At 61.9% G+C, this 57671-nt stretch carries 33 protein-coding genes and 5 pseudogenes (1 of these 38 running past the window's edge); 18 read left to right on the forward strand and 20 right to left on the reverse strand.

All coding sequences use genetic code 11. From position 1 onward, the window contains the following. Positions 1-190: 190 nt before the first annotated feature. Positions 191-622, reverse strand: a complete 432-nt coding sequence (locus NKI17_RS30590; protein WP_352907237.1) for a plasmid maintenance toxin (PemK-like) — start codon at positions 620-622, stop codon at positions 191-193. After that, positions 609-917 (reverse strand): type II toxin-antitoxin system Phd/YefM family antitoxin, encoded by a 309-nt coding sequence (locus NKI17_RS30595; RefSeq protein WP_352907238.1) that lies wholly within the window; start codon positions 915-917, stop codon positions 609-611. The genes NKI17_RS30590 and NKI17_RS30595 overlap by 14 nt, the downstream gene beginning before the upstream one ends. An 83-nt stretch (positions 918-1000) precedes the next feature. Here NKI17_RS30595 and NKI17_RS30600 point away from each other — a divergent pair, with 83 nt between their 5' ends. Together NKI17_RS30600 and NKI17_RS30605 are read left to right on the forward strand one after the other, a co-directional pair. Then, positions 1001-2173: a site-specific integrase gene (locus NKI17_RS30600; protein WP_352907239.1), complete on the forward strand. Its 1173-nt coding sequence runs from the start codon at positions 1001-1003 to the stop codon at positions 2171-2173. Between the two features lie 65 nt (positions 2174-2238). Continuing rightward, positions 2239-2444 (forward strand): annotated as a pseudogene (locus tag NKI17_RS30605) (integrase); the annotation flags it as partial. Between the two features lie 18 nt (positions 2445-2462). Here the strand turns inward: NKI17_RS30605 and NKI17_RS30610 are convergent. From NKI17_RS30610 to NKI17_RS30670, 13 genes and pseudogenes are all read right to left on the reverse strand, one after another. Beyond that, complete coding sequence (locus NKI17_RS30610) at positions 2463-2948, reverse strand: RES family NAD+ phosphorylase (protein WP_352907268.1); 486 nt, start codon at positions 2946-2948, stop codon at positions 2463-2465. Further along, a complete protein-coding gene (locus NKI17_RS30615) occupies positions 2941-3372 on the reverse strand; it encodes an antitoxin Xre-like helix-turn-helix domain-containing protein (RefSeq protein WP_352907240.1) in 432 nt (143 codons plus the stop codon). The genes NKI17_RS30610 and NKI17_RS30615 overlap by 8 nt, the downstream gene beginning before the upstream one ends. Positions 3373-3460: 88 nt before the next feature. Further along, on the reverse strand, positions 3461-4666 hold the full coding sequence (gene repC / locus NKI17_RS30620) for a plasmid replication protein RepC (RefSeq protein WP_352907241.1): 1206 nt from the start codon (positions 4664-4666) through the stop codon (positions 3461-3463). 158 nt (positions 4667-4824) lie between these two features. Next, a complete protein-coding gene (gene repB, locus NKI17_RS30625) occupies positions 4825-5841 on the reverse strand; it encodes a plasmid partitioning protein RepB (RefSeq protein WP_352907243.1) in 1017 nt (338 codons plus the stop codon). Then, positions 5841-7034, reverse strand: coding sequence for a plasmid partitioning protein RepA (repA, locus tag NKI17_RS30630; protein ID WP_352907245.1), 1194 nt, complete (start codon positions 7032-7034; stop codon positions 5841-5843). The genes repB and repA overlap by 1 nt, the downstream gene beginning before the upstream one ends. 249 nt (positions 7035-7283) lie before the next feature. Beyond that, positions 7284-8171, reverse strand: a complete 888-nt coding sequence (locus NKI17_RS30635) for an ArdC family protein (protein ID WP_352907246.1) — start codon at positions 8169-8171, stop codon at positions 7284-7286. Positions 8172-8398: 227 nt separating this feature from the next. Further along, positions 8399-9454 carry a Fic/DOC family protein gene (locus NKI17_RS30640; protein ID WP_352907247.1) on the reverse strand — a complete coding sequence of 352 codons (1056 nt, stop codon included), beginning with the start codon at positions 9452-9454 and terminating at the stop codon, positions 8399-8401. A gap of 70 nt (positions 9455-9524) precedes the next feature. Further along, complete coding sequence (locus NKI17_RS30645; protein ID WP_107652809.1) at positions 9525-9731, reverse strand: antitoxin VbhA family protein; 207 nt, start codon at positions 9729-9731, stop codon at positions 9525-9527. 120 nt (positions 9732-9851) lie between these two features. After that, a complete protein-coding gene (locus NKI17_RS30650; protein WP_352907248.1) occupies positions 9852-10184 on the reverse strand; it encodes a DUF736 family protein in 333 nt (110 codons plus the stop codon). A gap of 401 nt (positions 10185-10585) precedes the next feature. Continuing rightward, positions 10586-11107, reverse strand: a complete 522-nt coding sequence (locus NKI17_RS30655) for a thermonuclease family protein (RefSeq protein ID WP_502894661.1) — start codon at positions 11105-11107, stop codon at positions 10586-10588. Continuing rightward, positions 11104-12384: a plasmid replication protein RepC gene (repC, locus tag NKI17_RS30660; RefSeq protein WP_352907249.1), complete on the reverse strand. Its 1281-nt coding sequence runs from the start codon at positions 12382-12384 to the stop codon at positions 11104-11106. Before repC (NKI17_RS30660) ends, NKI17_RS30655 begins: the two co-directional genes overlap by 4 nt. A 612-nt stretch (positions 12385-12996) precedes the next feature. Next, on the reverse strand, positions 12997-13188 hold the full coding sequence (locus tag NKI17_RS30665) for a hypothetical protein (RefSeq protein WP_352907250.1): 192 nt from the start codon (positions 13186-13188) through the stop codon (positions 12997-12999). A 7-nt stretch (positions 13189-13195) separates the two neighbouring features. Further along, positions 13196-13641: pseudogene (locus NKI17_RS30670) on the reverse strand (integrase core domain-containing protein); the annotation flags it as partial. A gap of 172 nt (positions 13642-13813) precedes the next feature. Between NKI17_RS30670 and NKI17_RS30675 the strand changes: the two are divergent. From NKI17_RS30675 to NKI17_RS30695, 5 genes are all read left to right on the forward strand, one after another. Beyond that, positions 13814-15832: a hypothetical protein gene (locus NKI17_RS30675; protein WP_352907251.1), complete on the forward strand. Its 2019-nt coding sequence runs from the start codon at positions 13814-13816 to the stop codon at positions 15830-15832. A 12-nt stretch (positions 15833-15844) separates the two neighbouring features. Beyond that, positions 15845-16036 carry a hypothetical protein gene (locus NKI17_RS30680; protein ID WP_352907252.1) on the forward strand — a complete coding sequence of 64 codons (192 nt, stop codon included), beginning with the start codon at positions 15845-15847 and terminating at the stop codon, positions 16034-16036. A 1475-nt stretch (positions 16037-17511) separates the two neighbouring features. Then, positions 17512-18600, forward strand: a complete 1089-nt coding sequence (locus NKI17_RS30685) for a peptidoglycan-binding domain-containing protein (protein ID WP_352907270.1) — start codon at positions 17512-17514, stop codon at positions 18598-18600. A gap of 481 nt (positions 18601-19081) precedes the next feature. After that, a complete protein-coding gene (locus NKI17_RS30690; protein ID WP_352907253.1) occupies positions 19082-19444 on the forward strand; it encodes a gluzincin family metallopeptidase in 363 nt (120 codons plus the stop codon). Positions 19445-20233: 789 nt separating this feature from the next. Then, positions 20234-20701, forward strand: a complete 468-nt coding sequence (locus NKI17_RS30695) for a hypothetical protein (RefSeq protein ID WP_352907254.1) — start codon at positions 20234-20236, stop codon at positions 20699-20701. Positions 20702-21085: 384 nt separating this feature from the next. On the opposite strand, the pseudogene NKI17_RS30700 reads toward NKI17_RS30695, so the two are convergent. The 3 genes and pseudogenes from NKI17_RS30700 to NKI17_RS30710 form a co-directional block, all read right to left on the reverse strand. Next, positions 21086-22230: pseudogene (locus NKI17_RS30700) on the reverse strand (IS3 family transposase). Positions 22231-22490: 260 nt separating this feature from the next. Continuing rightward, positions 22491-30014, reverse strand: a complete 7524-nt coding sequence (locus NKI17_RS30705) for a hypothetical protein (RefSeq protein WP_352907255.1) — start codon at positions 30012-30014, stop codon at positions 22491-22493. Continuing rightward, positions 30014-41713 (reverse strand): hypothetical protein, encoded by an 11700-nt coding sequence (locus NKI17_RS30710; protein WP_352907256.1) that lies wholly within the window; start codon positions 41711-41713, stop codon positions 30014-30016. The genes NKI17_RS30705 and NKI17_RS30710 overlap by 1 nt, the downstream gene beginning before the upstream one ends. A 165-nt stretch (positions 41714-41878) precedes the next feature. On the opposite strand from NKI17_RS30710, the gene NKI17_RS30715 reads away from it, so the two are divergent. From NKI17_RS30715 to NKI17_RS30740, 6 genes are all read left to right on the forward strand, one after another. Next, entirely contained in the window at positions 41879-43666 is a 1788-nt protein-coding gene (locus NKI17_RS30715) for a hypothetical protein (protein ID WP_352907257.1), read from the forward strand. Positions 43667-43746: 80 nt separating this feature from the next. Further along, positions 43747-44400: a hypothetical protein gene (locus NKI17_RS30720; RefSeq protein WP_352907258.1), complete on the forward strand. Its 654-nt coding sequence runs from the start codon at positions 43747-43749 to the stop codon at positions 44398-44400. 64 nt (positions 44401-44464) lie between these two features. Next, positions 44465-46354 (forward strand): gluzincin family metallopeptidase, encoded by a 1890-nt coding sequence (locus NKI17_RS30725; RefSeq protein WP_352907259.1) that lies wholly within the window; start codon positions 44465-44467, stop codon positions 46352-46354. A 70-nt stretch (positions 46355-46424) separates the two neighbouring features. Beyond that, positions 46425-47597 carry a ComEC/Rec2 family competence protein gene (locus NKI17_RS30730; RefSeq protein ID WP_352907260.1) on the forward strand — a complete coding sequence of 391 codons (1173 nt, stop codon included), beginning with the start codon at positions 46425-46427 and terminating at the stop codon, positions 47595-47597. Next, positions 47530-49149, forward strand: a complete 1620-nt coding sequence (locus NKI17_RS30735) for a hypothetical protein (RefSeq protein WP_352907261.1) — start codon at positions 47530-47532, stop codon at positions 49147-49149. Before NKI17_RS30730 ends, NKI17_RS30735 begins: the two co-directional genes overlap by 68 nt. Before the next feature lie 352 nt (positions 49150-49501). After that, positions 49502-49831: a hypothetical protein gene (locus NKI17_RS30740; RefSeq protein WP_352907262.1), complete on the forward strand. Its 330-nt coding sequence runs from the start codon at positions 49502-49504 to the stop codon at positions 49829-49831. Positions 49832-50071: 240 nt separating this feature from the next. On the opposite strand, the pseudogene NKI17_RS30745 reads toward NKI17_RS30740, so the two are convergent. Further along, positions 50072-50301 (reverse strand): annotated as a pseudogene (locus tag NKI17_RS30745) (transposase); the annotation flags it as partial. A gap of 214 nt (positions 50302-50515) precedes the next feature. Here NKI17_RS30745 and NKI17_RS30750 point away from each other — a divergent pair. The 3 genes and pseudogenes from NKI17_RS30750 to NKI17_RS37120 all read left to right on the forward strand — a co-directional run. Then, positions 50516-50725 (forward strand): hypothetical protein, encoded by a 210-nt coding sequence (locus NKI17_RS30750; protein WP_352907263.1) that lies wholly within the window; start codon positions 50516-50518, stop codon positions 50723-50725. Positions 50726-50801: 76 nt separating this feature from the next. Next, positions 50802-50963: a hypothetical protein gene (locus tag NKI17_RS30755; protein ID WP_352907264.1), complete on the forward strand. Its 162-nt coding sequence runs from the start codon at positions 50802-50804 to the stop codon at positions 50961-50963. A 123-nt stretch (positions 50964-51086) separates the two neighbouring features. Continuing rightward, positions 51087-51212, forward strand: a pseudogene (locus NKI17_RS37120) (SOS response-associated peptidase); the annotation flags it as partial. A 54-nt stretch (positions 51213-51266) separates the two neighbouring features. On the opposite strand, the gene NKI17_RS30760 reads toward NKI17_RS37120, so the two are convergent. Further along, on the reverse strand, positions 51267-51707 hold the full coding sequence (locus tag NKI17_RS30760) for a hypothetical protein (RefSeq protein WP_352907265.1): 441 nt from the start codon (positions 51705-51707) through the stop codon (positions 51267-51269). Between the two features lie 217 nt (positions 51708-51924). Between NKI17_RS30760 and NKI17_RS30765 the strand changes: the two genes are divergently transcribed. Beyond that, a complete protein-coding gene (locus tag NKI17_RS30765; RefSeq protein WP_352907266.1) occupies positions 51925-53325 on the forward strand; it encodes a lipase/acyltransferase domain-containing protein in 1401 nt (466 codons plus the stop codon). 6 nt (positions 53326-53331) lie between these two features. Next, positions 53332-57671: the 5' portion of a WD40 repeat domain-containing protein gene (locus NKI17_RS30770; RefSeq protein ID WP_352907267.1), read on the forward strand. The gene runs 118 nt beyond the window's last position; 4340 of the gene's 4458 nt are visible here — the first part of the coding sequence; the start codon lies at positions 53332-53334; the stop codon falls past the right edge of the window.

Genomic DNA, 57671 nt, shown 5'->3' on the forward strand with positions numbered 1-57671 from the left:
AAGTTCGAAACCAGCCGACAGACCATCATGCGAGTCAGAGACGACAGTTCACGTTCCGTTCGACCTTAGCGTATGATTTCGAGCAGCTCTTGTTCTGACCCCAAGCACGGCCGCAAAAACGCCTGGAGACGCCTTGATGAAGACCGCCCCTGCCATGATGTCGCGCGGCATGCCGCAGCGCCAGCCGACGTCACGCCGTGCGCGACGTGCTCGTGTGCGCCTGGCCTGTCGCGATAGCGACAAACCGGCGCTTGACCGCGGCAAACAACGCCGGCGGCAGCGGCCCGCAATAGCCGCTCTCGGTCTCCAGCGGCCGGATGTCGGGCCCCGGCCAGGCGAACCGGTTGCTTTCCGTCAAAACGATCCACGAGCGCTCACCGTCAAGCCGCAAGCGCAGCTTGACCGCAGCCGGGATCTCGATGGCATCATCGGGATCGGACGGCGGCGTATGGGTGATCGGCAGGACCCGGACGACCGGCGAGCCGTCCTCCTGCATGGCGACCAGTGCAAGCACCAGGCAGGGCCGGTCCTTGTCGCCTTCCTCGCGCCCCTCGCGGTGTTGCCAATGCCAGAGATAAGAATAACGGAAGACGTGGCCGACCTTGATTTCAGCCGGCAGCATTTTTTGCCGTCAGGCTCTTTGTCCCGGAGGGTTTTGACCCAGAGAGCTCGTCGTTGAGATGGTCAAGACCCGGCTCCATTTCAGAGGCTTCGACCGCAGCGATTTCGTCCGCGCTGAGCTCCGCTGTCAATTCGACCCGCCGATCGCGCTTCGACAGCCGGACGAAATCTTCGTAGGCCAGCAGCACGGTGCGCGGGCGGCCGTTCTTGGTGATGATGACCGGGTCGCGGACGGCGGCATCCTGATAGGCGCCAAAATTTTTCGAGACGGCGGCGGCGGTGACGGTGGTGGTCATCGGCGAGACTCCTTTGTTCCGGAAGGTACGGGCTTTCCGGGCTTTCCGCAAGTATTGGGCGCTAACCAGATGGAAACGAGCCAGTGACAGGACAGCTTGCCAAAACCAGGAATGCTGAAACCGTCGCGAGGCAGGCCGAAGCCCTCGACGCGCTCGATTCCGTGCTGCCGTTCGACCGCCGCGATTTTCTGGCCGGGCTTTTGACCGACGACGACGTCGCCACCCTGCGCCATCTGGCCAAGGAAGGCATCGGCGCTAACTCGCTCCGCGCGCTGGCCTCCGACCTCGGTTATCTTGAGGCCTGGTCTTTTGCCGCCACCGGACAGCCGCTGCCCTGGCCGGCGCCGGAGGCGCTGTTGATCAAATTCGTCGCGCACCACCTGTGGGATTTTGCGAAACGCGAAACCGATCCGGCGCACGGCATGCCGGCCGACGTCGCGGCGACGTTGAAATCCCAAGGGCTTTTGCGCAGCGACGGACCGCACGCGCCCACCACCGTGCGCCGGCGGCTGTCGAGCTGGTCGACGCTGACCAAGTGGCGCGGGCTTGTCGGAAAATTCAACGCGCCGGGGCTGCAGAGCGCGATCAAGCTGGCGGTCCGCGCCAGCGCCCGCCCGCGCGGCCGCAAGAGCAAAAAGGCGGTGACCGCCGACATTCTGACCGCCCTGCTGAAAGCCTGCGCCGGCGACCGACTGGTCGACCTCCGCGACCGCGCCCTTCTCATCACCGCCTTCGCGTCGGGCGGTCGCCGCCGCAGCGAGGTTTCTGACCTCCGCGTCGAACAACTGGTCGAGGAAGATCCGGTGCCGGCCGATCCGAAGAATCCCGACGGCGAAAAGTTGCCATGCCTGTCGATCCGGCTCGGCCGCACCAAGACGACACAGGCTGATGGCGACGCTTTCGTGCTGCTGGTTGGCCGGCCGGTGACGGTGCTGCGAGCGTGGCTGGAGCGTGCCGAAATATCGGAGGGCGCGGTATTCCGCGGTATCGATCGCTGGGGCAATCTCGAAAAGCGCGCCCTGACGCCGCAGGCCGTCAATCTGATTCTGAAGCGCCGCATAGCCGAGGCCGGCCTCGATCCGGCAGCGTTCTCCGCGCACGGCCTGCGCTCCGGCTATCTCACCGAAACCGCGCGCCGCGGCATTCCGTTGCCCGAAGCCATGCAGCAGTCGCAGCATCGCTCGGTGCAACAGGCATCGAACTACTACAACGACGCAGAACGGACGCTCGGGCGGGCGGCGCGGATAATCGTCTGAGTCGCAGATCGATCCGTCGCATCACAACTTGCGGCGTCAGCTCCAGGACAACTGGTTCCGAGGCGGCCGCGCTTGCCGCCAGCCTGCGCGGCGACGGCGAACGGGGCCAAAGTTCTCCCGCCATTCCCTCTGCGCCGGGCTTGCCTCGTCGGTCGACGTCGATGAGCGCTATGTGCAAAAGCAGTTCGGCCACGCCTCGGCCGAGATGAAGCGGAAATATCAGCGCCGACGTGACCGGTTCCGCGTCAATCTCACCAATGCCTCGGGGTAATAGCCGACAGAAAGCCCCTCACGCGCCAAACAGCCGCCGGTCCCAGTAGACGGGCTGGTGCAGACTTGTCTGGATCCTTGAAAACTCCGGATGCGCCGGATTGATCAGCACATTGCAATCGAGACGCGCCACGACACTCGGCACCAGCAGGATGACGCTGCGCCGTTCTAAACACCAGGTTTCGCCAAATCCCTTGCTCACGGTCGCCGGCATCGTGTCCCAGCCTGGCAGCGACGGCTGGGAAAAGACCTCGTAGCTCAGTCCGCGCGGGATCGTGATTTCGATGTAGTGCTGGTTGGGCGGCAGTCGGCCGCTGCCGTGCACCAGCTTTTCCAACAGGGCCGTCGAATAGTGCTCGCTGGTGTAGATGGTAGGGCTCCCGGGCGTGTTCCATCGCCCTGGCGCGATTGTCGAGCCGGTCGCGTCGAAGATCGGGTAGGTGCCGGCCGGATCGCCGATACGAAAGGACGATAGCGTGCGATCAAGAGTCTGCGCCTCACGCAGCACTGCCGTACTTCAGACCTGCGAGAATATCGACCACCATTTCGGCGCCGAACTCGCTCAGGATAACGACGTCGATTGGTCGCTTGTCCTCAATCATCGGGTGCGGCCGGAACAAGAAATCGCGCGCTTCCTCTTCGTTCTGCCAGACATCGACAGCAAGGCCCCAGACGCGCGCCACGCGGGCCAATCGTGTGCCCTCGTCCGACGAGAGGCGATGTACCGTCTTGCGCCGCTCGTAAGTCGCCTTGGGGATCAGCCGGTATTTGAACTGAGCATCGCCAGGTGCCAGAAGATGCGCAACGCGCTCAAGTGCCCCAATGGGAAGTCCATTCTCGATCCGGGAGATCAGCCCGAAAGGCGACCGCGCTGCCACCTCTTTAACGGGCAACCCCAAGACGTCGGCGACATTTCCGAACGCTAGCATTTCGCTCTCCATTCCATTTGAGGCAAAATATAGCCTCACTTGATGCGCCATGCAAGCCTCGCATCAGCGCGAACCGATCAGCCAACGGTTACCCTGTCATCTTTGCTGTCTCGCCGTTCGCTCGCAATGCGGCCATCAGCATCGGCCCGACCGAAAACTGCCCTGCCCTCGCCTTCTCGGTGAGCGCCCGCAGATAGCCGCCGGCTGAATCGATGTGCTGTGCCCGGTGCAGAATGCACGCAATCACCACTGCGGCGATCTCCTGACCCATGACATGGCAGGCATCCTCATACGCCGACGGCGAAACGCCCAGGTATCCGCGCACCTGGGCGGCGGTTATCAGGAAATCGCGCCAGTTGCCGATGCCGTCGACGGCGTACTCCGCGATTTCGGGGCAGGCCTTCAGCACTAGCCCCAGCGGATAGATTTTCGGGGACTCTGCGGTCCTCGTCCTTGGCTCGGCCGCCGACCCGCTTTTCTCCAAAGCCGGTTCAAATTCAAAAATAGAGTCGGTATTTGAATTAGATTGCTGCCGCTCGTTTTGAGAGTCATTGCCGCTCGGATTCGTGGATTTCATATGAATGTCCAGCAGGTTATCCACTTCGTCACGCAACGCGGTCAGATCGGCCACGATAGGTTCGAGGTCGGCAATGCAAGCTCGGCGCGGAATTCCCTCCACAACGCCGCGGAAACGCTTCCACAGGCCTCCCCAGTCGCCCGGCACATCTTCCTCAACGGCCGCCTCGATCAGCTTGTGGATGTCACGGCGGTGCAAGGTGATCCGCTCGCGCATAAGCCTGAGCGCTCTGTTATCGGCGCGAACATGCTCAGCCGCAGCCTTGAACTCGTTAGCACGAGCCAGCAGCGGCGCCAGGGAGAAGCCAAATGCTTCCTCAATCTCCCCTCCCGTGCCCTTCCGCGCATAACGCTTGCCGTTCGGGCTGTCCCGACGGATGACTAGACCGCAATCCACCAGTTCCGCCAGGTTCCTCCGCAAGGTGGAATCGGGCATGCCGTGCGCCCTGAGGGACAGCTGTGCGTTCGAGGGAAACACGATGAGGCCGTTTTCCTCGCTCAGCTCACTGTCAGGATAGAATGACAGCAACGCATTCAGGACGGCCAGGGCGCGATCGCCGATGCCGACGATGCTTTTGCCCTCGCAGAGGTTGCGATAGATCTGCCACTTGTCGACGACCCTGCCTTTGGGGATCTCACGTGACTCGTTTTGCGCTGCCAGCATGGCAAGCGACATCGGCCGCCGCCCAAAGGGCGTCGTTGCAATACCCGTCTCCATTTCTTCCTTCGCCTTCTAATCAGGCAAAAGAAATCCGCTCGCCGAAAATCGACGCTACAACTCTTGACAGTGATTCGCGGAAATGAGATTCTCGAAGTGCGATCTACGAGAAGGGCTTCCGCGACGGCGACGTTCGGGGGCCTTTTTCTTTTGCGGTTTCAGTTCTCCTGTTTCGACTGCCAATCGGCATAGAGGTCATCTAGCCGTTCGGTAATGTATGCGGCAAAGAGCGGCCCGTTGACCGCGCCAATGGCGATCGTGGCGGTTTTTCCGTTGGTTTTCAGCGAGACGCGAATCGATTTGTCATCGGGGGCCCAGGATTTGAGAGCACCGTTGCTTTTGGGCGTCTTCTCAGGTTTGGTTGTCAGGACATCGACCACTGCTTGAAAGCGTTGATCGCTCGAGAGCGCCTTGGTTTCTGGTTCCGACAGCGATGCCAGCACGTTATTGACGTTTGCCTTCGGCAGCAGGTCGGCGAGTTCCATCCACCGCCTACGGCCGATCTCAGGCGCAGCGCCTATGGCTTCGATCAATTCGATTGGCACCTGCCGCACAACCGAGACCATTTTCGACAGAGCAGCCTTATCAATCCCGAGGGCCGCCATGATGGTCTCTCGGGAGAACGAGCGGTCTTCCAGGCGAACTGCAAACAATGCTCTCTCTATGTATGAAAGATTAGTCCGGGCGTTGTTCTCCTGCCCCTGGCTGACGACGAGTTGGTCGTCGGAAAGTTCCCGGACGACCGCGCGGACGTTGATACCTAATACCTTGACAGCCGCCAGTCTCCGATGGCCATAGGCGACCTGATACCGTCCCCGGGCGTCTGGATGAGGGCGCACAAGGATCGGCACCTGTTGTCCGTAGTCCTTGATTTGCTCGCTAAGCTGGGCAAGCTTGACGACATCGATGCCAATGCGATCGCTGACGAAAGAGGAGTCAACGAGGGCTGGATCGATCTCAATGATCGTTTGCCCTTCGGCTAGCTGCTTCTCGATATCTTGGGCGCGTTCGAACTTCTGCGTAATGTTGCCGAGGGTCTTAGTGATCCCCCCAATGGGGGTGTTGCGCACAGCAGGAGGGACGAAGCCTGCGATCGGTCTCGCAGCCGTCATCGGCGATGAAGTTTCAGTGGCTGGGTTATCAACCGAAACCTCAATGAGATTCTTGCGGGCCATTATTTCCTCCCCCAAGTCGCCTTCAGCAGGCCCTCGATTTCCGAATTGACCTGATTCAAGGAGTCCATAGCGCGGTCGTACGTTCCCCTCGTGAATTGCGACCGCTCGACTTCATAGAGGGTCTGCTTTGTCACGCCTGCGTCGGATATCGCCGTCGATTTGAGCATGGGGCTGTGAAGCATCCGATTCCCAAAGATGGCGCGCATGAATCCAGTCATCTGGCTCTGCGGGCCGTCATTCGGCTCGAAACGTGTCACGAGATAGCGCATCCAGTCGTAGCTGGTGCGTCCCCCTGCCCTTTCCACGACAGCCATTAACTCGCTGGTCATCGCCAGAAATTGGCTCATCGACATCACATCGAGCATCTGTGGGTGAACGGTAATGAGAACCGACGTCGCGGCACAAAGCGCCGACATCGTCAAAAAGCCCAGTTGCGGGGGGCAGTCGATAATGACCACATCGTACAGGCTTTCAATATCGGTCAGGACTTCGCCGATCCGGGCAAAGAACATCGATTCTGCCGATCCAGTCATAATCGCTTTTGGGGTCTCATGCTCGAATTCCATCAATTCGAGGTTGCCCGGCACAATGTGCAAATTCGGCGTGTATGTCGCCCGGACGATCTCCGAGAGCGGTCGCGGTTCGTCGTATCGTATAGCGCCAAAGAGGGTCTCGCCTTCGCCAACATCGAGTTCAGGCTGATGACCGAACAATGCCGATAGCGACGCTTGTGGATCGAGATCAATCGCAAGCACCTTATAACCCCGAAGTGCCAGATACTGGGCAAGGTGCGCGGACGTGGTTGTTTTTGCGGAACCACCTTTGAAATTCATGACCGCAATCACCTGAAGTTTCTCTCCAGGACGGCGGTTCGGGACGTATTTTGGCGACCCGTTCTTTTCGTCCAGAGTCTGCCGAATCCGCCCCATGTCGTCCGGCGTGTACATGCGCCGACCGTTAGCCAGCGGCTCTGGCCCGTAGCCTTCGGATGCGACTTGCCTGAGATATCCTTCTCCGATGCCGATGTAATAGGAGGCCTCGGCCGGGCTGAAATTACGAATCGCCTTCTGAGAATTCGGAGGAAAAATCTTCTGCTGGTGCAACTGCAACTGACGTGACAGTTCGAGCGAATCTGCCGACAACATGGACGGCAGGTGCTCCTGTTCACCGATTTGAATGGAAGTCTGTAACATCCTTGGCCCTCGAACTACGCTATTAACGCTAAGATGCGATAAACTGCGCAGTTACAATAAGACCCGATTCGTTACGAATTTACAAACGCTTAACCCTGATGCCGTTTCGAGCTTAGTTGTCCGCGGACAACTCTCAGACCGAGCAGTGGTTGTCCGCGGACAACCAAATGGCAAGTCACGTCAACGATGAAGGTCGATTGCTGTGACAGTGCCGAAGTCTCCCGCCGCCGTCCCGATAACCGCTTCTTCTTACGCTGCTTCCTGCCCGGCGGCCGGCTGCCGCGCTGTGAGATACTCAGCAGCGGCCTGCGCCTTCGCAGCGGCCGTGATGATTGCCCTCTTGTCATTCTTCAGGACGGCGAGCCAGCTCGCCAGATAGGCGGCTGTGTTGTCGCGTGGATCATGCGCCACGCCCAGGTCGGCACACAGGAACGATGCCGCGAGCTCCGCAACAAGCTCCTCCACGGCGTAGCCTTCACTGCCGAACCTGCCCGTCAGATCGCGGTCCAGGCGATGTTTTGCGCCGGACCAATGCGAAACTTCGTGTAGCAAAGTTGAGTAAAGGTGCACCTCGCTGTCGAAACGCCCGCGGTCAGGCATGAGGATGTCGTTGATGCTGGGCCGGTAGCAAGCTTTGGCGCCACCGTAGCTGACGCCGGCGCCGGTTTTCTGGACGAAGCTTTCGACGGTCTCGATGTGCGGAACCGGATTGTCCGGCAGTTCCTCGGCCGGGCTGAAGAACCGATCTGGCATGTTCTCGATCTGCTCGACATTGAACACCGTGTAGCCCTTCAGGTAGGGAATTGCGCGGCTCTCGTCGTCGTCGTGATCCTTCGGAGTGAACGTGCCGTATTTGACGACGAGGGTGCCTTTTTCGCCCTTGCGGACCTGACCGCCGAAGTCCCGGGCCTGCCGGTAGGTCATCCAGGTGTTTTCCTCATAGCCGAACGTCTGGCCTGCGACCCACAGCATGATGACGTTGATGCCGCGGTAGGCCTCGCCGGTCGCGCGGCGCGGGATTGTCGCGCTGCGGCGGGTATTGCCGCGCCAGGGACGGATCCACGGCTTTGTGCCGGCCTCAAGCTGCTCAACAATGGTGTCCGTGATGCGCTGGTAGGTGTCCTTGATGCTCTGCATGGCCGTCTCCATCCGTTGGCTGACGGCAAAGACCGGAGATAGCCGAAACGAGCCCATGCACCCCGTAGGGGCCGCAACGGAGAGGAGGACCGAGTCAGCGGTTGCATGGGGGAGGGGCTATCGTAGCTTGTCCGTCAAATCACCCAACGGATGGAGACGGCCGGCCGCGTCGAGCGCGCCGGCCGGTCAACTACGGTCGCTGAGCAGCTTGCCGCCTGCGGACGCTGTCACCGTTCGCGGTCATCGCTATCGCGCTCACGCGCTCGCTGCTCCGCGATATCCGTCTCGATGGCCTTCAGCGCGGCAGGCGGCGTGTCTTGCCGGGTCACTTCGGCCCTTTCGGCCTGCACGGGCGCCTCGATGGCCTGTGGCTCATGGCCAAGGCGGGAAAAGTCGGATCGGGCGGTGAAGGTGATTTCCGCTTCATCATCGGGCAGTCGCTCCGGGAGGTCTGCGCGATCGACGGCGATGATCCGTTCGTCCGAGACGATGCTGGCGACACGTTCGTCGTGCCCGAGCACCTGGCCGGTCACTTCTTCGCCTGGGCGGGCGGTGCGAACGTTGTGTTCAAACGGTACCTCGCCGCGCACCTCGAGGTCCGACAACGCGGTGCGAAGGGCTTCGCGGCGATTCGGGTCTACCGCGTCCTCGAGCACATGTTTCATGGCAGCGATTGACGGGTCGTTCGTGGTTTCGATCGACGCCTCGATCATGCGCGGCTTGGTGATGACGGTAAAATCGACCTCATGGCCGTAGTGACGGCCAAGCTCGGCAATGAACGCCTCCTGGGTGCGTCCGTTGCCCTCGCGAAAGGGATGTACATAATTGAGCTCGGCCATGACCTGGCCCGCACGCTCGGCGAACTGCTCTGGCGTCGAGCCGCGCAAAACGTCGGGATCACGGATAGGCTTCAACGCCTCGTCGAGCCCCATGTCGATGCGCGAGCCGTGCAGGAACGCAGTGCCGCCTTTGGAGAGGCCACCGATCGGCTCCACACGCTGCCCGTCCACGATCGGGCTTTCGTTGCGGGTGTGCCCGGCCCATTCGTAGACGTCCTGAAAGATATGGCTGTGGATGGCCTTTAGATGCGCCTTATCGAACTGGCCGGTCGGGCCGTCGCCTTCGGCAATTTCCGCCATGCGGAAAGCCGTGGCGCGGTATTCTTCGATGCGCAGTTCGGAATGGGTCTCGATGCCGAACCTGTTGCGCAGCACGTCGACACGATCGGGATTATCCGAGGTGTTCGGATAGAAATAAGAACCTTTGGCAGGGCTGTCGGACATTCGGCGGGATCAACAAAAAACCGCCTGCGCAGGGCAGGCGGCCTTTCGCCTTTGATAGCTGGTGTTTCGATTACGCCCGTTTCGCCGGACGCACGACGCGCAGGCGATACTCTTCACGGGTGATGTCGCCGGCGACATAGGCCGCCGTCGCTTCCTCCAGCACCGGATCGTGGGTGTAGCCCTGCCGGATATTGGCCGCGCGAGCCTGATCCGTCGCCTTGCGACGCCGGGCAACGGCCTCCGGCGAGCGGTCGGGACGGGTCGAATGAATGTTCATCACCAGATCTCCAATAGCGATAAAAACTAGCAGAAAGCCCGCTGAAAATCGAGCGGTTTTGCGGCATTCATCGACCTGTGAAGGGATGCGCCCGGCTCAGGGCCGGGCGCTTCGTCTCGATCAATCGCGGGGTTCCCATTCGATGATCGCCTGCAGCGTGGGATCGTCCTGGCCGGGATAGCGGCCGAGATTGGCGTTGAAGCCGAGACGTTTGATCGACAGCGTGTAGTAGGGCTTTTTCGCCTCGCTGGTCTTCTTCCAGATGCCGCCGACCTCGATGTCATAGCCGCGGGGAGACTTGGCATAGACGCGGTGCGTCGGGGCTTTGTCGTTGCTCGAGTTGAATGGGACAACGTGGATGTCCAGGTCGCGATCGATGGTGGAGATAAGGCCGTTGCCCTTGGCGGCGTCCAGGTCGTCGGTGTCGAACTGGATGAAGTTGGTGGTGGTCATGTCAGTCACTCCTCTTTGGTGGTTGCAATGATCGTTCACGGGCGCGGCGGAAAGCGGTGCGCACCGCAGGCCGAAGCACAGCGGAGGAAGCCGGAGGCCGGAAAAATTTGCTGCGCGAGGAAGCCGCAGGCGGGGAAATTTTTGCGGAGTCCGGATTTGCGCAAACCGCGTCGACGTGCGAACGAGCGTCAAAAGCAACTGCCATGGAGGGGCGAGGGATGAACATCATTGGCTATCTGCCTCCGGATCGGTGACGGCTTGAAGCGGCAAGACGTGACCCTATTCTATTCACAATCTGCGCCGTTTCAACGGGCTCCTGTCATTTCACGCAAGACTCGAGAAGCAAATTGCTTCACCGCTTCTGCCAATTCATAGCGCCGATTTGGATATATACGACAGGTTCAATGCGCTGGAGGCTTTTTAGCGCGCCGGTAGAGATGCGGACTTTCGATCTCGGCCGACCAGAGCCCAAGCCTTCGGTCTCGGGCGCTCTTCTCGGCCTCGCCATACTCGATCAGGTTGATCGGATGGGAAGACGGCAGATATCGAAGCATCGACTCGGCAAGCCCGGCGCGGACCATCGCCAGCCCGACATCGGTTTCCTTGTAGAAGCAGTGCCCCACCAGACGGCGATACTGATCGCGGTCGATGATCCGGCAGCTGACGTGGTTCCCGTCGATCATTCGCCGAAGAAAGGCTCGGCCTTCAATGCCACATTGCCAGACCTTGCCATTGCGAAGGCCTGTCTGGCGGAGCTCGCAAGCGTCGATCGCCGCGATCCGGATACGCTGCTGGCGCACGCTGATCGTGTCTCCGTCGATCACCCGGACAGTGCCGGACCGGCTGGCTGGATCGGCCGCGGCTGCGCCGATGCCGATGCAAACTATCGCGACCGCAGCCGCCAATGCCGCTCGGAACCTCAATTAAACACCTCCGTCATGTTGCGCGCCATGAGCCCGAACACTGACCGGGCAAGATGAAGCTCGCCGGCGGCCGCGCGCTCTGTCATGGCCCGCAAATAGCCGCCCGGCGAGGTGACTTCTTGGCGGTCGAACTTCTGCAGCGTCACCGCGACCGCCATGGCCGCCTGCAGCTCGCCCATTTGGTCGACCGCGCGGCGGCGCGCATCGTCGGAAATTCCAGCAATTCGGCACATTTGGGGCACGATTCGCGCCAGTTCGGCCCACGTACGGGGCAGGGCAAAGCCGTAGGTGTCTAGCGCCGGTATCGCCCGCACCAAGTCCTGCAAGGCCACAAGTGCCTGTGGTGGGTGCTTCGGTTGGTTGACTTGGCGCGAGCCGCCCCCCAGGCTTGCTTCATAAGCCCATTGGCTGGCAGAGCCAGCCTCTAGCAAACTGAGTTGTTCGGCGTGAGCCGAACGCCGATTCTCGTTACTGTTCACAATAGGATCAGAGCTTGTAATCTGTTTGTGCATGTCGTTTTCGGCATTCGCGCATGCCGAATTTTCTGTCACCAACGCGGATTCCGAACGGCGGCAGAGCTGCAGGGCTCGTTCGATGAGCCACTCGAACAACGCCGTAGTGCGGCGCAAAACTGCGCTCGACGCCTTTGCGGCAATACCGACAACCGCAACGACCCGCTCGAGTCGCGCCTCAAGCCTTGATCGGGCGCGCTCTGAGAGTCCGGTGGCGGTTGCCAAAGCGTATCGGAGATTGCGCAGCGCCCCACGATAGCGGCGCATCGCAGCGCTTGCGGCTGCTTTCTCGGCTTTCGCCTGCCGTACCAGCCCATCGAGCTCGCGGTAACGAACAATCAGAATGCGCATATCGATGCCGCAACCGTCGACAATCACACCGTCGGCGTTGCGGTGCGGATAGCGCTTGTAATTGCCGCTGTCCTGCATGGTGACGAGCCCGGCGTCGAAGAGGTTCGACAGCATGCGACTGACCCGTCCGACCGAGCGATTGATCTCGAAGGCGAGCTGCTGGTTGGACTTGAAGATGATCGGCCGCCCGTCCTTGTCAAAGGCCTCAGGCGACGCCGTGTTGACCAACGTGACCAGAAGATGGCTTTCGCTCGCGTTAATCAAGCCCGTGCAGGGCAGGTTGTGCGCGAGCACGGCAAGCTGCCCGCGTGTCACCGATCCCATCTCGGCTGACTCTGACAGTCGCCGGTATTCGGTGCGTTGTGGCGTCACTCTGCGACCGATCGGCCGCTTCAGTGGCACAGCTTCTCCCATTCTTGTCTCCTTTTTGGTGGAGACCAGGCAAAGCAATCCCGTTCACCGAAACGGTGTTTTTCAGGTTGACAGAGGAAGGGAGGTTTGCGACAAAGTCTTGGCTAAATTGATTTATTCGCAAACCGCTTCCGAGATTCGTTTCGGGGCGGTTTTTCTTTTTTCTGGTCGGTCTATTTTCTCCATCGTAAGCGCTAAATTGGGTGCCCCGGGAATCATTGATTCCGGGTCAGTTACAGAACCATAACCTGAATAACCAAATTGGCGCAACAATTGTGCTACCATCGATAGCAGTCGAACCCGATTCCTAGTTTTTTGGCGTGCTTCATAGCTAAAAGCTCTCCGGTGGGTTCTGTCGGTTATACCTTCTTGGATATATAAACGGCAGAAAAGCACCGGCCTGGTATCCAAGCCGGGTGGGACGGCGAGTTTGAGGGGAGGGGGAACGGGCCTCCCCTCAATGCGGATCGGGGCCGGTCGATGCGACCGCCGGTCGCGAGGGAGAGAGGCGCGACCGGCAAGCGGCTGACGATTATTTGGCCGCTACGGGACGCGGTGCATCTTCATTGAAACCGGCGTCGTCGCGCTCGGCATCGGCGGTACGGACCGAAATCCTCACAGGCTCCGGAAGCCAACGCTATCAACGACCATCCGCTCTGCAATGCCAACGGCTTCCAACTTGTTGCCCGCTGCCTTGACGGCAAGCGGGGCCTGATCGCCCTTCGCCTCACGAATGACGGCCTCGATGCTCTGGCGGTTGATATGCGAGAAATAGCTGTCGCCGGTCGGCTCGAACCATCTCGTCATGTTCACCTCAAGAGGGCGCGGGTTGAGCAACCGGCGGAGGCGCGGAGCCTTCCATCAGCACAGCGTCGGAGCCGGTTGCGGTGATGACCTCAGCATAGGCTGTCGGGGTCTGGTAGCCGAGTGAGGAATGGGCCTTGCGGTTTTGAAGTCCTGCCGCCATTCGGCAATGGCGCTACGGGCGTGGTCCAGGCCGAAGAACAGGCTCTCGTTCAGGAGCTCGTCGCGCATGCGACCGTTGAAGGATTCCACATACCCGTTCTGCATAGGCTTGCCTGGCGCGATGCAGTGCCGTTCGATCGCGTGATGCTTCGACCAGGCGAGGACGGCGTTCGAGGTGAACTCGGTGCCATGGTCGGAGACGATCATGCGCGGGTTGCCGCGGTGAGCGATCAGTTCCGTCAGTTCACGGGCAACCCGACGGCCGGAGATCTAGGTGTCCGGGATCGCGGCCAAAATTGTGTCGGCATACACAATTGAGTCGCGGCATCAGCGATGCAAGTCCGCGACCGGTGACTTAGCGAAACTGGAAGCTACTCCCTCATTGTGTTATATTAGTGTATCTGCAAATATGAGGGCTCGATCACATGCCCGTAATTTGAGAACTCTTGGCTGAAAGGATGGTTCTATGCGCGGAAGTGCACTTGGCTTTGTTCTTTTCTCAGGCGTACTCATCGCTAGTTCAGCTTCCGCGGAGGATTGGACTGCGACATTTGACAGCGGACCATTGGCCCCAAAGCTAAGCGAATTTGCAGCTGGGTGGGGCGAGAATAATGGTGTGGATCGCAGCCGCTTCGGCATTCGCCTGGTAAGGGCGCCTCCCGACGGCGTCATCCTTGCCTCCGGCTGGGACTACCTGGCAAACAGGCAAACCAAGAACATCTGCATGAACTACGAGGAGCAGGAATCGAAATACCAAGACCAGGTGGCAAGCTACAGCGTGGTTTCCGACGACGAGACCGAGGATATCGCGGCCAATGCCAATTTTGGCGGAAGTTTCGGATTGGACTTTGTAAAGTTGGTCGGTGGGAATATTTCGGATAAATTTGGGGTCAAGTGGACCTCCCACCACAACAGCAAAGACGTTGAGATTGTGGCGACGGTGACTGTCCGCAACGGTCCCAAGTTCGCGGTGCCGCCAGGCGTAAAGGTTGCGGTCCCTGGTGCGCCGGACAAAAGTTTCCTGATCAACCCGGCAGGAAGTCCATCGCTCAAATTGGAAATCACAAAGGATGAAAAGGACAAGCGTCGAAAAGATCCGGAAGCCTTCCGAGCGGAGTGTGGTGATGGTTATGTCGGCGCAATTGTTAGTGGCGCTGATTTGGCCGTCCGATTGACTATTCACGACGCCGATCAGACCACTCGCGCGACGTTCGAACATCACGGTAAAGCCGACGTCAATCTCCTTAGCATCATCAAGGCCGGCGGTAGCGACGACTTGTCAGCGGCGATCGACAAAGCGCGCAAGGAGAATCGGCTCAGTGTGTCAACGGAGCAGTACGGCGGAAGCGGTGCCAAATCAGCCTCAGATATTCCAAGTACTCTCGAAATCTTCTCGGGCCTGGCCACACAGGCTCAAGACCACGGGAAACCGATTTACTTGGTCATTTACCCGTACGACGAAGTCGACAAATGCTATACGTGCGCAATGCCTGCTACGCTTACTTTGCGCGACCAAGCGATCCGATACTACGTCCGTCTGTCCGGTGTGCTGGAGCAAGCCAGGGACGTTTCCAAAGAATTTCACAGCAAGAGAGTTGCGCCGTACAAGGATACTTACGAGTTTTCGTACAGGCACGGGGTTCGCGAGGAAGACTTGGACAAGTTACAGTCGGACGTCAGGACCGAGATGACGCGGATTGGCCGATTGATCAATTTGCTGAATAGCGCCGAATGCCGCCAAATCAAACCGCCCAAAGCGTCTCCTGCCTGCCTTGAAAAGACCAAAGCAATAATCTCTGCTGGCGAAGACTTCGACGATCTGAAACAGTGGATCAGGCTACCGCTGCCCCGGAATGTTCTAAGCGACGCCGAATGGTCTGCCATCGAGGCGCTGGACGGCAACTTCGATTCTAGAGAAACCGCATACGAACATGCCCTGTTCCATCATTGGATCGAGAGAGTCGACCTTAATCGTTGCCAAGTGCTTTCGGAGTGCCATGACGCCGACTATCCAAAATACCAGAGGATGATTTTAGATAGTCTTTCAGCGTCGCCGTTATCGCCTAACGTTAGCATGGGCGAGGCAGCCAAGCGCGGCCCGAACATCGAGATGTCTTTGAGGGTTGGCGCGGGAAATAAGATTGTCCTCACTAGACAAGGACCGGCAGAATACCCTTATCGGCTGGATATATATAAGCGAGAGTTGCCCAGTGGTGCGTGGACTCTGGTTCGGGGCAAAGAAACCATGCAGCAACCTCCGATCGTTTTGGACGCGTCGCAAAGCGATATCGAGGTCGGGGCAGCAGCTTATGTGTACAGCGTAGGGGGCAATTTTCCAGTCCTGCCGTACCGTCGTCTGGAATCCAGCCTGTGGAGGGAGCAGAAGCTGCTTAGTGGGGTGGATGGATCGATGACCTTTCAAACACCCGGATCTCTACCGAATTTGCAGTTGAAGGTTCTGGCGGTCCCGCAGCGCGAGTTCTAGGAGGGCTATTTCATGATGCTTCGTGTCGGGCTTTTATTGTTGGTGTTGGAAATGGCGGCAGCTTCTCAAGCTGCCGCCGAAGACGTCACATTTCACAACTCACCTGGGACCGTGGTCGTCGTGTCCATGTTTGTCGGACCGATGGGAACGAGCCCCGATCACAGAGGCCAAGCCAATGTGCACATTTCGCGCCAGCAAGTCTGATGTGGAGAATGTGGGTGACGGGGACGCTTGGTACGCCTACTCGAATCAGGGTCTCAATGCACAGGACGACCCGCAGCTGTGCAACGCCGCAGGAGGGGAGACCGTCGAGTTGGATGCATCGCCGGATTCTTGCTACGTGAACACTGGCGAGGCGAGATCGGGCTACATCTGTTCGCAGATTCACGAAAACGGAGTCTGGGAGAACGCGTTGCGCGGGAGCAGTGATCGGACGGCCAAATCGGGCAGCCCTATGTCCATACCGTGGCCGCCAACCCGTGGCGTCGGTAAACTGGATAGCCAACTTCACGTTGCCTCTTTTAGGGAAGGGATTTCACATGCGGTCCGGGTGGAGGAAATTTAGGTTCTGCCCAGGGCCAGCTTCGAAGGCGAACCTAAAATGGAAAGGCCAGACGGCGACCAGGGGAATATCCGATGCCTCACTTTGGCACGAATCCGGCCCACGCTTTGCGGTTCGGCTCGAAGTCTGAATGTAATATCGGATGGAATGCAGTCGAGTGAAGTCGCCGCACGTCAGGGCGCGGTTGCAAAGTCGAAGGCACTTGCAAGTATAACGCGTGCGGTTTACAAACGGAGCAAAACGAGGCGCTCAGATAACATCCAAAAGGACTAGTGAGACAAATTAGGCATAAGAGACGGAGGAAAATATGCAGAGGCTCTGTACCAAATACACTCTTTTCATTCTCGGATCTTATATGTTGATTTCGTTGCCAGAGGCATCGGTTGCCGGTCAAACGATTGATTGTCACTACGAGAATTCGGGAAGTACAGCAAAAATAAGCGTTGGGATCAGCAATGATGACGATTACGCGGTAAGATGCAATTGGGCATGCATATACGATCTTCAGGACTCAAATTTTACTAAGCAAACAGTCTCTGGAGAGGATGACGTTGACCAAAAGTCTTCTAAGAACGTGCACTCGGACAACACTGCAGCAACTGTTTCGGGCGCATCTGGTACCCCGCGGTGCGCTCGCAAGTGAATGATCGTGCAGGAACACCTGGGTAGAGCCCGCGCCGCCAGTGCGGCGACGTTACTTCGCGGACGCTGGTGAAGCCCATATGGACGTTGTGCTCCTGAGCGCAAGCAATGGCGGCGGCAACCCAACTGAGCGGCCGTATATCGACTACGCGGGTGGTTAAGTGACGAAGAACTCAACCCTTGGATCGCTTCTACTACCGCTTTCGCTGAAGATGCTCATAAGCTAGGCACCGCAAAGACAGGTAAGTGGTCTCGTCTTTGATGGTACCTCAAGTTCGGTGCCGACTGCTGTTGAGACATCGGAACGAAGCAAATGATGGTCGTCCCCACTAACCCGCTCTAGGGTGGTTACCGCGTGTCAGACAACATCGCCAGTGGACAAGCAAAATATTATTTCGTTTTGAAGTCAATACTTTAGATTGCCACGATACTATGGAGTGGGCAGCATGCAAAGCGCAAAGCCGAACAATTGGCGATGCTCAATGCGGAGAAAGCGGCGGAAGGTGACGCGACGGGACTTCTCGTCAGGTTGCGGGCTGCCCGCGAGAAATATGAGCGCGACGTCGCCCGCCGCGATGAGAAGAGCAAATTCTGGAAAGGACTTGTCAGTCGTTGGAACAACGCACTTGAAGTCGCCAAGACTTTTCCGGTGATGGTGGGGGCTCCGTCCTCACCATTCTCCATGGCGGCGCCAGCCACGGTGCTTGGTTTAGCGGGAGTTTCGGGATCGCCGCTCGGTGATGCACGCGTGTCTGCGACAATGTCGGCCTTGCGCGTCGGCATGTCAGGTGCGCGCGTGATGGCATGGCAAACCTTCCTTAAGGGCCAAGGTTTCGATCCGGGCGTTATCGATGGAACCTTCGGCGAGCATACGCGCGATGCGACCATTGCTGTCCAGCAGAAGGCGAAGCTCGCCGCCGACGGCGTTGCCGGCCGCGAAACGCTGCTCAAAGCGGCTTCAATGCGCCTCGAACTGATCGAGGAACCCGCTGACGACGAGACCAGTTCTAATTTCCCACCGCAGCGGGGTTTCTCGCCGCTCGTCAGCAATACGCAGCGCGAGGCGGTCTTCGGCCACTATGATTTCGTGCCGGCGCCGCGGCCGGGAAACGCTGAGGCCATTCGAATCTTGGGCACTTGGGAAACGGACAATATCGTCAGCGTTCCGATTCCTCAACTTCGCGCCGCCCTCGGCGCCTCCGCCCCGAAAACAATACAGTTCCATCGTTTCGCTGCGAGGCAACTCCAGGACCTTTGGGCGGATTGGGAAAAGCCAAGCTCCTCGATCGAGTGCTGGTCTATGACGGCTCCTTCGTGCCGCGTTTCGTCAGGGGAAGCCGGACGACGCTCAGCAACCATGGCTTCGGAAGCGCTTTCGACATCAATGAACGCTTCAACAAGCTCGGACAGCGCCCGGCTCTACCTTCGCTCCCGGGGCCATCATCGACTTGAGGACGACGTTGTGATCGACATTGCTAGGCTTGCGGCTGGGCAAACGGCGTTGCGGATCGATAGGTCGCTTTCCGCGTGTCCGACCGAGGGAGGGGAAATCAGTGAAAAATAGCAGCTATCCTCGACCGCCGATGAGACATTTGCAGGTTTATGCCTTTGACCCTCAAGCATCGACGCGACTTGAAATGCCTCATTCAACGTTGCGACTATCTCATTGCCATGGGAGCAAGAAGAACTTGACGAACCCTTGGCGGCTGGGCCTGTCAATTCGTATCTACGGGTCATCGATATCGATCCGGTGAGTGGCGAATTCTATGACCCTGTCGATTTGAACGACCCATTTCTTCTGGCGCAAGACGGGCTACGACCCTCCGAAGGAGATCCACGATTCCATCAACAAATGGTTTTTGCAGTCGCCATGAAAACCATCCGCGCCTTCGAGCGAGCTCTTGGCCGCGTGATCCTGTGGTCCCCTTTGTGGAACCCGATAGCCGCATGCCCTGCGGGAGCCCAACGCTTACTACAGTCCCGAAAAGAAAGCCTTGCTTTTTGGCTATTTCAGAAGCTCCGCCCGAGACACCGGCGCCAATTGGGTGTTCACCGCGCTCTCCCACGACGTCGTGGCGCATGAAACCACACACGCAATTCTCGACGGACTGCACCGGCGCTACACCGAGGCAACAAGCGTCGACAGTCTCGCGTTTCACGAAGCGTTCGCCGATATCGTCGCGCTGCTTTCGCATTTTACGCTCAGCGAGGCGGTCTACAATGAGATTTCGGTCAATGGCGGCAGGTTAGATGAGCGCACGCTCATGAGCGGGCTTGCAAAACAATTTGGCGCTGCCATGGGGCATTCGGGAGCCCTGGCGAAGCCATCGATGACAAGATCAACGGCATGCCAGATTCCACATTGCTACAATCGTTGGTGGAGCCCCACGAGCGCGGAGCGGTGCTAGTCGCCGCAATCTTCGATGCATTCCTGACCATATACCGTCGAAGGACGACTGACCTACTGCGAATTGCGAATGTCAGTGTGGAAAAGGGTGTAGGTCACGACTTGCACCCGGACCTGGCAGCGCGGCTGACACGCGAGGCCGTGAAGAGCGCAGACCATGTCTTGCGAATGTGCATTCGGGCGCTGGACTATTTGCCACCAGTCGACATCCGTTTCGGGGAGTTCCTTCGCGCACTGATTACGGCAGACTTCGATTTGGTCCCTGCGGAGCGAGGCGACGGCCCTCGCCGAAACTAATCGTAAGAAATTTGCCTCTTGGTTTTACGACCCCGAGGATGCGAAATGGCAGCGGACCTGCGGCGTCAAATTCAATGAAAAATTGCGCGAGCGCGGCCGTCTGGCAACCGTCTCACGCTGGCCGGAAAGAAATTATGGAAGGAAAAGGGCGTATCCGGCTGTCGAAGTTCATTCGGTACGCGCTACGCGCCGAGCGGGTCCAGACGGCCAGGACATCCGCCAACTCATCTAGGCAAGCTCGACCGCGTCTCAAGCGTTTCGGGCGGATCGATGACTGCAGCCGCGTTGGCGCTCGCCTATCACGGTTTTGACTACGACGGCGAGGGTCGCGTGACCAATCTGAGGGACACATTCCTCAAGCCGATCCTCAAGCAGGCCGAAGATTCGATAGACGTCAGTGCCGGTGTTGCTGGGCTCAATCCTTTCTCGTCGGCGGCGGCAGAGGCTGACCTGCCACTGAACATTCATCCAGGATCAGGTCCGAGATGCTCTGATGCGCGATCGCGAGGCGGCACGCTACAACGCCGATCGGGCGTTCCGGCAATACGACGCCATCGATCCGCAGAACCGGCTGGTCGCGGCGGAACTGGAGTTGCGATGGAACCGGGCGCTTACGCCTTTCGGCGAGATCGAGAGCAGGATTGCCGCGCATGATGCCTCGACATCGGAGCCATCACTTCTGTCGCCAATACACGTCACCGCGCTCGCCGCCGATCTCAAGGCTGTGTGGGCGGCGCCGACGAATGCAAGGCTCAAGAAGCGCATCGTTCGCACCGTCATCCGGGAGGTGGTCGCCGATATCGATGACGAAGCGTCAGAGATCGTTCTTCTGATCCATTGGGTTGGCGGCGTCCATACTGAACTGCGCCTGCCGAAGCGGCGCCGTGGACAGCGCACAGCACGTCCGGCGATATCATCGCGGCCGTCCGCCAACTGGTGCTCATCGCCAATGATGATCTGATTGCTGGCATCCTCAACCGCAATGGACTGGTGACCGGCCACGGCAATCGATGGACACGCGAGCGGGTCACCGCCCACAGGTCGCATCATATAAGATCCCTGTCTTCCGGCCAGCGGCGGACGGCTAAGAGCCATAGCTTAACCTGAACAAGGCGGCGCGCCTTCTCGGCGTTGCACCGAAGACCCTCAGGCTCGCCGCCGAGGCGGGCGAGATCGAAGGCGTTCATCCTCTGCCGGATGGTCCATGGGTCTTCAGCCGATCAACGCTTGGCGAACCGGCGGCACAGCGCATCGTTCATCGCGCGCGGCAAACCCAAAAAGACCCCACGGGATCGCATCCAGATCAGCAAAACCTATTCACTTCAACGACATAGACAGATGGGTGTTATGAAACAGGATTTAAATCCTCGAACCATCCGGCGATCTTGCCGAGCGCTAGACCGCATCCGGCAAGGGATTGATGCGAACATAGTCGCGTTTGAAGGTTTTGACGAAGCTCTCCGATATGCCGTTCGACTCCGGGCTTTGAACGGGAGTGAAGCAGGCAATGAGATTGAGCGCAGCCGCGAAGTCGCGCGTCTCCTTGGCGGTATAGGCGCTGCCATTGTCTGTCAGCCATTCGAGCGGCGCCGGCGACTGGAGGGCGCCGAACCTGCTCTCGACGGCCTCCAGCATCATGTCGCGGACCATGCTGCCGCTGATGCCCGATCCGACGCCGGCATGCCATGCGATGATCTCGCGGTCATGGGCATCGATGATGAAGGCGATCCGGATCACGTCTCCGTTCCAGCAGCCGATCTCAAAGCCATCGGAACACCAGCGCAGGTTCGAGCGCATGACGATGACTTTGCCGTCGTGGGCGCGGCCGGTCCTGCGGCCGGTGTGCTTGGCGAGCAGCATGCTGTTCTTGCGCATGATCCGAAAGACGCGCTTGTGGTTGACGGTCGGCTCACCAGCCTTGGCGCGTTCCCTGTTCGCCTGGGCGGTAATGCGGCGATAGCCATAGGTCGGACGCTCGTCGACTAGGCGGCGAACCAGTTGCACCAAGATGTCGTCCCCGGGTTTGCGATATGGCCCGCGCGGCTTCGGTGCGAGATGCACCTTGTCATGGAGATGCGAACGGGCCACCCCGAGGGCCTCGGCAACGGCCTTCATCGGGAAGCGTCCTTCGGCTGCGACAAGAGCCGCAAGCTCGGTTTTTTGACTCCGAACGGGCCAGAGCCTCCTTCAGGATCTCGACCTCGATCCTCTTGCGGCCGAGCAGCCGCTCAAGGTCGCGAACGCGCTCTTCGAGCCGTCGCACTTCCGAACTCCCGACCACAGGCTCGTCCGATCCCACCGCAGCCGCTCCGCCTTCCGTCACCAACGATAAAGGAGATTCGGCGCGACGCCACGTCGCCGGGCGATAGACGACACCGTCTCGCCCGGGAGGAAACTCTCCTCGATGATCTGCAGCTTCTGCTCGGTCGTCCAGTGTCGGCGGCGTGCCTCACCGGTGATCAGTTCGATCCGTCGATAATCGTCAGCCATAAGCCTGTGCTTGAGGATAGCCTCAAGCCTCCGCGTTATGCCGACTGTCCGGTCGAAACGGGGGCCAGTTCACACGTCGCATCCAGGTCCCATCTCTGCAATCGCCAACGTCTCGTCGAGGCGTTGGAATGACTGCGGGCTCAAGTTGGAAAGATCGTAACGCATACTGCGGCACTGGGCCTCCTTCTGGTGGTGGTACTGCTACGACGCTTATGCGCCCCTGTTCCACGAGGGTGAAGTGCAACTCCTACACTATGGGATCATATTTCATACGGAAGGAAATCAGCCCGCGAATCTGGAAGCTGGCCGCCACCAGTGCGGTCGACCTTGACCAGATACGCATAGGGCGCGCCGGGATCTGGTAGCCGCGACGTTGCGAACGGCCAGAGGAAGAGCGCGCGGCGGCGCACATGGCCGGCCATCAGGTCCGCGAGCAGCTCCGGAAACTCGATGATCTGCGGCAGCGGGGCCGTGGCGAAGAGGGCGGTTGCCACGGAAGCGCCCCCGCGCAGCACGGCGAGGCCATAAGTTGCGGCCGGCGGTGGCAGCACCTGCTCGGCGACCAGGCCGACCGTGATCGAGAGTTCGCCCCCGGGGCCGACTGCGGTAATCGCGAGCCGATCGCCGGGCAACAGCTGGGCCGGCGTGTCATCCGCCTCCCGCAGCGCCGGAATCGGGATCGCATACGGCGCCTTGCTAAGCACCTCGTAACGAGTCCCGGCTGGCGGGCTGATCCCCGTGATTTTTAACGTGCGCCCCGGGGCGCCATTGCGTGGCTGCACCGCGACCTCCAGCTCCCAAACTCCGAGAGCAGGCTCGCCTTCGCCTTTCCAGAATGCGAAGTGAAGTGTTGCCGACCGGTCGTATTCGACGCGATCTGTTGCGAGCGTATACGGCACGTCGGCGATCGCGGTTTTCACCGTCCACGTCGGGCTGCCGAGCTCGCGGTCATAGGCGGGATCGCCGAATGCGAGCGTGAACCTCGAGACCGGAATCCAGCGCCGCTCGGCCGGCACATGCGGCAGCTCGAAGGTGAGAACCCGTGGCGGACCGGGAATGAGCGGGTCTGTCGTATTCTTCGTGCCGAGCACGATATCCGCATTGGTCGGCGGCGGCGCGCCGACCGCCCGGCAGCGGATCGTGAAGCGGACCGGCGTGTCGGCGGACGCGCGGCGCAAGGCCGTGCGCACCAGCTCGAAATCGTCGTGTGCCCTGAAGGTTAAGAGGATGGAGGTCGGACTCGTCTCGCGCCACGACAGTGTCGTCATGTCGACCGAGGTGGTGCCGACCTCGAGCTGCGCGCGAAGCTTCCGAGCCGGAGGAACCGCAGGGGGCTGCTCTTCGACTAGAAGTCCGATGCGCGCCAGGGCGTCACGCGCCGATCCCGCTGGCACGCTGGCGACCAAAGTGAGTTCGCGGGTCCAGTCCGACGCAAGCAAGCCGAAGTTCGGTGCCGCGAAGCGGAACGTGATCGCCGCCGGTCCGTTCGCCTCGTAGCGTACCACCAGCGACGGCCCTTGCATGAGCTTGAATGGCTTCAGGTCCTTGCCCGTCTTTTCGTCCAGGGCCACGAAGGTCTTGCGGCGTTCGCCCAGATCCGCCTCTTCGGGCAAGGCGGACGAGCGCGGCGCGCGCACCTGGCGGACCAAGAGAGGTCCGCGCGACGCCGGACGACCGAACCGATCGAAGTCGGAATCGAAGCGAGTGTCTTCGCTTGCCAGCAGCATGCCCTCATGCTGCGTCAGCAGTACTCCGGGTCGTTGTCCCGTGATGGTGATTTCGAGTCCGCCAGGCAGCATCGGGGCGAGCCGTGACCGCCGCGACTCGGAGGGCGTTCGCGCGGGATCCAACGCCTCGCATAGCGCCTTCGTGACCGGAGCCCGGGCGCGCGGCGGCGCGATAACCGACACGCGGTCGGGCGGCGTGCGCAGGTTGCGGGTCGCCGCGCGCCGCAGCGCCACGCGCTGGCCCATGGCGACGAATGGGGCTGTCTTGAACTCTTCTTTTTGTCCCGGCGACTCTTCTCCCGCCCACGCCTTGGCGGGCCAGGCGAGGCTGCGCACGCGGCCCGCCCAAGCCTCCTTTGCGCGGCGGACTTCCTCGTCTCCGAGCCGCGCATGTGCCGACGCGAGCTCCGCCGTGTCGCGGGCCTGCGGCCATCCGAGCGCGGCCGAGGCATAGAGCGTCTCGGCGCGCTCGCGCAGCACGCGCCGTTGCACCTGCGCGAGGGTGGCAGGCGGCGCCGGGATGAGTGCCCAGCCGACATGCGGCGGAAGCGCCCGCAGCTCGGCCGGACCGCCGGTCCGATTCGACAAGTCCCCGCGCGCCTCGCGAATGCGGATCGACATGTAGCTCGGATCCATCCGGGCTAGCACGACGAGAAGTGGGTCGGCGCTGAGGCTGAGAGCGCGCAGCATCGCGTCCGCCCGCTCGCCGCCGTCCGCGAGCAGCCCCGGCCCTGCCGGATCCACCAGCGTCGCAGCCAAAGCATCCGGCAGCACTTCGATCTTCACGCCCTCGCGGTCCATCATCATCAGCGTGACGGCCGGCGAGGCTACCTCCTGCGGTGCTGCGTCTTCCGGCCAGGCGCTCACCGCGACACGGATCTCGCGGCCTCTATCCGTGCGGCCCACCACGCAGGCGATGCCTTCGCGCCAGGTCTGCGCCCCGGCCATGGCAAAGCGGTCCGTGACGGTCTTCAGCGCCAGCAGCGTACGGACCATGAGCGGACGCGTGAGCAGCGGTGGATCGTCGTCGCGTGCAAGCAGGCTCGCATCGATGATGGTCGGATCGGGCCGAACCAGGAAGGTCTGGTCGACGGGCGTCAGGTGAACAAGCGGCTCATCGCCCGCGAGCGCGCGCAGCCGCGTCTCGATCAGGCTCTGCGTGCCGTCCTGCGCGCCGAGCGATGTGGCGAACGCACTGTCGAGCGGACGCGGCGTACCGCCTGCTGCGTCATAGGCTGAGATTTCGTAGCTCTGCGGTTGCGCGTCGATCTGCGGAATCCGATCCAGCGGCCGGATGCTGCCGGCCAGGTCGGCGGTCTTGCTCGCGGCCCAGGGCAGGATCCATTGCGGCACCAGGGTCACGCCGAGGGCGCGCTCGCTCGGCGCGTCGAGGGCCGCATTGGGGATCGCGATATCGGTCACGCTGGCGCCCGTCAGCAACAGGCTCTTGGGAGCGTTTTCGGGCGCCGGATATACATCGCGCACGGCCCTCAGAATCCGACGCACCGGGAAACCCGCGCCAGCCAGGGTGCGGCGGACGACGCCGGCGATGCGAATTTCCTCGTGGCCCACCTGGTAGCGCGCGAGGAATGCGTAAGGCTCTTCGCGGCCGGGCGGCACCTTCGCGTCGGTTCGCGCCGCCTGTACGAGGCGGCCCATATCGATCAGCGCGACCTCGTCGATGGAGGACCACGCGAGCTGGCCGGTGCCCGCGCTGGGCCAGGGCGCATGCCCCTGCGGCGCAATGACGTGATCGACGGCCGCGCGGATGCGCCATGGGCGATCGAGCACGATCTCGTCTTTCTCGCGCACCAGACTCTCCACCTGGAGTTCGTGGGCACAGAGTCGCGGCCGGACGTGGTGCTCGAGGACGAGCGCGCCCGGGGTGGCGCGAAGCTCCGTCTTCCAGGTCTCGGGCTTGTCCGGCTTCGGATTGAACGTCGTAGCAAGCGTCAGGCCGCCGACCGGCCATTCGATCGTGCTCCGGCTCGACTCGAACAGGGCATCGATCAGGAGGCGCGAGCTCCAGACGATCTTGCCCGGCACGCCCGCGTCGAAGTCACCGATATGACGATGGCGCACGGCCGTGACACGCTGCGATGTCGGCGTCGAGGCCTGCGCGGCGTCGAAGACGAACTCCGCGATGGCGGAGCCGAGCTCCGGCGCTGGCCACACCGCAGACGACGAGCGGAAGACCAGCGCGATGCTGGCGCGCAGCTTTCCAGCCGGAAGCAGGAGCCCGCGGAATAGACTCGTGTCGGCGGCGAGGTCGCTCTCGACCGCGATCGTCACCACGCCGTTGGCGTGATCGATCTTTTCCTCAGCCTTCAGCGTCTTCAGGTTGAGCCAGGCCATGTCAAGCGCCGCGCCGTAACGGCGTTCGAATGCGCGTGGCGCCGTCGGGCCGGCGTGCAGCGGTGCTTCGAGGCTGCCGACGCCGATCGCGAGGCGCGGAAGCTCGTCAGGCGCCTTGCCCCAGTCGAAGGTGAGCTCGCTCAGCGCCAGAACATCTCCGGGCTTGCCCGAGAAGGTCGCATGCAGTCCCGCCGCGTCGATCGACGTCGTCTCGGTGGAGAGCCGGCAGTCCTGCCCGAACAGCCGGATGTGAAACTCGGTCTTGGTGAGCTTTGGCAGTGTGCCGATGGTCTCGCTCGCGACATGGAGTCTGATGTCGCCCCGCACGCGCTGGGCGGATGCGCCTGCGCCCGGACGAGTTGCCACCTCCGTCTCGACGACGAACGAGAGCGGCGTCGTGGCGCTCTTGAACGAACGGGTGTTCGCGTCATAGGCGACCCGCTCGATGCCCGCCAGCACGAGGTCTTGACCCGAGGTTGTAAATCGAAGGCGCACCAGGTTGCCGGTCGCATAGGCGCGCTCTGGGCCGAATGGCTCGCCCGCCGCGTTGGTATCGTGGGACGCGAGCGCGATCTGCACCGATCCGACCACCTCGAGCTGGATCGGCGTTCCGTCGGGATTGAGCTCCAGGGCAGCCAGCCGCAGCGGCCTGAAGGCCAACGGACCGCCGAGCGCCAGCTCGTAGCTCGCCTGATTGTTGGGGCAGAAGCGCCATTCATAGAGCGCCGCCGGCAGCTGTCGGCTGCCGAGGGCGGCCGGATCGGGGCCGGGCGCGGTCTCCAGTCCTCCCGACGGATCGAAGGTGAGCTTACCCACATCGGCCTTGAGCGGGAGGTCGCGGAACCAGAACAGCGCGTCCGCGGTACCGATCTTGACCGATATCGGCTCCGCGCGCGTCGCCAGCCGCATGATGCTCGTGGCCGCTGGCCCGTGCAGCCGTGCTTCGCGGTACGACAGCAGGCCGGACGTGCTTTCGGCCGCCAATGCGAGGCCGCGGGTGTCCTGGCGCCAGGTTCCGTCGCTCAGCGTATCGGCCGCGAAGCCGTCGACCTTCACGACCCCGTTCTGAGTCAAGGTGAGTGCATTGCCATTGATCGCGAATTGGCCCCCGAAGCCGTCGAGCGTCGCCGCCCCGAAGCGCCATTGGCCTTCGCCCAACTCATAAGTGCCGAGATCGAGATCGAGGGCACCCTGCCGACCGCGGAAAGCGACGATGCCCGGCTTCCAGCTATAGGGCTCGAACAGGCCGTCCACGCGCGTGTTCATCACGTCGCCGCCCACCGCGTGCCACAGCGTTGGCGTGTCGTCGCTCCCTGACAAGATCACCCGATCTGCATCGGTGCGCGCGCGGGCGAGGCGGCAGGCATTCTCGGTCCAAGCCTCCGCGAGTCGCGGCAGATCGAGGGCCGTCGGAGGCATCTCGGTTGGGAGCACCTCTGGCGCATTCGGGTCAGCCTTTTTTTCCGGCTTCGGCTCGGGCGCCTTGGCATTGGCAAACAATTCGTCGAGCAGCGGAAGGTCGTAGCGCAGCGAGAAGCGCAAAGCCGGAAACCCCGACGACAATCCGTCTGCGGCCGTGAACTCGATCCCGGACGCCGTCAGCGAGACCAGCGGCACGCCCGCGGCCTCGACAGGCGACGAGGACGTCGCGCCCGCCCGCAATGCCTTGAGGGGCGGCCACGGCCAGTGCCAGGTATCGATGCCGTGAGGCGTCGCGCTCGCAGTCGTCAAGCGCGGAAGCCGGAGGTCGTCGAAGGTGAGCCGGAGCGTGTCCGCCTTGACCTCGATCGGAACCAGCTCGCGCGTTGTCGAGGGACGCAGCGCATTCTCGGCGGTGCGCGTCATGGCGACGGCCGAAACCAGCGCCTGGCTGTCATGAGCGAGCCAGGCGAGCGTCGGCCGGTCGGCCGGCTTGGCAAGCTCGATCGTCTGCGCCTGGCTGTCAGCCATGGTCACCTTGAGGCGCCATCCGGACTCGTCGGAGTTGCCGAACATGATCGGCACGCTCGCCAATGCGGCCGGTCCCGCCGCGAGCGAGGGCAGGATCTCGACCGGCGTCGGGCTCGCCTCGCCGGCCCACAGCAATCCGCTCACCGTACCAGCGGCACCTTCGAGCTTGACGGCGATGCCTCGCGTCGAGGATTGAAACGGCATGTCCCAGGTGATGTCCGCCGTCACGCGCCGGGCCGACACGATGTCGAGGCCCGGCAATGTCTGGCGCAGCGCCGGCCCGACTGCGGTCGCGGCGCACGGGATATCGACGCGGACGAAACCGTTGAAGGCGGATCGTGCGCGTACCGTGGGCGGTCTCCGGTCCTTCGGCAAGGGCAGCGGGAGCTGCAGCCAGCCGCGCTCCAGCGCGATGAAGGCAAAAGGCGACCGCTGGTCCGCGGCCGCGAGCGTGCTGCTCCACAGGTCGGCGAGGCGGTCTGCGAGCGCGCCGGTGTCCACCGTGCCCGCGAATTCGGCCGTGGTCGCCGATCCCGCGATCTGCACCTTGTCGGGCTGGAGCTCGAGGCCGCTCGCGCCGGCCGCCTGCGTCCAGGTCAATGTCACATGGGCGCCCGCCGGCACCGTGCCGGCGGCCTCGCCGGACGCCGACTCGACCGTGAGACGGAGCGGGTCAGCGAGTTCGCGCGCGCGCAGCACGGCGCGCGGCCGCAAGAGCTCGGCAACGCCCATCTCGCCGCCGTCGATGTCCTGCGGCGTAAGCAGCCGCGCGATGATCCCGTCGGGTGTGACGCGCACCGCCGGCACGGGGCCGGTTGCCGTATAGACCCCGTTCTTGAACTCGAGCGGCCACATCAGCGGCGGCACCTTCGCATCACGGACCTGCAGCACTATAGCGCCTTCGCGTTCCGCCAAGTCATGGGACATCCAAGCGAAACCGCGCGAGAGGTCGGCGAGATCGCCGGCTTTGCCGCCGACCAGCCGCAGCACCATCTCGGGATTGGTCTGGTCGCCCGTGGCCTCCAGGCGCAGCCGCAGCGTCAGCCACGTCTCCACCAGCGCGAAGGGGCTCGGCACGTCGAGCAAGAACTCCACCCCGTCAGGCGTGAGATCGAACGCAATCGCGGGCAGGGTGCGGGGGGGCGATCCATAGCTTTTGACAGTCTTGGTCTGGGCAATGCGGAGGCTGCCGAAAATCGTCGCTGGGCCGCTCGTCGGAATCGTCAAGCCGATGCGGTGCGACAGCCGCTTGGCCTCCGGCTCGCGGTCCAGTCGCGGCGCATAGCCGACGCGGATAGCGCCTTGGGTGACGCAGAACGGGGGCGCGCTCAGCTCGAATGCGCCGGTCGTCGATGGTCTGAATCCGGCGGCGGGCGGCCAGTCGCTCGCCGGCACCAGCCGGACCTCGGAATAGATGCGCCATCCGTCCGCAACCTTCAATTCGACCGGCGCGAAGGACGCACCGAGAATGTCGACCGTGGGATCGGCGCCGACATTGCTTTCGGTGGTGGTCGCCGCCGCCAGCAGCACCGGCTCGTGGAAAACCACCGGGAGCCGCTGCTCGATCGCTTGCGTGGCCGGCTCGGCGCGCTGGGCGAGCAGGCGCATCGAATGGTTGCGGATGATGGCGTCCTGGCCGCTCGCCCGCAGCGGATGCGCGAGCTGCAGCTGCGCGCGCCAGACCCGTGTGGTCTTGTCCCGCTCGGGCCCGAGCAACTGCACCTGGCGAAAATCGATCATCGAATCAGGCATCAGGCGCCCCCGAACTTGGCCGGCGCGACCACATCGATTTGTGGCTCGGTGCGGCCGTGGAAGACCTTTAAGCAGGGCCGGCGACCAGCCCCGAAAATCTGCTCCGCCATGGCGTCGAAGGCCGTGGCGATGAGCGCCTGGCGCGCCGGAGGGTCGTGGCTCAGAGCGTCGTTCGCGGCTGCGATCAGCTTCTCGCGCTCCGCGTCATCGGGCGGCATCCGAAGCAGGAGCGACACGGCGCGCTGCGGATCCGCAGCGCCCAGCGCTGCGAGGATTGTGGCGAGGGGCGAGCCGCCCGGATCGGGCAGCGCGCTGCACGGAACGTGAATGTCGAGCGTGCGGCCGGGCTGCAGCCACGTGGCCGGATCGTCCTCGAGCGGACCGAGATCGACGAGGGTCAGCGCCGCGTCGGCGGCGCTCTCGGCCGCGCGGAGCAGCGTCGTCACCTGGTCCAGCGTCGCGTTCGCGGTCGGCACCGTGACCAGCGCCACCACGTCGATCGCGCGCGGCAGCTGCGGGACGCCGCCTCTTGCATGCCGCCCGAGGCGCAGTGCCGCAGTGTGCAGGCTTTTCGGGAGGTCCATGGCGAAGCCCGGTATGGCGAACGTCCTGCCGCCCTCCTGCCAGGCATGGCGGCTTGCCGCCTCCTTGCGTCGCACGAGCAGCGCGCGCATCTCCCGGCGGATCGGGTCGCGCACGCCCGAGGCGAACTGCTCGGCCGTGTAGCCGGTATCCAGCAGACTGGGCACGAGCCGTCCGATGGCCTGACGCGCGTCGAGACCCGCATCTTGCGGTACCGCCCACGACCACGCGGCGTTCGCCGCCGCCTCGATGCGAATGCTGGCGGGTCGGCCGCCGGTCAGGCGCGGAACCCCTGCCGCGAGATCTTCGATCGTGGTCAGGCCCTCCCGCAGTGTGCCGTTGCCGGCGACCCATCCCTTGGCCTGCCACCAGTTGCGGCTCGCATTTGCGGCCGCATCGGCCAGCAGATCGAAGATCGCCTGGGCTGCGGCGCTCACCGCGCGATATGGATCACACAGATCGCGCCATTGCGCGGCCTCGGCCTGGAAGCCGCTCCAACCCACCGCCGTGTCCGCGGGAGGCATCAGCGTCACGACCGCCGCGGCGGTCGGCGCCACACGGACCCAGTCGGCGAACTGTGGCGACGATATCTCGAACCGCGCGAGCGGATCGACGGGTGCGCCGCCGATCTCGACGGGCTCGATCAGCGGCTGGAAGCGCTCCACCACCTCGGCTTCGGATCCTTTCAGCGACGCGGTCGCGTCGAGCCACCAGACCCGCGGATCGGCAGCATCCGGTGCGGGCTTCAGCCCGGTCGCCAGCACGGGTGCGTCGAACAAGGGGCCGACCGCATTGATCCGGTACCCGGACGGCGTCGCAGCGCCCGCTTGCTTCTGCTCCGCGATCACCTCGATCTCCGGCGACGCGGCCTCGCGCCCGGTCGCGTCGACCGCGACGGCGCGGATCTCGTAGCGCACGTCGGGGGACGGAAGCGTGAAGACGGCCGGCACCGCATCCGGGCGCAGCCAGATGGCGCGATGAGCCTCCGGGACGCCATCGACGAAACGGACCAGCGGCAGATTGAAGTGCACCGAAGGCCGTTGTTGCCGGATCACCGACCAGGTCGGCGGCCGCGAGGACTGCCCGAAGAGCCCGACCTTCCAGGGCAGATTGAGATCGTAGTGGCCTTCGGGGATCGTTCCGACCACCGGCTTCGATACCACGACGCCGGCGGCCGCGAAGGCCGCCGCATGCATGCGGTAGAAATAGGGCAAGGTCTCGGTGCGCAGCGCGAGAATGCCGCGCCAGCCGTCCGGCGCGCGCCCCGGTTGCTTGTCTTCCGCCGGCGGCGTGTACGGGGCGAGCTGGCCGAATTTGTCGTCACTGCGGAACAAGGCAGGCGGATGGGGCTGTTCCCAGCCGCCGAACGCGGCCGTCGTGTCGATGCCCGGCACGAGATCCTGAGCCCAGCCCTCCATCGGAAACTCGCGCCACAGGCCGACCGAGATGGTTTCGAAGGACAGGGCGCCTTCGACCGCGACATTGGCCTCCGACAGAATCTCCTCCGGATGCCGCGCATAGAGGAACTCGAGTGCGCGCCGCGCCGTCCGGTCCGGATTCGCCGTCCCGTCCGGCTTCTTGGCCGGTGGAAGGATCTCGATTCGCCGGGCGTCGATCAGTACGGGCGGTGCGACCGGCTCGGTGCGCGGAACGACAATGTCTAAGAAGCGGTTGCTCAAGTTCTCCTCGAGCGGCGCGTCCTTCTCAGGGACAACGACATAGTCGCTCCACGGGTCCGCGAGGGGATGCGCCGTCTGTGTGGCATTCTTATCCAGCGCGAGCCGCAGCGCTTCGACGAAGTTGTCGTATCGCCCGAACGGCTTGACCGCGTAGCGCTTGAGCCGGCGCTTGCGGTCCTCGTGCGTGAACAGCACCTCCATGCGTCCGTCCGACGCAATGCCCACGCGCCACGGATCCGGCCGTGTCACCTCCGCGATAGCATATTGCACATCCGTGGTTGCGAGCATCGCAGGCCCGTGGTCGAGGAAGCGCGCGCACCAGGCCGGCAGCTGGCCGAGCAGCCCTTCGACATCGGCGGGCTTCGGCCAGCCGCCCGGGAAACGGCGCGTGGCATAAGTCTCGAGCGTCGCAAACGCCTCCGCGACGGCCGGATGAAGCCCCGCCAGCTCCGCGAAGCGCTGCGCCGCCATCTGCGGGAACCGCCCGAACGGCTCGAAGTTGGGCATGGCCTGGGGTGCGGAAATCGGCACCGTGTTAGCTCCGGTGATCCATGGATCGTTCACAAGGAGGCGCGCCGCGTCGCCTGTCGAGAGGGTCAGGCGCAGCAGCGCGACCGTGCTTCCATCGGGCCAGGACGGCGGCACATCGATCTTGTATGTCCAGCGTTCGCCCGGCGCGCCCGCGAACGCCTTGTAGAGTTCGGGATCGGCCCGGAGGCTCTGGTTCACCAGCGTGACCGTGGGCGGCTTGGCGAGCCCGAATGTGAGATCAATGATGTCCGCGATGGCATGCGTGCCGGGCGGCGTGAGCGCGTCGATGTCGAAGGCGACGGTGGGGCTCGCGGCCTTCACCGCGTAGTAGGCGACGGGGCGCGCGCGTCCCGCGACGAAGCGATCCGCCACCGGCCGTAGCGCGATCTGGGTCGTCGCAAGCGCGTCCTCATCCATGAGCTTTGTGACATCCGCCTCGGTGGTGGGCGGCGTGCCGCCGTCGAAGGAGGCGATCGCCATTGTGCCGCCCGCCCGGGTGATCAGATCGACGAACGGCGCCCCGAGGGTGAGCGGCGCGTAGCGCGGCAGGATCGCGTCGAAGGCCGCGCGCAGATGCGCGAGCGTCTCCTTCGGAGTGGCATAGTCGCGCTTCTCGGTGTCGTAGAGCCGAAGACCGACGGCAAGCCCGAGGCTGCGCAGGATGCCCCAGCCAAAGGGATCGCGCTGGGTCGGCGTCTCGCTCAGCCATTGCGCCACATCGGTCGCGGCGGATTTCGGCAGCGGCTCGATCACCGGCTCGTAGCGACGATAGACCGAGAGACCCGGCGCCGGCATTCCGGCGTAGCGCACCAGGTCGATCACGTCGGCCAGCACCGGATGCAGGGCGGGATCGAGATCGACCTGCCACGTGACCTTGTGCAACTCGTGGCTGCCCCGCCTGGCCGTCACGCTGATCGACGCGTCCTTGGGAAACGCGTTCGCGGGAAGGAGGCTGGTGTCCCACACGAGCTCCTGCAGGAGGCTGCGCAGGCCGGCGGCCGTCCGCGAAGCCAGCTGGAATCCGCCGCTGGGCTGAGTCGCCCTGCCGGGTCGTTCGATGGCGGCCAGCGGCAGCTCGCCGGCGGGCGGAATCGTCAGTGTGACCAGGATCCTGTCCGGCTGCCCGTGCGACAAGAGCTCGGTGACGACCGTCTCGTCAACACTGATCGCCAGCGATCGCCGCAGCGTCACTTGCGGCCAGACTAGGTAGGATTCCGCAGCCGAGTACCAGGCGGCCTGGCGCGCCGCGCCGGCCTTGTCGGTCCTCAGGCGCTCGCTAGGATAGTGCGCCTCCACCTTGGCGAAGTCGGTGATCTCGGCGGGGTCGAGGCGCGCGAGGGAGGCGGGCAGGGCTTGCACGCGCGCCACGGGGCGCGCCGGCGCGTCGCGCGTGTAGATCAGATGCACCTCGGCATTGGCGGCGAGCGGATTGTTGCCGCTCGCGTCCGTGCAGGTGACGTCGAACCTCCGGTAGGCGGTCGCGGATGTCCGGCCCGTCACCGCGAAGGCAATCCACTTGCCAGGGTCCGCGACCGATACGAGGCGGAACAGGCCGGGCCGTGTCCCGGAGCCGCTCACGAATTCGTCGAGCACCGCGCTCTGGTCGGCGCCTGCGAGGTCCTTCGTCGCGATGAAGATCGCGCCCGCGCTCTTCTGCTCGAGCTTGTTGAGGCGGAAGAGACCCGGCCCGGGATCTCCCGCACCGGTCGCCGCGCTGAACCGGTAGCGCAGCGCGGTCACTGCGGGCGCGCTGGTCGCGGCTTCCGCCTCGGCGCCGGCGTCGATCTCGGCGATATCGAAGCCTGCGATGAAGCGTGCGAGGCGGCTCGCCGCGAGGCGGCTCGCCACCGGGTCGGGCGCCACCGGCGTCGCGTTCCAGCGCAGCCGCGTGGCAACGCGACGGCCCGGGTCGCGCGTGTGCTTCGGCGCTTGCGTGCCTTCGAGCAGATCCTTGAGCAGCCCCGTCACGGGCGGCTGCAGCACCAGCACGCGTCCGGCCTCGCCCGTCATGTCGTCCGCGAGCAAGGGTGCTGGCTGCAGGCTCACGGGATGCTCGAATATCTCGGTGGGTGTCGCGACGGCCGGCCGTTCGGCCTTCGGCGCGCGGATCACCATCATGATGTCAACGGTCGTCCAGGCCGGCTCCGTCTCGCCGGCGCCGACCTTCGGACGGATCGCGAAGCGAACGCCGCGCGGCCCTTGCGCGGCGCGGTCCGTGACATTGACGCGAATGTCGGCGAGGAACCGGGTCCATGGTGTACTGGAGTCGAGCTGCCATGCGGCCCCTGAGTCCCCGATCGGCTTCGGATCTTCGAAGTCGGGCGGAATCCCGTCTTTCACCGTGAGCTCGTAGTCAGCGTCGTCGGTCCGCTTCAACGCGAAATCACCCGCCGAGGGGCGTACACGCGCATCGCTGATCGCGTCCGATCCGTAGAGCCCGGCCGGCGCGCCGCGCTCGCGGCGCACGCGGAGCTCATAGCGATGCGGCGCTGCGGGCGCCGTGCCGTCCGTCGGCGGCTCCTGCACGTGCGGATCTTGAATCCCGAGCGAGACCTTCGGCACCAGGACCTGCGTCGCATCGATGTCGCGGATCGGATCATCGGCGACGTACTCGAAGGTCAGCGTGGCGCGCTTCACCGTCGGCCGGCGCCTCTTGCGGGCCCGCACCTCCAGCGAGAGATAGGTCGGCGTTCCGGGCGTCCCGGCGGTGTCCACCGGCACGATCACGTAGCGCAGCACCAGGCCCTTGGTGCGCGGGTCCAGCAGCTCCGCCAGGACGGGATCGTCCGCGGCGCTTACCATAGCTGGCGCTTCGGCGATGTTCGGCAGGATCGCGGCGCGGGCTTCGATCGAGAGATCCGAGAGGTCGTCGACGAATTGCGCATTCGGGCGCAGGAAGCGCCACTCGAATTCACCGCTGTTGGCATTGCGCACCAGCCGCAGCGGCGCTGCCGCCTTGGTCGTCACGCTGCGCGCCGGCACCAGACTGTCGAGTTCGTCGAGCCGCGTGACCGTTCGCTCGATGCGGTAATGCTTGAGATTGTATTCGGGATCGTGCCAGACGCCGCCCGAGGAGCCGAAAGCCGGCTCCAGGTCCCAGTCGAGACGGACGCCGCTCGCCAGCGCCTCGATCAGCAGCTCGGCGAAGCGCGGGCGACGCTCGCGGAACATGCGCTCCGGCGGGTTGAAGAGATGCACGCTGGTGCGAACAATCGGCAGCGCCGGGATCGCGGCTTCGGTTGCCGCGAGATCAAAAGCTGCCGCGCGCGGCAGTCCGTCGTTCGTCGCCGGAAACCAAGTCGCGAGCTCCGCTCCGGTGACCACGAAGGCCAGCCCCATATGACGGACGTCCAGGTTCTCCTTCGCGGGCACCGTCCAGGCCGAGCGGCCGCCGGCGGCGAGCCGCGCCGCGGAGTCGCAAAAGGACGCGATCGCGGCCGAGCGCCGCTCCTCGAGCTCCGTCGCCCAGCGTTGCTCTAGATTGAGGCCCAGCTGGTCGCGTCCCGCCTCGGCGAGCACCTGCGCAGCGAGTTCCGCACTGTCGGGCAGCCGCTCGCGCCCCGGAGCGATCGGCTGTCCCGCGGGCTCGGCCAGTTCCGCCAGCGTCGTGGGCTCCGTGTCGTGCAGCGGCACGAAGCACTGTGCCAGGAAGCGCGAGAGCTTCATCGTCTCGTCCGGTCCGTCGCCGCGTGCGACCACGGTGTCCTCCAGCGGCAGGCCGGTGCCCTCCTGCACCGGCAGCGGCCCTGCGGTGCCGTTGCTCCTGAGTTGGGTGAGCGCGAACGGTGCGGTCACATTGCGAAAGGAGAGGGGCGTGAGCTGCAGGCCGACCGCGTTGAAGGGCGGCGGATAGAAGGTGCCGAGCCGCTGACCCGGAGCCGCCTCGATCGGGAGCTTGTCCCCGAGCCCCGTGGGCGAGTGGTCGCGCGGCACGAAGGTCATTACATAGCTGTCGGTTTCGCCCGCGACCGGGAACAGCATCGCCCAGTAGCCGGCGGGCTGCAGCGGCCGGCCGTGCACGGCGGCCGGGGCGGGCAGCTCCTTGGTCTGCTCGTGCTTCTCGACCTGCTCGTCGAGCGCCCGGTCGGCGTCGACCGCCTTCGGCCCGCGTGGCGGTTCGGCCTGGGGCGTGGCGCCTTTCTCGGGATCCGGCGCGTCAACCGTGAGCCCGAGCGACAGGAAGCGCTCGACGCGGGCGCGCGCCGTGGCGAGCCCGTCGCCATTGATCGAGAAGCCGATGCCGAGCCGCACGGAGCGGCCGAAGGCGCTGATGCCGACCGAGGCGGAGCCGCGCGCCGCGATCATCTCGGGGGAGACCGCCGCCTCGAGCCCGATCGAGATTGTCAGCGACAGCGAGAAGCCTATCTCGATCCCGATCTCCTTGCTGAAGATCTTGAAGCGCAGCCAGACCCGCACCTCAAGCGAGATCGTCACGTCGAAGGCGAGCGAGCCGTAAAACAGCGTGTCCTTGAAGCGCGTGACCGAGACATAGGCGATGTATTTCGCCGCGATGCTGAAGTCGGCCCGCGCCGTGACCGAGGCGCCGAAGGAGCGTCCGCCGACGCTGCCACCGAACCGCGCATAGCCGATCGCCTTGAAGGCGATGCCATAGAGCATCGCGCCGTCTTCGATGCGCTGGATCATGCCACCCTGGCATGCGATGCCAAAATTGTCCTTGGTGAACGCGAATTTCAGCTCGTAGGGCCAGCCGAATTCCTGATGGAAGAGGCCGGGCCGGATATAGGTGGTCGCCGACCACTGGATACCCTTCATGGCGTCCATGAGCGGCTTCGGCAGCTGCGGGTGCGCGCCGACTTCGCCCTTGCCGTCCGCGATCAGGCGGCCGAGGAATTCGCGCCGCGGCACCGACAGGTAGATGTAGCCGCGCAGCGTCGGGCGGGTGCGCCACGAATCGTGCGGGCTGGAATCGTGCCAGTCCGCATAGTTGAAGCAGAGCCATGCCCGCGCGTTCATGAAGAAGGTGAGGTCGCTGCGCAGCGCCAGCACCACGTCGAACAGCAGCGGGTTGGCAAGCTCCTTCTCGCCCTTGGCGTTGTAGCTCTTCTCTTCCGACGCCGTGGCAATGCTGATCAGGCCGCGCAGCGCCAGGGTGAGGCGGTTGCCTTCCTCCTCGGGCTCCCAGGCGCGGAAATTGTGCAAGTCACCCTGGTAGCGCGAGATCTCGTCGAGGACCTTGATCAGGCCCTTGACGTCCGTCACCTGGTCGGCGGCCTTGAACGCCGCCAGCGTATAGCGGAAGCCGAAACCGAAACCGACCTCGCGCAGATAGATCGGCCCGACCGGCGTCGGGATCTCGATCGACAGCTCGTCCTGCTGAATGTAGAGGTAGAATGCATGGCGCAGCTCGCCGTTGCGGCGCCTTAGCTCGAGGAAGCCCATGGACGCGCTCATCGCGGCCCATCCCTTGATCGACAGCTTGCCCGAAGCCAGGAACCCCTTCGGCGTGATCTCCTTCGACAGCGCGCCGGGTCGCGTCAGGGTCGGCAGGCTCTCGTCGACCGCGATCGCGGTGCCCTCGATAGACATGGCATTGCCGAAGCGCACGCCGACCGTCAGGCCGTCGAAGCGAATGCGCGGCCGATGGTCGATGATCTCGCCGGGCTTGTCGTTCTTGTCGCGCCGCTTGGGGGGGGCGATCCACAGCTTGTGGAAGTCAAATTTGGGGCTGATCATGTCGCCGGCCTCGACGAATTTGACCTGCCCCGAGATCGACATCGCGGGTGCGCCGTCGAAGGCCGGCGATGCTGGATGGAAGCCGATTCCGCGCAGCTCGAAGGTGAAAAGATTGAAGACGTTGAAGGTCTTCTTCGGCTCAATCGCGACCTGGAATTCGATCGCCCGCAGCAGTAGTGAGACGTCACGGGCGAGGGGGGCCCTGTCGAGCTTGATGCTGACGCCCTTCAGGTTCTTTAGGAGGCCGTCGCCGAACTCGCCAGGGTTCGGACGGAATTCGGCGCTGCCCGTGAGCGTGAAATAGAAGTGATAGCCCGAACCTTCCCCCGAGAAGTCGTGGAATTCCAGCCCGAGCGCGGACAGCGTGAATGTGAACCGGGTCGCGTGGCAGACGATCGGGCCGTCCGATTTCTCGAGTTCGGCCTTGGCGCTCTGCACGACCAGCTCGCCGTTCCGGTTGCGGCCCATCGCGATCGTGATCGTCGCATTGGCTTCGCCGACCAGCTCGGGCGGCAGTTGCCCGGCACCCGTGATCGAGAAGGCCTGGATCTGGCTGCTCTTGACCGACAACGCCCCGCTCGCGAAGCGGAACGGCATGTCGACTCCTGCAAGCTGTACTGGCTTCTCGGGATCGACGCGGGCGTCGAGGTCTAGGCCGCCGCGCGACATGGTGAGCTGATTCACGCGGAATACGATGCCCTGGCCGCTGCTCGCGACCTTGCCGTAGGTGAGGTCGATATGAGCGTCTTTGGCAAGGCCGAGCCGCACGTCCTTTCCGGTGAGGTCGAGCGTGAACAGGGCATACTTGGTCGGCGGGTTGTCGACCGGAACACCGGTCACGGTCCCGTTCAGGCCGAGTAGATCGAACGTGGCGGTCTTCGCCCCCTGCTGCGTATAGATGTCGATCTTGTCGCTGCCCGTCAGGCGCACGGTGAACGTTCTTAGATCGAGACTCACGACCAGCTCGAAATCGACTTGGGAGGCGCCAATCTTGAGCGTAGCCGCGAAGGGAAGCTCAACAGTGCTGTCCGCGACCCGCGCCTGCTTCGGCGTCACTTCAATGTACTGGCCGAGCCCGTCGAGGAAGGACGCGCCGCTCGCCTCCTTCGTGCCCTGCAGGAACGGCAACAGCCGCTTCGCCGCATTGCTAACCTGCGCCGAGACCGTAATCTGACCGAGGGCGATGTCCTCGTAGATGGCCGGCTCGGTGAGTTGCACCACCTTCAGCGGCGGTTTCGATAGGGTCACGAGTTCGAGGTTCGCCGCATTGCCGACCGTGTTCTTCAGTCCCTGCAGGAACGAGACCTTGCCTTTGACGTGCCGGATCAGCGCGATCGCCTTCGGCTGGTTGCGAAAGCCGGCCTCGATCTCGATCAGACGCTGGGCCGGACGGGCGCCAGCCTGGTCCGTCTCGCGGACCGCCTCGATCCCGGACTCGCGCGCGAGCCAGAGATCGGTACCCATCTTCAGGGTCGTTCCTTGTCGCGGCACCGCCAGCAGCGCGACGCCCGCAGGTTCGTCGAAATCGACGAGCAGCGCCGGGGACCAGTCGAAAGGGACTTCGATGCTCAGGCCGAGCGCTTCGGCCTTCCAGGGCTCGGTTGGCGGCTGGGCGGTCCAGCCGGGCGAGATCATGATCTGGCGCAGCGCGAAGCTGCGTGAGTCCAGCCGCACCTCCACAACGAGATTGGGACTATGCGCGGCCGGGAGCGACACGAAAGCATCGCGGATGAACTTCAGGACTTTCGCGAGCAGCTCGCCGACTGCCTCGGCGACCCCGAGCAAGGCATCCTTGACGCCTCCCGCCTGGCGCGCGAGCCAGCGCGCCGCTGCCGCGATCATGTCGGCGAGACGATCGAGCAGGGCCATGATCTTGTCGAAGTCCGGCGCGCCGGGGCGCGGCACCGGAATGGCGGCGAGGAGGCGCATCAGCGCCTGCGCGGCGTCGGCCGCGCCTTGCGCGGCGAGCGCCACCAGCTTCACTGGATAAGGCTCGACCACGTCGAGCCGCGTCAGCCGACCCGCGGTGCTGCCCGACGCCGCGTCGTAATCCTGCCGATAGGTGGCGCCGAGCGCGAACAGCAGGTTCGGCTCGCTCTTCGCCCGGATGAGCAGGCGCGGCAGGTCGAGCTTTGCCGAGATCGTCAGGTTGGGTGCGGGCTGCGCGAGATCGAAAGCGGCGCCGAGGTCCAGCGTCAGCTCCGGCGGCTCAATGTCGATCGTGAAGGGCAGCAGGTCGGGCTTCTCGATGAACATCCGAGGCAGTCGGAACGGCTGCGTCGCCGCGGCGGTCACCGCGCCCTCAACCGTAAAAGCGCCGTCCGCGGTGAGCGTCAAGCCGAGGCCGGTGATTGCGGCGAGGGTCGCTTCCGTATTCGCGGCGGTCGCGAGCTTCAGCGTGCCGGCGCCGCGTTGGGTAGTGGAAATCGCGAGGCTGCGATTGACGAGGCTGACCTGGAAGGCGGGTGCCTGCGCCCACTCCACCCGCAACGGCGAGTCGAACGCTCCGATCTTGGAAAGCGGCAGATCGAGCCGCAACAGTCGGGCGAGTCCGCTAAGGTTGAGGCTTGGCCAGCTCAGCTCCGGCCACGCGATCTTTGGCCACGTGAAGTCGAGCGCGGGAAACTGCGGCAGCGATTCAATGGAAAGGCTCGGCAGCGCCGCGACCAGTCCACCGCGCGTCAACACGACGGTGACACGCATGGCAGCACCGCGCGTGGCGGGACCAACTCTCACGGTTCCGCGCGCCGCCATCACGGCCGTCAGCACAGGCGTTTCGTTCGAGTGCGCAAGTGTCGGATCAAGCGCGAGGAGGTCAATGACGACTCTCGCCTCGATCATGGCTGAGCCTTGTAGCGGAAGGCCGTCAATCCCGAGGAAGGCGCCCGCTCCAGCGCTCACGTCGAGCGACGCGCTCGCGAGTGCGTCGCGCAGTGCGTCGCGCGAGTCCTCGAGAGCGGCTGCTTTCGCAAGTTCAGCCTGGTCGCGGAAATTCTTGATCGTCTGCTGGATCTCGCTCCAGCTCTTCAGCTTTTCATTGTCGATCAGCTCGGCCGGAATCGACACCTTTGTGCCGAGCCGAAGTGCCCCCGAGAATTGCTGGCCGGCCTTCGACGAGGTGATCAGCAGCTCGTCATTTCCACCGGCTGCTGATTGAATGAGGTCGAGCGCAACAAAGCCCGTAGCTTCGAAAAGCCGGATCGGTCCGGACATGCCCACCGCCCCCTATCCATCCCGCCGTGCCCAGCGAGTTACAACTTTTTAATTTATTTCGCCAAATGTTGGACTTTTTGGTTGTTTTTTTTCATACAAACATAAATGATCAGGGAGGGGAAGATGTACTTTGATTAAAGTCGAACGTATCTTTGGGAGGAAGCTATGTCCGACACCGAAGAACTGGTGTGGGGAGAGACAAAAGGTCTTTCGTCGAGCGACCCGTCTGACGCGACCCTGACGCGACTCTATGCAGTCGTCGCGCGTATGGTGATGACCGCGCGCGAGCGCGGATTGGATGGGCACTTCAAGCGCGACACATTGATCTATTCGCGCAACTCAAAGGCCGAGCGCGACAACTACAACTTGATGCTCGGCGCGCTCGAGCAGGTCCAGGCGAATGCCTGGAGCGGCGCTCCCTTGCCGCAGCGCGCGGCGCTTTGGGAGCTCACGGACGGAAAGCTGCGCATCGAGGGCGACAAGCCGCCCGCACATCTCGCCTGGATCGCCGAATCGACAACGCGCTCCGGCGGCGACTTCAAGAGCGCGGACGGACGCGTGTTCCGGCTGCTCGAGTCCGATCAGGTCGCAAAGCCCGACGATCTTCCCTACGTCTCCACCTATACGGGGACCAGCCTGCCGGTGCCGGAAGGCCGCACCCGCTGGCAACGCGCGGTGCCGTGGATCCTCGGGCTGGCTGGCGGCATCGGTTTCATCATCGTTGCCTTGAACGTCTCCCATACGTCGAACAGCTTCGCCCAAGCCTATGACCTCCTCACGGGACGTCAGACCGCGCACGTTGCGCCGTTCGCGCAGGGGCTGGTCCTGTCGCCATGTCCTGCTGGAGACCACCGCATATGCGATAGCGACGCCACGAAGCTGCCGGTAAACAATGTTCCCAACCAGGAAGCGGCTCTGGCCAGTGCCCTCTTGGCCCGACAGAAGCTGGTGATCGAAAACGGAAAGAGATGCGTCACAATTCTAGCTGACGCGGCCAAAGCGCTCAAGGATGCCCCAAATGCCGCGATTGCGGTCGATCAGCCCTGCCTCGATCTGGTCGGACAGGCGGTGCGGTATGCAGGTCGGCACCTCGTGGTGACGGGCGAGACCACGCCCGGCCTCTGGTATCAGACCGTGGTGTGGTGGGCATTCGGCTGGCACGTCCCGAGCCACGGCGCGCAGCCCGCATCGCTGGTGATCCCACTTTGCCTTATGATGGCCGGCGTGGTCGCCCTGTTGGTGGGCCTCGGGCTCGGCGTGGAGCGCAAGCCGCTCGGCGCGCTTATCAGCCCGGAAAACCGCTACTCGCTCGCGCTTGCGCAAGTTACCTTTTGGACTATCCTAGTGCTGACGAGTGTCGTCGTAATCGCGCTCTTCAACGGCGGTCTGGTGGCCGAACAGATGCGCTACTTTGCGCATCTCGACCTAACCGCGACGTCGCCCGAGGCTGTCAAGCAAGGCTTCTTCCCGGGTGTTCCGAACGCGATCTGGGCCGTGCTCGGCATTACCTTCGCGTCGCCGGCGATCTCGGCGGTGCTGAAGAGCCTTCGCCGGAGGGAGCCGGAGGGCATGCCCGGCTTCGCGGTGCGTGGCGCCGACGCCGATGCCGCTAACCGAGCCGGCAGAACGGTGATTGGCTTCCAGACGCCGCTCGCCGCGCGGGACGACACTCGCCAGGCGTCGATCGCCGATTGGTTCTTGGGAGAGGACGTCAACACGAAGGACCGCATCGACATTTCCCGCCTGCAGATGGTCATGATCACTGTTGGCCTGATTGTAGCGTATGGTGAAGCGATCTTTTCGGCTGTTCGTGATCTCCCTGCGCAGGACATCTTGCTGGCGGTTCGCGACACCTCGGTGCTTATCCCGAGCCTACCTAGCGTCGGCGCCACCATGGCTCTCATGCTGGCGGCCAGTCACGCGACTTACCTGATTGCGAAAGCTGCCGAGTGAAAACGCGCTCCGGACGGGAAGCAAGTCGGGAATCGCGATTAGCTTAGCGACTTCGACAAACGGAGGCAAAGGGGGCGAGAATGGCGACTGTAAAAGCGATCGGCCGGTTCACCCCGGCGGATCCAAAGACGCATCCCAAAGACTGGATCCTATGCAAGGACGAGAGTCCGGGCGGAGACGAGTTCATTCTGCCCTATGGTACACGGGTCAATCACACCAAGACCCAGAACGAGCGCGACTATTTTGAGATCCTCGACTATCGCGAACTCAAGCGTAAGTCGGCGAGCTTGTCCTTCGCGACGGTCAACGGAAAGAAGGAATCGCGGCTGATTACGCCGCCGGCCTACGCGGGGCCCACCAAGGTGCTCTGGGATGCGGCGGTTGGGAAGGTCACGGTGAAGTCAGCGGACGGATCGACTGTCATCGCGACGGCTACGTCGCAGCCGCAGGTGCCGAATGGCACTTACAAGATATGGCCGAAAGTCCCTGCAACGGCCTTCGAGCATGCGGCGGGCTTTGTCCATAAGGCTCCGCACGCCTTGAGCTGGTGGATTATCGACTATAAGATCTCAGAAGGGTATTGCTTCCACACCGGAAATAATTCTCTCGGCTGCGTCACCGTAACCGAGCACGCAAAGTGGGAGAGCATCTTCGAGAGTCTGGTGCTCGCGCGCACTGCAGACAACCTTTATTCCGGCGAGATCACCATCAAGGGGCACGACCTCGTCGCATAGCGAGTGAAGATGGCGGCAATCTGGCGGGGACGACTGACAAATCCCCCAACTAAGGTGACGTGGCATGAAGCGTTTCCAGACGGACTACGCAACTCGCGCCGCAGAACGGCGGAGACTCCGCATTTACGCGACCGACCCCATGAGCGGCCGGCGCGCTCCGTACCGCATCGCCATCGATGTGGAGAATGAGCCAAATCTCAGGCCGGGTCCCAGCGGCGAGCTCATTGAAGTTGTCGACTACGACGGCTGGAATCAGATCTTTTACCGGGCTGTTGATCTCAACGATCCAGCCTTATTGATGGAAGGAGGATTGCCACCGAGCGAATCCGATCCGCGATTTCATCAGCAGATGGTCTATGCTGTGGCCATGAAGGTGATCGACAGCGCCCGTCGGGCGCTTGGACGGCCACTCAATTTCAGCGCGGGACGGTCCAAGCCAAAGCTGAGGCTGCTGCCCCATGCCTTTTACGGGCGAAACGCATTTTTCGATCCCGAGCTCAATGCGATCCTCTTCGGGTATTTTCAGGCGGACTCGCGCTCGCCCGGAGCGAACATTCCGAGCCAAACAGTCTATACCTGCCTCTCGCACGACATCATCGCCCATGAAATGGCGCATGCCATCGTGCACAGGCTGCGGCCGCGTTTCATAGAGGCGACAAACATAGATGTCTTGGCCTTCCATGAGGCTTTCGCGGACATCGTCGCGCTTTTCCAGAGGTTCTCCTACCGTCAGCTCCTCATTGAATATATTCAAGATTCAAGGGCTGAACTACAGAAGGCCGGCATGCTGGTCGAACTGGCGCAACAATTTGGGTACGCGACCGGTTCCGGTAAGGCACTTCGCTCTGCGATCGGCGTGTCGCCGAGCTTGGCGAACCTCGCGGCCGCTCACGAGGCCCACGACCGCGGAGCAATCCTTGTCAGCGCTGTCTTCGATGGCTTTTTCCGCGCCTTCCAAAAACGGATCGCAGATCTTCTGCGCATAGCAACGGGCGGTTCCGGGCAACTGCCGCTGGGCCGTCTCCACCCCGATCTCGTCAACCGTCTCGCGACGGAAGCGGCGAACCTGTCGGACCGTTTCCTGCGAATGTGCTTTAGAGCATTCGACTATATGCCGCCTGTCGACGTGACCTTCGGCGATTTCCTGCGCGCGCTCGTGACGTCCGATTTCGAGCTTAACCCCGACGACCCCGATGAAGTGCGCTTCGGGATCATCGAGGGCTTCCGCGAACGCGGCATTTTTCCTGTCGGTGTTCCGTCACTCGCGGAAGAGGGATTGCTATGGCCCAGCCAGGTGAACGGGCAAGCGCCGCCATTGCCACAAATCTTGCTGGAAGACGCACAGCGATTTCTCACCTATTCGGCGACCGCCCTCGACCAGAGTCGCATGAGGAGCAGGAGCGGCAGCGCAAGAAGCCAGCAAACCGCGACCGAGACTTACCAGAGTTCGGTCATCGAGGAGTCCAGTTCCGTGGATGAGGCCGTGCCACAAAACCGCAAGGTTCGTGACAATTTATTTGGCGCCTTGACGGGCTATGCAAGAGACAACCTTGTCACTTTTGGTCTTGATCCCGACAGGGCGGTCGCCGTCGTAGGCTTTCACGCGGTACACCGCATTACCGCCGAACAGCGTCTTGTCATCGAGTTCGTCGCGCAATTTATGCAAACGGAGAAGGCACCGGAAGACAATTCCGGCAACCTGCCGTTCAGGGGTGGGGCCACGGTGATTTTCGGCAGTGAGGGTGAGGTGCGCTACATCGCTTGCAAGCCGATGCAGTCGGCGCAGCTGCCCCCTGACCTGCAGAAGGCCGCCGAGGCGAGAAAATTGGCGGCCGCCAATTGTATCGACGAACTCGATAGACGCGACCCGCGCATGGCATTTGCCAACGCGGACTATCTTCGCGATCGCATGAAGCTGCGTGCCCGCTTCAGCGCTTTGCACGGGGAGGGCTGAGATGGCGACACGACCACATAGAGCGCCCCGTCGCGCCAGACCTGCTGCCGGGAAAAGCATCCGCATCCGAATGTACAATGTCGGCTTTGGCGACTGCTTTCTCCTCTTTCTGCCCACCGTTGAGGGATTGAAAAAGGTCGCCATCGATTGCGGCTCTCTGAAGAACAAGACGCAATCCATCAGAGCGATCTCAGACAGGCTCATTGCGGATGTAACCGATAGCGACGGCGTGCCCCGGATCGATGTACTCGTGATGTCGCATCGGCACGCCGATCACATTTCAGGCTACACCAACGCCAAATGGGCCGATGTCGAGGTTGGGGAGGTTTGGATGCCATGGCTGGAGTCGCGCGAGAATCCTGACGCGCGGGCGATCCAGAAACGACAAAGGGCCTCCGCTCAAGCCCTGGCCGTGGCAGTGCAGAAGCTGAATTTGGGCCAGGGGCTGGCCGAGGTCGCGCTGAATGCGCAGTCCAACGACGACTCGCTCGATGTTCTGCACGCTGGTTTCGCCAAGAAAGTCTTGCCACGATTTTTTCCATCGGCAACGAAGGTCGTTGAGAAGATCATCTCCAGCGCTTTGCCCGGGTTGGAAATCTTCGTCCTTGGACCGCCGCATGATCACGTCGCGCTGAACGATCCCAATCCCCCAGATGGCCAAACGCTTCTGACTGGCTATTCCGCTGACAGTTTGACGGGGCCGCTCGAAAAGCTGAGGCCTTTCAGCGGGGACTGGGCCGACGAGGATGCGTACTGGCCGGATTTCGATCCCACCGAGATCGACCGGGCCGCCTCCAGAGCGGAGATGTATGAGATCGCGGCGGCGAAGCTCGATGCTGACATCAACAATACCAGCCTGATCCTTATCTTTCGCGTCGGCAATGACTACCTCCTCTTCCCAGGTGACGCGCAGTGGGGACCCTGGGAAAAGATTCTCGCCGATGACGAGGCGGTTGAACTGTTGGGCAAAGTGACTTTCCTAAAAGTCAGCCACCATGCCAGTCACAACGGCACACCGGCAACGCTGCTGAGGGACGTCCTCGGCAAAGCCAACAAACGGAATAGTGTCGTGCATGCGATGATCTCAATGACTCCCTTCGCGCAGTGGGAGGGCATACCACACATACCAATTCTCACTGCGCTGAACACTCTCGGCTTTCCCTACGTGGTCAGCGATGTGCTGGAAGACCGCGACGGGTTCACGCGCGACGAGGATTTTTGCTTCGATCTGGAACTGTCATGACCCGTCGCCCGCCAAGCGGATCGGCCCGGGAGCAAGTCTCCTGAAACAGGCTGTGGTGGTCATTCACGGCATGGGCGAGCAGGTACCCATGCAGACCCTCCAGGATTTCGTCGAATCAGTCTGGGTGACCGATGACAACCTCATCAGGAACGCTCGACCAGACTCTATGACTGGCGGACCACGGCAGGGCAACGCCGTCTGGTACAAGCCAGACGAACGCAATCGCAGCTTCGAGCTGCGGCGTATGACGACCGAAGGTCTGGATGGCGGCCGCGAGGCGACCGACTTCTACGAGTTCTACTGGGCGCATCTGATGCATGGTACGACGTGGGAGCATTTTAGGACATGGCTGCTTGACTTGCTTCTACGCTCACCCCGTCGCGTACCGCCAAGCGTGCGGTCAGCCTGGATTGTGCTTTGGGTTGTCACAGTGCTGATTGCCGCCGGTGTCCTTGCAGCCGGTATTTTGCCGGCTGTGTACGGCGAACAGCTGAAGGCAAGATGTTCACCCGTTGCCGTTGTCTGTTGGTGGCCGCTCTTGCCGTCATTGGTGGTCGGTGGCCTGTCGCTGGCATTCGGCACCTTTGTGAATGTCTTCCTGCTCAAATATTTCGGCGATGTGGCTCGGTACGTTAAGGCCAATCCCGTCAATGTGGCGCGCCGCCAAGAAATTCGCGAAAAGGGCGTCGAACTGCTTGAGACGCTGATGGGTCTCCGCAACGACGTCGGCGGCACGGCAATCAAGTACGACCGGATCGTCGTCGTCGCGCATTCCCTAGGCACCATCGTCGCCTACGACATCCTCAGTCACTGTTTCGCCCGGCTGAATACGAGGAATAATCTTCGTACCAACCCGGCACCCCAGCCGCATCGCGTGGAGATGGAGGCAATGATCCGTAGGGCTGCAGGCTTGGAGGGGACGGGCAACGCCGGGCCGGAATGGGATCTCGAGGCTTTCCAGAGGTTGCAGGCGCTGTGTCGGCAAGAGATCAATGCTCAGGACAGTCCCTGGACGGTCAGCGACTTGATTACGCTGGGGTCGCCGCTGTCGCACGCTGAATTTTTGTTGGCATTCGACAAAGCCGACCTGCGGAAGGCTCAGGAGCGCCGCACTTTTCCGACCTGTCCGCCGAGTCTGGAGTATGATGGCAAAACGAAGCGTAGGCATTTCACCTATCGGCTGACCGATGAGGACGAAGACAACGATTCTGATCCTGAGACGCCGCGTCTACCTCATCACGCTGCGCTCTTTGCATTTACCCGCTGGACGAATCTGTACTCTCCTCATGAGAAAGTGCTCTGGGGCGACTTGATCTCCGGCGAAGTCGGCACGCAATTTAACCTCGCGGTCAATGGCCGCGAGGTATCCGGCATTCGGGACATCAAAGTCTTGCCAGAGCGGGCGCCCGATGGCCAACCAGTCAGCGGTGCCCGCGTCCCATTTTTCAGTCACACGAAATATTGGCAGTCTCCGGGCAAAGCGGCAGGCGCTGGGCTGCCCGAGCACCACATAAGAGTGCTGCGTGGCGCTCTAAATTTGAAATCGGGGTAATGGACGCGAGAACCATTCGAGATGCTTTGGCATGCCTCGGCATCGATCGGCGGGTCAACTTTGCGAGCACGCCGCGCGACAGAACAATGCACCGCCATCATCGTCGCCGAAGGCCGGCAACACACCGCGACCCCAGCGGCTCAATATGTGGGGAAACTTCTGCATCCTACGGTCCGGTACCCACGCTGTCCGTCTTATCCAAAGGCTCCGTTCGCTGGGAAATCAAACCGGACAGCCCGCGTGCTAAATAACCGGACAGATTATCTGCTTACGACACGTGATTTCACGTGCGTTGCAGCCAGTCCAAAACCGCGTTACTCTGACTCGGTTTGCTTTACCATAGGGGATCCGCATGGCGACGGACGTATACAAATACAAACTCGTAGAAAAGGCCGGTGGGCACACGATCTGGATTCTCTGCAATGACTCTCCTGGTCCATTCAACGATTGGGAAGAGGGCGATCCGCAATCGGGTTGTCTGATCATCACAAGCGGACCGCTCAAGACGGATAATGCGGGTCAGCATTGCATGTCCGGTGGAGCGGGATCGCAGGAAGTGCTCGTACTGCAGGCCGCGGCTTGGTCGACTAACGTCGGTGATACGGGGGATGCCGAGCTCTTCCTTTCCCAGAACTCGACGACCTATTACGCTTGGGAAATGGTCGAGAAGTCGTCGAGCTAGCCGACGGTGTACCTCGGCACTCGAATGCAAAAATGCGCGAGTTTGAACGTGGCACGATAGCTTCTAGCCCGCTTAATGCACGGCGATGAGCTTTCGGCGGCCTGAAGCGGCGATCTGGTTGCCTTTGCGGTGCGTTTTCCCAAGCCTCGTCATGCGCCGGAGGTGATCCGTCGTGATGGAAGGCGAGGTTCGCGGGTTGAGGTCAGCGGGTTTTGTTTGGGGACGTGTGCGCCCCATTGTTTATGTCGCGAGTTGCGGGATGCGACTGAGGACGATGCGCAGGATGCGCTGGTCCGGGCAGGATGTCGGCAGGTGCAGGCGGATTTGGGTTTTCATCTCGACCACGCGCGCTGCGATCTTGATGAGGCGCAGTCGCAGCGTGTCGAATTGGGCGACTGCAAGCTCGAGCGTTTCGGCATCGCGGCGCGCAGGCCCCACATAAGCCAGTAGGCGCCGGCATGCAGGAACAGATGGGGTATTCGGCTTGAGCCTCATCTTTTGGCGGTGATGCTATGAAGGTGCTGCGCTTCGAGCTGATGATCAGACCTGGTCTGCATGGAAGCAGCCACAAGCCATCAGAAGGAGGAAGCGCAGCAGAAAATATTATGCCGGATTAGATGTCTCAGTTTGACAAATTTGTTCTCATTTTGTTCACTAGAGGCGAGATAGCCGCAACAGGCAGTCATGGACCTGCTTTTGGAACTCAGGGGAGCATCAGCGAAGGAAAAGAAGCGTGGCGTTGATGCTGCGAAGGCTGTGCTTGAGCGCGCTGGATTGACAGCCGAGGAAGCCTGTGGCGCTGCATTTGAACTTGAGGGCTGGGATATCGATGGCTTTCCTGAAGACCGCACACCGTCGGACGCGGTGTTCGAAGCTAACTCGGTTTTGGGGTGATGCTCACCAAGCGGCCCTTGAAGCTTGTTGCGCGAAATGGTCGACTGGCAAGAAGCCCGTAGCGGTTGAATTAGAGTTGCTGATCGACCCCGAGGCGCAGCTTGCGGATCGGGATACGGCTTTGGCAAAGCTTCGTGCCATCGTCGAAGCCAAAGATGGCCACAGCGACGCAAGCAACAAACTTCTAATTTTGGCGTACCGGTTGCTGACGAGCTCGAAAATGCTCGGGATCTCGTAGCGGATGTGACCGTCCGCCAGAGCGCGTCAAAGGCAACGCCGATTCCGGCACGCGAATATCCGCAACCCTCAATATGGGCACTGGCAGCAATATGTCGGCATCGAGCACCGCTGCGTCGTCCCGGTGACGAGCTTTGCCGAGCCCAGCCCGAGGCCCGGTGACAAGGACCACGAGACGGGCATTCAGCGGAACTTCTGGTTCGCCCTCAACGTGGATCGGCCGCTGTTCTTCTTCGCTGGCCTGTGGACGCGATGGCAAAGGGTCCGCAAGGTCAAGGAAGGCCCCGGCGATCACGAGCTTTATTCAGTTGCGGCCCTCAAACCGATGGACGAACAGTTCTTTGGTGGACAAGCTCAATCCTCTTTGAAGTCCAGCAAAGATGCATGTCGCAGATCCTCCGCGCAAGTGCTTCACACCGACCGATGATACCCGGCTTGACCCACTGCGTCGCCGGCCGTTTGGGCTGTCCTTCGGCGGCGGGCCGGCATGCTCTTGGACGCGCTTCCATAACCGCTCGCGAACCTCACGATTGATGCTGACGAAAGCGCTGCCGACATATTTGCGCGTGCCGGGCTCCGCCATCAGGGCGAAAGCCGGCTTGCCGTGCTCCCGCTCAACGCCGAGCAGTTCGAATTCACCAATCGTGTAGCACTTGGTTTTCAACCAGTTTGTGGTCGAGCCGCTGACATATCTGCTGCCGAGACGCTTCGACACCATGCCCTCGAGGCCGGCTTGGTCGACCACCTCGCCTCGGGGAGCGAAGACGGAACTTGCAAGGTTTGGGATTTGCACAAGTATCATTTACATTCGAGTATCGAAATAGGGCGTCATGTAGAAGAAGCCGTCATGTTACGGCATGCAAGAATCTGTTGTGTGACCAATCGAGGATTGCTGTTGTTTCAGTTAAGCGCGCACGGGAAGCGCGAGCGTTCAAAATAAATCAAAGAAAGGGCGTCACCCAATGATCCAGAAAAAGGTGATGCGGGACCTCCTGGTCGTTCTGCCCGGCATCTTAGGATCCACGCTCCAACTACACGGGAAGGAAATATGGGGACTACGCACAGGTACGATAGTTTCGAGCCTGTTTGCTCTCGGCCAGAATTTCAAGCGACTGACCCTTCCGGCCGGCGTTGGGCACAACGATCCCGAAGACGGCATTACCCCGGGCCGCCTGATGCCGTCGGCGCAGATCATCCCCGGTTTCTGGAACCTCGTGGACGGCTATACCGAACTGGTGCGATTTCTTGAATCCCGGTTTGAGCTGGTGCGGCCCTCACCTGACCGTGCCGGGAATCTGATCGAGTTTCCGTATGACTGGCGGCTCTCTAATCAATTAAATGGAAGAAGGCTCTCCGACCGCGTCGTGCCGGAACTGGAGCGCTGGCGAAAGGATACAGCGAATCCTGAAGCCAAACTTGTTTTCGTCTGCCACTCAATGGGGGGATTGGTCGCTCGTTGGTTCATAGAAGTCCTTGGTGGCAAGGAGCTGACCAGAAAGTTGATCACCCTTGGTACACCCTACCGGGGATCGATCAATGCACTCGAAAATCTTGCGAACGGGTTCGCTCCCGGAATCGGGCCGCTTCGCATACGTTTGGACGAGGTCTTGCGAAGCATGCCCTCGGTGTATCAGCTTCTTCCGGTCTACAAATGCATCGATGGCAGCAATGGTGAGATGATATCGCTGACCGATATCGAAGTCTCTAACCTTGCAAAGGACAACATTGCCGAAGCGAGAGTTTTTCATGACCGCATAAACGCGAATACCATGGCAAGTACGAGCTATCGCATCTATGCATTGAAAGGCATTTCACAGCCGACATTGCAGTCGGCGCGGATCACAGCAAAGGGTGTGGAGCCGATACGCTCATACCGGGGTGAGGACAAGGGAGGTGACGGGACCGTTCCGCGTCCGTCGTCGCATCCACCGGAATGGGATGACGAATCGCTATGCGTTTTCTACGGACAGCAACACGGTTCGCTTCAAAACAACTCCGATACGCTCCGTCAGATATTCGGCATTCTCACCGGGAATCTCGGACGATTTATGGGCGGCAGTAAGATCGGCCTCGACTTGCCCGATGTCACTCCAGCGGAACGAGATTTCCTTGTCGGAGCTGTTTCCGAGGAGGGTGATGAAAGCCTCCCGCTGCAAGTTGAGCTGAGAGGTGAACAGAGTGAGGTCGTTGCCCGGAAACTGATGAAGAGCACGGGAAATGGGGCCTACTCTGCAATCTTTCGTGGGCTGCCGCCGGGCGGATACAAAGTTCGCGTCTCGTCAGCTTCCCCGCAGCGCTCGGTTGACTCGGTTACTGGGATAGCGTTGGTTTGGGATGAGAAGCTTGTCGAACTTTCGGATTAGCGGGACATGTCGGCTGAAGCTGTAGTCATCGCGGTTTCCGAATACGCCGATTATCCTCTTTTGCCAGAGGCAGCCGGCGTGGCCCGACGCCTTGCCGAGAGCTTGGGACAGGCGGGATACCGTTTCCGAGACAAGCCCCTCTTGGAAGGTGGTGATGCCTCTTCTGTAGGCCTGGCACTGGATGATTGGCTGAGGAAAGCAGAGGCCGGCGCCACACTGGTCCTTTTCTGGACCGGTCACGGCCATGCGCAGGGTGACGGCCACTATCTGGTCTGCAAGGGTTCACCCAAGGCCGGATTGTCGTCCGTCAACGCTCTGCCGGCGAGTACGATCGGGGCCATGATCGCACAATCGAGGGCCGAAAAGATCCTCGTGGTCTTTGATACGTGCTTTTCGGGAGGGGCGGCCGCGGATGCCGCCCAGGCGTTTTCAACGATCGTCAGCACCTGTCCGCCTGTTCCCGGACGATCTCGCGCCATTTCGGTAATCGCATCGGCGCATCCGCTCGAAAAAGCAGAAGAAGCTGTCTTTGCCAACGCGTTTCTCGATGTGCTTTTTGAGCCAGGTGCAACGAGTTTGTGGAGCGATGAGGAACAGCTGCTGAGGGCCGATGACATAGCAGTTGCTGTAAAGAACGCATTGGAGGCTGTTGGATACACACCCAACATCAGCTGCGACGAGAAGGGGCTTGGAAAGCAATTCGTTCCGAACCCCCGGTTTCGCCGTGGCGTTGGTGCCGATGATGTCGAGACGCGCCGGAAGCATGCGGCGGCGTTCGACGGACTGCCGCATTTCGAACTGGCCTCCAAGGGGATCGAGGTCGGCGAAACGGGCTGGTACTTCACGGGTCGGATCCGGCTTCTGAAAGAGCTCGTTGGCTGGCTGAAAACGGCCGATCGCGGATTGGCGATCGTGACAGGCCCGCCGGGCACCGGCAAGTCGGCGGTGATCGGACGGCTCGTGACGTTGTCGACGCGCGAGTGTCGCGAGGCGGCGGAAAAGATCGGGGTCCTCGGTTCTGCGCTTGAAGGGACGGTTCCTCCGGCAGGCATCATCGACGTGGCGATCCACGCCAAGGGCAAGACGCTCGACGATTGCGTGCGGGTTCTGGCAAGGGGGCTGCAGCTCGACCTGACCGACGGGGTCTTGGTGGATGTCGATGCGGTCATCCAGCAGGTTGCTTCTCTCGATCGGCGGATCGCGGTGGTTGTCGATGCGCTGGACGAGGCATCCTCCGGTCATGGCGCGCGTATCGCGCAAGAGCTGATCGTCCCAATCAGCAAATTGCCGAAGGCCAGGATTTTGGTGGGGACGAGACGCAGCCTGGAAGGGGCGGTGGTCCCGGAGGGCGACGACCGGCATGCCCGGCTGCGTCAAGCCCTCGGGGATCAAGCAATCATCCATGATCTTGCCGACGAGGCGGAGACTAAAGAGGACATTGCGGACTATGCCCGGCTGCGCCTGTCGGCTAGCAGGCACGGTGACGACCGGCAGGCAATCGACGAGGCTGCGCGGACCATTGCCGAACGATCGCAGGATATCTTCCTCTATGCCCGTGTCGTCTCCCGTACGCTGCAATCGCAGGAAAGGCTGGATGTCAAAGACCTTCCTGAGTCGGCCATCGGCGCCTTCGTGGAAGACCTCAACCACCGCTTCGAAGGCAATCGCACCCGCGTTGACGAGCTTCTGAGTGCTCTTGCCTTCGGCATGGGCAAGGGCTTGTCGCGCCGGGTCTGGGCGCCAATCGCGACTGCCCTGTCCAGAGCAGGGAGCCGATACACCGACGCCGATGTCGAATGGGTTTTGAACACTGCCGGATCGCACATTGTAGAGACGGGCAAAGAAACCAGCAATGTCACCCAGGCGGTCTACCGCCTCGTCCACCAAGCCTTCACGGATCACTACCAGGCCGAGTTGAAGGCCCGGATGGACGAGAGCGAAGCCCATCGCCTGATCGCGGAGGCGATGACGGAAGGTATCAAGGGCGCCGACTGGCTCGACGCCGACCGCTATCTCTGGCGCCACCTGGCCGACCATGCGGCCATTGCCGGCAATCTTGACGACTTCGTCATCGATGCCGGCTACCTGGCAGTCGCCGAACCAATTGCATTAACGCAGGCGCTCCATACGATTCGGGACGACCACGCGCGCGAGATCGCCGACATCTATCGCCGGACAGCAGACCGCCTGATCGACCGCGATCCCGTCGACCGCATGCCCTACATCCATTTAATGGCTGAGATGGAGGCTCCTGCCCTCGCACGCCAACTAGAACCGCTAGTGGCAACAAAGTGGCGATGTCGTTGGGCTCGCTGCGTCTCAACAATTTCGCACCGTGTCATTGGCAGGCATCCTGACGAAGTGATCGCCATTGCCTTTGTTATGATCCAGAGAACGCCGATTCTCATTTCTGCTGACAAGGGAGGGCTCGTTCAAATTCGAAGCGCTCGGACTGGCGAACTGTTTGGGGACCCAATAGCCGCTGGTCAGTATCCAAGACTGTGCGCAGGAGTAGTTGCCGATAGGCCGGTTGTGAGTGTCGCTAGCGGGCAGATGTTGCAGACGTTTGAGTTGCCAACGGGTCGAGCACATTGGGACAGAAACGCTGAGTTGGAGAAGATAACAGCACTAACCGTCGCTACCGTCGACGATCGCAGCATTCTTGTTTCTGGCGGCTTCGACCAATATGTTAGATCTCGAGATCTCATGGATAGGACCCTTTTGTGGCAACGTCAGCTCGCTAGAAACGTAACGAGTGTTGCATCTACGGCAATAGGAAGCGGATCATTAATACTTGTCGGCGCGAAGGGACAAAACCTCTACTTGTTGGACGCGCGCAATGGCACTGACGTTCTTAGGAATGCCAGCCTTCCAGCTCCTTCAGCTCCCCCACTTTCTCCAGCTGAACGTGAAAAGTACCCCTGGGCAGACCAATCCTTCATGGAAGCTTTTTATGGGTCCGATGTCGCGTGCTGGAGCTATGAGGAGGACGTCATCCTTGCTGCTGGAAGAGGTTTCGGTATTGATCTATGGAAGAACAAACCATCTATTCCAGAGCATAGGAACAACAAAAACTCTATAGCTCAAAGTGTTCTCCAGTTGGCATACCGAATCTTGGCCGCGGTCACAGGTTCCAGCGTCGAATCCGGGAATGGAAAGCCACGCATTTCATCGGACGACATTGTCGAATCCGCGTATCGAAAAACTGCCACCCTTAGACATAGCGGTACGGTTGAATGCTTAGCGTTCGTCACAGCCAGCTCACAAGCACTCCTTGCATCTGGCGGTAAGGACAAAACTGTCCATATCTGGGATGCGAATACCGGAGAACCAATCGGGCCAGCACTAGTGGGCCATAGTGGCACGGTGAGAAGTGTTGCCTGGGGGACCGTTGATGGCGATCTGGTCATTTTCTCAGGTGGTAATGATGGGGCAGTCCTAGCTTGGAATTACGATGTTGTATCTCGCACCGAACCAATTGCACAAACGACCGACGTGTATGGTGCCACTGCGATCTCACTGTGCAAAATAGATGACTCCCTTGTGATATTGGTAGGAACAGACGACGGCCGAATTATCGTGGTTGATAGCAACTCGTCAAAAACGCTCACTACTGTGCATTGTCATTCTACAGCAATTGACGCGATTTTTACTTACATCGATAAGGGAAAGATGGTCGTAGTGGCACATGCCTCGAAGGGGCGCGCCGCTGAGTTTAAATGGTCCCACAACGTAGCCTCGACAATCCTTCGAACCGCGCCCGTCTCAGCAATCGCTGCAGCTAAAATTGGCACCCGGCCATATGTCATTTCTGCGATCGAATACGAATTGAAGATGGTTGACGATCAGCTTGCATTCGCTTCGCTCGAATTTCTCGATCCCTATGAAGATCGGTTCGGACTTCCGCAGCGTACGTTTGAGCAGCCGAGGAAGGGTCAGGAGGGCGCAAGGATCTTCGCCACGCTGGGGGGCAGCATTGAGACTATCGCTTTAGTGCGTTTCAATTCCGAATCCATAGTCTTAGCCTCAACGACAACAGGGGTAGTTAAAGCTTGGAACGCGGATAACGGATTCCCGCGCTTCGGGATTCTTGACATACAAAGCAATCGCGGCCGCATGGCGTTTGGTGATCTAGCCGGTCGTCTTATAGTCGTTTCGCCTGGATATGATGGCGATGTCAACGTTCTCGATATTGTTTCAGGCGAATTGGTACACAAGCTTTCGCGAGGTGGCCAGGCTGAAGTGAGCTATTGTGTTGTGACCAAAGTCGAAGGTCGCGATCTTGTCATCTTTGCGGATAAGGTCGGAGATGTTGTCTTTTGGGATCCTCTTGTTAATCGAATTTT

Source organism: Mesorhizobium sp. M0816 (assembly GCF_040320005.1).
GTDB lineage: Bacteria > Pseudomonadota > Alphaproteobacteria > Rhizobiales > Rhizobiaceae > Mesorhizobium.

What these genes read in the sequence shown, in the direction of transcription:
- NKI17_RS30725 (WP_352907259.1), top strand. Translation starts at nt 44,465, where the DNA reads ATGAAGCGTTTCCAGACGGACTACGCAACTCGCGCCGCAGAACGGCGG.
- repA (WP_352907245.1), bottom strand. Translation starts at nt 7,034, where the DNA reads ATGTTACAGACTTCCATTCAAATCGGTGAACAGGAGCACCTGCCGTCC.
- NKI17_RS30750 (WP_352907263.1), top strand. Translation starts at nt 50,516, where the DNA reads ATGGACCTGCTTTTGGAACTCAGGGGAGCATCAGCGAAGGAAAAGAAG.
- NKI17_RS30680 (WP_352907252.1), top strand. Translation starts at nt 15,845, where the DNA reads ATGATGCTTCGTGTCGGGCTTTTATTGTTGGTGTTGGAAATGGCGGCA.
- NKI17_RS30765 (WP_352907266.1), top strand. Translation starts at nt 51,925, where the DNA reads ATGATCCAGAAAAAGGTGATGCGGGACCTCCTGGTCGTTCTGCCCGGC.
- NKI17_RS30650 (WP_352907248.1), bottom strand. Translation starts at nt 10,184, where the DNA reads ATGACCACCACCAACTTCATCCAGTTCGACACCGACGACCTGGACGCC.
- repC (WP_352907241.1), bottom strand. Translation starts at nt 4,666, where the DNA reads ATGGAGACGGGTATTGCAACGACGCCCTTTGGGCGGCGGCCGATGTCG.
- NKI17_RS30640 (WP_352907247.1), bottom strand. Translation starts at nt 9,454, where the DNA reads ATGTCCGACAGCCCTGCCAAAGGTTCTTATTTCTATCCGAACACCTCG.
- NKI17_RS30635 (WP_352907246.1), bottom strand. Translation starts at nt 8,171, where the DNA reads ATGCAGAGCATCAAGGACACCTACCAGCGCATCACGGACACCATTGTT.
- NKI17_RS30695 (WP_352907254.1), top strand. Translation starts at nt 20,234, where the DNA reads ATGCGCGATCGCGAGGCGGCACGCTACAACGCCGATCGGGCGTTCCGG.
- NKI17_RS30645 (WP_107652809.1), bottom strand. Translation starts at nt 9,731, where the DNA reads ATGAACATTCATTCGACCCGTCCCGACCGCTCGCCGGAGGCCGTTGCC.
- NKI17_RS30735 (WP_352907261.1), top strand. Translation starts at nt 47,530, where the DNA reads ATGTGCTGGAAGACCGCGACGGGTTCACGCGCGACGAGGATTTTTGCT.
- NKI17_RS30705 (WP_352907255.1), bottom strand. Translation starts at nt 30,014, where the DNA reads ATGCCTGATTCGATGATCGATTTTCGCCAGGTGCAGTTGCTCGGGCCC.
- NKI17_RS30730 (WP_352907260.1), top strand. Translation starts at nt 46,425, where the DNA reads ATGTACAATGTCGGCTTTGGCGACTGCTTTCTCCTCTTTCTGCCCACC.
- NKI17_RS30740 (WP_352907262.1), top strand. Translation starts at nt 49,502, where the DNA reads ATGGCGACGGACGTATACAAATACAAACTCGTAGAAAAGGCCGGTGGG.
- NKI17_RS30720 (WP_352907258.1), top strand. Translation starts at nt 43,747, where the DNA reads ATGGCGACTGTAAAAGCGATCGGCCGGTTCACCCCGGCGGATCCAAAG.
- NKI17_RS30685 (WP_352907270.1), top strand. Translation starts at nt 17,512, where the DNA reads ATGCTCAATGCGGAGAAAGCGGCGGAAGGTGACGCGACGGGACTTCTC.
- NKI17_RS30665 (WP_352907250.1), bottom strand. Translation starts at nt 13,188, where the DNA reads ATGACGAGATGGTTCGAGCCGACCGGCGACAGCTATTTCTCGCATATC.
- NKI17_RS30710 (WP_352907256.1), bottom strand. Translation starts at nt 41,713, where the DNA reads ATGTCCGGACCGATCCGGCTTTTCGAAGCTACGGGCTTTGTTGCGCTC.
- NKI17_RS30590 (WP_352907237.1), bottom strand. Translation starts at nt 622, where the DNA reads ATGCTGCCGGCTGAAATCAAGGTCGGCCACGTCTTCCGTTATTCTTAT.
- NKI17_RS30595 (WP_352907238.1), bottom strand. Translation starts at nt 917, where the DNA reads ATGACCACCACCGTCACCGCCGCCGCCGTCTCGAAAAATTTTGGCGCC.
- NKI17_RS30715 (WP_352907257.1), top strand. Translation starts at nt 41,879, where the DNA reads ATGTCCGACACCGAAGAACTGGTGTGGGGAGAGACAAAAGGTCTTTCG.
- repC (WP_352907249.1), bottom strand. Translation starts at nt 12,384, where the DNA reads ATGGGAGAAGCTGTGCCACTGAAGCGGCCGATCGGTCGCAGAGTGACG.
- NKI17_RS30615 (WP_352907240.1), bottom strand. Translation starts at nt 3,372, where the DNA reads ATGCTAGCGTTCGGAAATGTCGCCGACGTCTTGGGGTTGCCCGTTAAA.
- repB (WP_352907243.1), bottom strand. Translation starts at nt 5,841, where the DNA reads ATGGCCCGCAAGAATCTCATTGAGGTTTCGGTTGATAACCCAGCCACT.
- NKI17_RS30675 (WP_352907251.1), top strand. Translation starts at nt 13,814, where the DNA reads ATGCGCGGAAGTGCACTTGGCTTTGTTCTTTTCTCAGGCGTACTCATC.